The 46,372-nt window shown below is 71.6% G+C and carries 45 protein-coding genes and 2 tRNA genes; 16 read left to right on the forward strand and 31 right to left on the reverse strand.

Annotated features, from left to right (window positions below; genetic code table 11):
* Positions 1-310: 310 nt before the first annotated feature.
* The 16 genes from ABZ215_RS27950 to ABZ215_RS28025 all read right to left on the reverse strand — a co-directional run bounded on the left by ABZ215_RS27950 (position 311) and on the right by ABZ215_RS28025 (position 14,409).
* Positions 311-715 (reverse strand): hypothetical protein, encoded by a 405-nt coding sequence (locus ABZ215_RS27950; protein WP_354952816.1) that lies wholly within the window; start codon positions 713-715, stop codon positions 311-313.
* Entirely contained in the window at positions 712-1,530 is an 819-nt protein-coding gene (locus ABZ215_RS27955; protein WP_020416613.1) for an isoprenyl transferase, read from the reverse strand. Before ABZ215_RS27955 ends, ABZ215_RS27950 begins: the two co-directional genes overlap by 4 nt.
* A gap of 37 nt (positions 1,531-1,567) precedes the next feature.
* The gene (recO, locus tag ABZ215_RS27960; protein WP_039791214.1) at positions 1,568-2,323 is read right to left on the reverse strand and encodes a DNA repair protein RecO; all 756 of its coding nucleotides are present in this window, start codon (positions 2,321-2,323) and stop codon (positions 1,568-1,570) included.
* A 12-nt stretch (positions 2,324-2,335) separates the two neighbouring features.
* Positions 2,336-2,749: a DUF2752 domain-containing protein gene (locus ABZ215_RS27965; RefSeq protein WP_354952818.1), complete on the reverse strand. Its 414-nt coding sequence runs from the start codon at positions 2,747-2,749 to the stop codon at positions 2,336-2,338.
* A gap of 4 nt (positions 2,750-2,753) precedes the next feature.
* Complete coding sequence (locus ABZ215_RS27970; protein ID WP_354952820.1) at positions 2,754-3,464, reverse strand: RDD family protein; 711 nt, start codon at positions 3,462-3,464, stop codon at positions 2,754-2,756.
* A gap of 73 nt (positions 3,465-3,537) precedes the next feature.
* The gene (era, locus tag ABZ215_RS27975; RefSeq protein WP_020416609.1) at positions 3,538-4,431 is read right to left on the reverse strand and encodes a GTPase Era; all 894 of its coding nucleotides are present in this window, start codon (positions 4,429-4,431) and stop codon (positions 3,538-3,540) included.
* Positions 4,428-4,760: a cytidine deaminase gene (locus tag ABZ215_RS27980; protein WP_354708651.1), complete on the reverse strand. Its 333-nt coding sequence runs from the start codon at positions 4,758-4,760 to the stop codon at positions 4,428-4,430. Before ABZ215_RS27980 ends, era begins: the two co-directional genes overlap by 4 nt.
* On the reverse strand, positions 4,753-6,090 hold the full coding sequence (locus ABZ215_RS27985) for a hemolysin family protein (RefSeq protein ID WP_354952822.1): 1,338 nt from the start codon (positions 6,088-6,090) through the stop codon (positions 4,753-4,755). Before ABZ215_RS27985 ends, ABZ215_RS27980 begins: the two co-directional genes overlap by 8 nt.
* 11 nt (positions 6,091-6,101) lie before the next feature.
* On the reverse strand, positions 6,102-6,650 hold the full coding sequence (ybeY, locus tag ABZ215_RS27990) for an rRNA maturation RNase YbeY (RefSeq protein ID WP_017981232.1): 549 nt from the start codon (positions 6,648-6,650) through the stop codon (positions 6,102-6,104).
* Positions 6,651-6,652: 2 nt separating this feature from the next.
* Complete coding sequence (locus tag ABZ215_RS27995; protein ID WP_027935652.1) at positions 6,653-7,747, reverse strand: PhoH family protein; 1,095 nt, start codon at positions 7,745-7,747, stop codon at positions 6,653-6,655.
* A gap of 90 nt (positions 7,748-7,837) precedes the next feature.
* On the reverse strand, positions 7,838-8,197 hold the full coding sequence (locus ABZ215_RS28000; protein ID WP_020416605.1) for a histidine triad nucleotide-binding protein: 360 nt from the start codon (positions 8,195-8,197) through the stop codon (positions 7,838-7,840).
* Positions 8,198-8,558: 361 nt separating this feature from the next.
* Positions 8,559-9,311: a 16S rRNA (uracil(1498)-N(3))-methyltransferase gene (locus ABZ215_RS28005; RefSeq protein WP_237337304.1), complete on the reverse strand. Its 753-nt coding sequence runs from the start codon at positions 9,309-9,311 to the stop codon at positions 8,559-8,561.
* On the reverse strand, positions 9,311-10,474 hold the full coding sequence (gene dnaJ / locus ABZ215_RS28010; protein WP_020416603.1) for a molecular chaperone DnaJ: 1,164 nt from the start codon (positions 10,472-10,474) through the stop codon (positions 9,311-9,313). The genes ABZ215_RS28005 and dnaJ overlap by 1 nt, the downstream gene beginning before the upstream one ends.
* A gap of 36 nt (positions 10,475-10,510) precedes the next feature.
* A complete protein-coding gene (hrcA, locus tag ABZ215_RS28015) occupies positions 10,511-11,536 on the reverse strand; it encodes a heat-inducible transcriptional repressor HrcA (protein ID WP_017981227.1) in 1,026 nt (341 codons plus the stop codon).
* Between the two features lie 87 nt (positions 11,537-11,623).
* A complete protein-coding gene (locus ABZ215_RS28020) occupies positions 11,624-13,114 on the reverse strand; it encodes a CoA-acylating methylmalonate-semialdehyde dehydrogenase (protein WP_354952824.1) in 1,491 nt (496 codons plus the stop codon).
* On the reverse strand, positions 13,111-14,409 hold the full coding sequence (locus ABZ215_RS28025; protein WP_354952826.1) for an aspartate aminotransferase family protein: 1,299 nt from the start codon (positions 14,407-14,409) through the stop codon (positions 13,111-13,113). The genes ABZ215_RS28020 and ABZ215_RS28025 overlap by 4 nt, the downstream gene beginning before the upstream one ends.
* Before the next feature lie 101 nt (positions 14,410-14,510).
* On the opposite strand from ABZ215_RS28025, the gene ABZ215_RS28030 reads away from it, so the two are divergent.
* The 8 genes from ABZ215_RS28030 to ABZ215_RS28065 all read left to right on the forward strand — a co-directional run bounded on the left by ABZ215_RS28030 (position 14,511) and on the right by ABZ215_RS28065 (position 23,460).
* Positions 14,511-16,127: a PucR family transcriptional regulator ligand-binding domain-containing protein gene (locus ABZ215_RS28030; RefSeq protein WP_354708659.1), complete on the forward strand. Its 1,617-nt coding sequence runs from the start codon at positions 14,511-14,513 to the stop codon at positions 16,125-16,127.
* Between the two features lie 35 nt (positions 16,128-16,162).
* Entirely contained in the window at positions 16,163-16,531 is a 369-nt protein-coding gene (locus ABZ215_RS28035) for an SSI family serine proteinase inhibitor (protein WP_017981223.1), read from the forward strand.
* A 162-nt stretch (positions 16,532-16,693) separates the two neighbouring features.
* The gene (locus ABZ215_RS28040; RefSeq protein ID WP_354952828.1) at positions 16,694-18,259 is read left to right on the forward strand and encodes an NCS1 family nucleobase:cation symporter-1; all 1,566 of its coding nucleotides are present in this window, start codon (positions 16,694-16,696) and stop codon (positions 18,257-18,259) included.
* Positions 18,210-19,052 carry a nitrilase-related carbon-nitrogen hydrolase gene (locus ABZ215_RS28045; protein WP_237337307.1) on the forward strand — a complete coding sequence of 281 codons (843 nt, stop codon included), beginning with the start codon at positions 18,210-18,212 and terminating at the stop codon, positions 19,050-19,052. Before ABZ215_RS28040 ends, ABZ215_RS28045 begins: the two co-directional genes overlap by 50 nt.
* Positions 19,053-19,062: 10 nt before the next feature.
* Positions 19,063-20,448 (forward strand): dihydropyrimidinase, encoded by a 1,386-nt coding sequence (gene hydA, locus ABZ215_RS28050; protein ID WP_237337308.1) that lies wholly within the window; start codon positions 19,063-19,065, stop codon positions 20,446-20,448.
* 9 nt (positions 20,449-20,457) lie between these two features.
* Positions 20,458-21,453: a TIGR03842 family LLM class F420-dependent oxidoreductase gene (locus ABZ215_RS28055; RefSeq protein ID WP_237337309.1), complete on the forward strand. Its 996-nt coding sequence runs from the start codon at positions 20,458-20,460 to the stop codon at positions 21,451-21,453.
* 90 nt (positions 21,454-21,543) lie between these two features.
* Positions 21,544-22,512 (forward strand): alpha/beta hydrolase, encoded by a 969-nt coding sequence (locus ABZ215_RS28060; RefSeq protein WP_354952831.1) that lies wholly within the window; start codon positions 21,544-21,546, stop codon positions 22,510-22,512.
* Between the two features lie 12 nt (positions 22,513-22,524).
* A complete protein-coding gene (locus ABZ215_RS28065; RefSeq protein WP_354952833.1) occupies positions 22,525-23,460 on the forward strand; it encodes a helix-turn-helix domain-containing protein in 936 nt (311 codons plus the stop codon).
* Here the strand turns inward: ABZ215_RS28065 and ABZ215_RS28070 are convergent.
* Positions 23,442-24,674 (reverse strand): serine hydrolase domain-containing protein, encoded by a 1,233-nt coding sequence (locus tag ABZ215_RS28070; RefSeq protein WP_354952835.1) that lies wholly within the window; start codon positions 24,672-24,674, stop codon positions 23,442-23,444. The two genes, ABZ215_RS28065 and ABZ215_RS28070, sit on opposite strands and share 19 nt — an antisense overlap.
* 60 nt (positions 24,675-24,734) lie before the next feature.
* On the opposite strand from ABZ215_RS28070, the gene ABZ215_RS28075 reads away from it, so the two are divergent.
* From ABZ215_RS28075 to ABZ215_RS28095, 5 genes are read left to right on the forward strand one after another with little or no spacing between them, the layout of a single operon-like run.
* The gene (locus ABZ215_RS28075) at positions 24,735-25,727 is read left to right on the forward strand and encodes a LacI family DNA-binding transcriptional regulator (RefSeq protein WP_354952837.1); all 993 of its coding nucleotides are present in this window, start codon (positions 24,735-24,737) and stop codon (positions 25,725-25,727) included.
* A gap of 27 nt (positions 25,728-25,754) precedes the next feature.
* The gene (locus tag ABZ215_RS28080; protein WP_354952839.1) at positions 25,755-27,038 is read left to right on the forward strand and encodes an extracellular solute-binding protein; all 1,284 of its coding nucleotides are present in this window, start codon (positions 25,755-25,757) and stop codon (positions 27,036-27,038) included.
* A gap of 9 nt (positions 27,039-27,047) precedes the next feature.
* Complete coding sequence (locus ABZ215_RS28085) at positions 27,048-27,935, forward strand: sugar ABC transporter permease (RefSeq protein ID WP_020416590.1); 888 nt, start codon at positions 27,048-27,050, stop codon at positions 27,933-27,935.
* The gene (locus ABZ215_RS28090; protein ID WP_354952842.1) at positions 27,928-28,749 is read left to right on the forward strand and encodes a carbohydrate ABC transporter permease; all 822 of its coding nucleotides are present in this window, start codon (positions 27,928-27,930) and stop codon (positions 28,747-28,749) included. Before ABZ215_RS28085 ends, ABZ215_RS28090 begins: the two co-directional genes overlap by 8 nt.
* A gap of 11 nt (positions 28,750-28,760) precedes the next feature.
* Positions 28,761-30,302 (forward strand): FAD-dependent oxidoreductase, encoded by a 1,542-nt coding sequence (locus tag ABZ215_RS28095; protein WP_354952844.1) that lies wholly within the window; start codon positions 28,761-28,763, stop codon positions 30,300-30,302.
* Positions 30,303-30,471: 169 nt separating this feature from the next.
* Here the strand turns inward: ABZ215_RS28095 and ABZ215_RS28100 are convergent, their stop codons facing one another.
* Positions 30,472-31,032, reverse strand: coding sequence for a TetR/AcrR family transcriptional regulator (locus ABZ215_RS28100; RefSeq protein WP_020416587.1), 561 nt, complete (start codon positions 31,030-31,032; stop codon positions 30,472-30,474).
* A 129-nt stretch (positions 31,033-31,161) separates the two neighbouring features.
* On the opposite strand from ABZ215_RS28100, the gene ABZ215_RS28105 reads away from it, so the two are divergent.
* Complete coding sequence (locus tag ABZ215_RS28105) at positions 31,162-32,730, forward strand: GMC oxidoreductase (RefSeq protein WP_354952846.1); 1,569 nt, start codon at positions 31,162-31,164, stop codon at positions 32,728-32,730.
* 149 nt (positions 32,731-32,879) lie between these two features.
* Here the strand turns inward: ABZ215_RS28105 and ABZ215_RS28110 are convergent, their stop codons facing one another.
* The 10 genes from ABZ215_RS28110 to ABZ215_RS28155 all read right to left on the reverse strand — a co-directional run bounded on the left by ABZ215_RS28110 (position 32,880) and on the right by ABZ215_RS28155 (position 42,547).
* Positions 32,880-34,070 (reverse strand): cytochrome P450, encoded by a 1,191-nt coding sequence (locus tag ABZ215_RS28110; protein ID WP_354952848.1) that lies wholly within the window; start codon positions 34,068-34,070, stop codon positions 32,880-32,882.
* Between the two features lie 291 nt (positions 34,071-34,361).
* Positions 34,362-34,436 (reverse strand) — tRNA-Val (locus tag ABZ215_RS28115).
* 1 nt (position 34,437) lies between these two features.
* Positions 34,438-34,513: transfer RNA gene (locus tag ABZ215_RS28120), tRNA-Gly, on the reverse strand.
* Positions 34,514-34,905: 392 nt separating this feature from the next.
* Positions 34,906-35,721, reverse strand: a complete 816-nt coding sequence (locus tag ABZ215_RS28125) for a siderophore-interacting protein (protein ID WP_354952850.1) — start codon at positions 35,719-35,721, stop codon at positions 34,906-34,908.
* A 43-nt stretch (positions 35,722-35,764) separates the two neighbouring features.
* A complete protein-coding gene (locus ABZ215_RS28130; protein ID WP_354952852.1) occupies positions 35,765-36,829 on the reverse strand; it encodes a VWA domain-containing protein in 1,065 nt (354 codons plus the stop codon).
* 198 nt (positions 36,830-37,027) lie between these two features.
* Positions 37,028-37,897 (reverse strand): MoxR family ATPase, encoded by an 870-nt coding sequence (locus ABZ215_RS28135; RefSeq protein WP_354952853.1) that lies wholly within the window; start codon positions 37,895-37,897, stop codon positions 37,028-37,030.
* Positions 37,887-38,768 (reverse strand): XdhC family protein, encoded by an 882-nt coding sequence (locus ABZ215_RS28140; protein WP_354952855.1) that lies wholly within the window; start codon positions 38,766-38,768, stop codon positions 37,887-37,889. Before ABZ215_RS28140 ends, ABZ215_RS28135 begins: the two co-directional genes overlap by 11 nt.
* A complete protein-coding gene (locus ABZ215_RS28145; protein WP_354952867.1) occupies positions 38,768-41,122 on the reverse strand; it encodes an aerobic carbon-monoxide dehydrogenase large subunit in 2,355 nt (784 codons plus the stop codon). The genes ABZ215_RS28140 and ABZ215_RS28145 overlap by 1 nt, the downstream gene beginning before the upstream one ends.
* Before the next feature lie 23 nt (positions 41,123-41,145).
* Positions 41,146-41,661: a (2Fe-2S)-binding protein gene (locus ABZ215_RS28150; RefSeq protein ID WP_354952857.1), complete on the reverse strand. Its 516-nt coding sequence runs from the start codon at positions 41,659-41,661 to the stop codon at positions 41,146-41,148.
* A 4-nt stretch (positions 41,662-41,665) separates the two neighbouring features.
* Positions 41,666-42,547, reverse strand: coding sequence for a xanthine dehydrogenase family protein subunit M (locus ABZ215_RS28155; RefSeq protein WP_354952859.1), 882 nt, complete (start codon positions 42,545-42,547; stop codon positions 41,666-41,668).
* A gap of 115 nt (positions 42,548-42,662) precedes the next feature.
* On the opposite strand from ABZ215_RS28155, the gene ABZ215_RS28160 reads away from it, so the two are divergent.
* Positions 42,663-43,598 carry a LysR family transcriptional regulator gene (locus ABZ215_RS28160; RefSeq protein ID WP_237337326.1) on the forward strand — a complete coding sequence of 312 codons (936 nt, stop codon included), beginning with the start codon at positions 42,663-42,665 and terminating at the stop codon, positions 43,596-43,598.
* 12 nt (positions 43,599-43,610) lie between these two features.
* On the opposite strand, the gene ABZ215_RS28165 is transcribed toward ABZ215_RS28160, so the two are convergent.
* From ABZ215_RS28165 to ABZ215_RS28175, 3 genes are all read right to left on the reverse strand, one after another.
* Positions 43,611-44,498 (reverse strand): hypothetical protein, encoded by an 888-nt coding sequence (locus ABZ215_RS28165; protein ID WP_354952861.1) that lies wholly within the window; start codon positions 44,496-44,498, stop codon positions 43,611-43,613.
* A gap of 11 nt (positions 44,499-44,509) precedes the next feature.
* On the reverse strand, positions 44,510-45,004 hold the full coding sequence (locus ABZ215_RS28170; RefSeq protein ID WP_354952863.1) for a SigE family RNA polymerase sigma factor: 495 nt from the start codon (positions 45,002-45,004) through the stop codon (positions 44,510-44,512).
* An 80-nt stretch (positions 45,005-45,084) separates the two neighbouring features.
* Complete coding sequence (locus tag ABZ215_RS28175; protein WP_354952865.1) at positions 45,085-45,726, reverse strand: NAD(P)H-dependent oxidoreductase; 642 nt, start codon at positions 45,724-45,726, stop codon at positions 45,085-45,087.
* Positions 45,727-45,812: 86 nt separating this feature from the next.
* Here ABZ215_RS28175 and ABZ215_RS28180 point away from each other — a divergent pair, with 86 nt between their 5' ends.
* The gene (locus tag ABZ215_RS28180; protein ID WP_027935645.1) at positions 45,813-46,283 is read left to right on the forward strand and encodes a MarR family winged helix-turn-helix transcriptional regulator; all 471 of its coding nucleotides are present in this window, start codon (positions 45,813-45,815) and stop codon (positions 46,281-46,283) included.
* Positions 46,284-46,372 lie beyond the last annotated feature (89 nt).

Here is a 46,372-nt window from a genome sequence, read left to right on the forward strand (position 1 = left end):
GGGCGGCAGGACCGCCGGGCGCGGGAACACCGGGTGGCGGGACCGCCGGGCGCGGGACCGCCGGGTGGCGGGAAGGCCCGACCGTGGGACCGCCGGGTGGCCGGCCGCCCGGGGTTGGCACGCGGATGGCGCGAACGCAGGGTGGGGGAAGCGCGGTCGGGGTTCGGGCGGTGGAGCGCCGCAGCCTGGGACTGCGGGCTTTGAGCACTGCAGGGGTGGAACCCGGACCGGTGAAAGGGCTGGCTGGGCTGCGCTACTGCACACCGCCCAGCCGCGCAACCACGCAGCCGCGCAACCACGCAGCCGAGGCCTACGTCAGCTCGGCGCGCAGCTGCGAAGCCGTCGAGACCACCAGCATCAACAGGGTTCCCAGTGCGGAGATCTCCAGCCCCTGCGCGGGGAACGCGTACCGGAGCGTCAGGTCCAGCCCACGCTCCGCGTGCTGCACCCCCAGCGTGCCGAACAGGCCCTGCCCGGCGCGTTCGGCCGCCTTCGCCGCGAAGGCCGGGTCGTCGGGCAGGTCCCAGCCGACCACGCAGGTGAGGCTGAGCACCGTGAGGCCCTCGGCGAGCTGCGTCGACTGGACCACGCACGGCACGCCGTTGTGGGAGAACGTCAACGCGCCGTCGTCGTCGACGTGGACCTCCAGGTACGTCTCCAGCGCCTCCCTGGCCCGGCTGAGCAGCTCCGCGGTGTCCGCCGCCTCCGTGTTCACGACGCCCCCTTCGCCGCGTCCACCGCGGCACCGAACCGGCGGTCCCGGCGCGCGTACTCCTCGCACGCCGCCCACAGCTGGCGCCGGTCGAAGTCCGGGAACAGCGTGTCCTGGAACACGAACTCGGCGTAGGCCGACTGCCAGAGCATGAAGTTCGACGTCCGCAGCTCGCCGGAGGGCCGCAGGAACAGGTCCACGTCCGGCATCTCCGGCTGGTACATGTACTTCGCGAGCATCCGCTCGTCCACCTTGTCCGGGTTGATCTTGCCCTCGGCGGCCAGCCGCGCCACCTGGCGGGCCGCGTCGGCGATCTCCGCGCGCCCGCCGTAGTTCACGCACATCGTCATGTTCAGCAACGTGTTGTGCTTGGTCTTCTCCTCGGCCGCCTGCAGCTCCTTGATGACGCTGCGCCACAGCCGCGGCGCGCGCCCGGCCCACCGGATCCGCACGCCGATCGAACCCAGGTAGTCGACCTGGCGGCGGATGGTGTCCCGGTTGAAGCCCATCAGGAACCGCACCTCGTCGGGGCTGCGCTTCCAGTTCTCCGTCGAGAACGCGTACACCGACAGCCACTTGACGCCCAGCTCGACGGCCCCGCTGGCGACGTCGATCATCACGGCCTCGCCGCGCTTGTGCCCCTCGATCCGCGGCAGGCCGCGCTGGTTGGCCCAGCGGCCGTTGCCGTCCATGACCAGTGCGACGTGGTTCGGCACCAGCTCGGCGGGGATCGCCGGCGGCTTCGCACCGGACGGGTGCGGGTCCGGGGCCCGCAGTTCCACTGCCGCCGAACGCGCCGCACGTGCCTTGAGCCGCACCTGATCCTCCCACTGCCTCGGGTTGCGGCTTCCGACCCTACTTGCCCGGCTGGAGCTCCCTGGCACGCCTCTCGACGAGCGGCAACGACTTCAGCTGCCGCTCCAGGTGCCACTGCAGGTGAGCGGCCACGATGCCGCTGGCGTCCCGCCTGGTCCCGGCGACCGAGGCCTCCGCGACGTCCCAGTCGCCGTGCAGGAGCGACTCCAGCAGCACCAGCACCTCGGGCGCCGGGTGCACCGACCCCGGCACCCGGCAGTTGCCGCACAGCAGGCCGCCCGCCTGCACGTTGAACGCGGTGTGCGGGCCGGGCAGGCCACACCGCGCGCACTCGGTGATCGCCGGCGCCCAGCCCGCGAACGCCATCGCCCGCAGCAGGAACGCGTCCAGCACCAGCGAGGCGTCCCGCTGACCGTCGGCCAGCGCCCGCAACGCCCCCACGACCAGCAGGTACAGCCGCATCGCCGGCTCGCCCTCCTCGACGGTGAGCCGGTCGGCGGTCTCGGCGATCGCGCTGGCCGCCGTGTAGCGCTGGTAGTCGCCCACCAGCGGCAACGCGAACGCGTCGACCGTCTGGACCTGCGTGATCACGTCCAGGGTGCGCCCGGTGTAGAACTGCACGTCGACGTGCCCGAACGGCTCCAGCCGCGCCCCGAACCGCGACGTCGTGCGGCGCACCCCCTTCGCGACGGCCCGGACCTTGCCGTACCGCCGCGTGAGGAAGGTGATGATGCGGTCCGCCTCACCCAGCTTGTGGACCCGCAGCACCACGCCGGTGTCGCGATAAAGACTCACGTCCCCATGGTCTCACGCGTACGCGGACAACCCGGTGAACGGCGCGAACGGCAGGTTCCGCCCTGCCCACCACACGAGCGCGGCACCGGCGACGGCCAGCGTGAGCCACCGTCCCCGCGCTCCGGGCGGCCACCACCTGCCCGCCAGCCCGGCCTCCCACCGGACCGCCGCGACCAGCGTGGCCACCGCCAGCGGGAGGAGCACCACCAGCGCGAACGCGTTGTACGACAGGGCCGCGACCACGTCACCGCGCAACAACGCGCCCAGCGCCCGGCTGCCGCCGCAGAACGGGCAGTCCAGACCGGTCAGCGCGTGGAACCAGCACGGGATCCGGAGCACGCCCGTGCCCAGCGCCACCCCGGCCGCGAGACCGGCGGCGGCCACGGCGGGCGTGACCCGCACGCTCCGCCACGACCGTTCGCCCATGACCTCAGTACAGCGCCTTCGTCGAGATCGCGTAAGTCTTCGCGGCCTTGTCGTGCCAGCCCTGGCGCGCCTGCTCGTCGAAGAACGGCGACAGCACCACCAGCAGCTCGACCAGACCGCCGACGCACGGGATCAGGCCCGGCAGCACCATCGTGGCCAGCCGGGTGAACGCGGGCCCGCCGCCGATCCCCGCGCCCGGCTGTCCCGCCGACTGCTCGGTGACGATCCGGATGCCCGCCACGTTCTTGCCGACCGTCGCGCCACGCGTGGCGAGCATCGCGCCCTCGTAGACCAGCACCGACAGCGAGGTGAGCGGCAGGAACAGGAGGAAGATCCACCACGTGCTCGGGTCGCCGGCGAGCACGGCGAGCTGCAGGATCAGCACGAGGATCGTCAGCGGCACGCCGATGATCAGCCCGTCCACGAGCCGGGCGAGGAAGCGGCTGCCCATCGTCGCCAGCACCAGCGGCGGCGTGTGCCGGAACTGGATCTGCGACCCCGGCACGACGATGTGCGCCTGGCCCGGCATCGGCGGGATGGCGCCGTACTGGGGCCGGCCGTATGGCGGCTGGCCGGGATAGCCCTGCGGCGGCCCGTACGCCGGGTAGCCGGGCTGCGGGTACGGCTGCTGGAACCCGCCGGACGGCTGGCCGTAGGGCTGCGGGTACTGCCCGTAGGGCTGCTGCCCCGGCGGCTGCCCATAGGGATTGGTCACTGGATTTCCCCCTCGGAGTGGATCACGTCGGGCGGCAGCGTACCCGGTGGCCCTCCGAGGGCAGGCGGAACCGTCAGAAACCCAGGCGGCGCAACTGCTTCGGGTCGCGCTGCCAGTCCTTGGCGACCTTCACGTGCAGGTTGAGGTAGACCTTCGTGCCCAGCAGCTTCTGGATCTGCTGCCGCGCCTGCGCCCCGACGGCCTTCATCCGCTCGCCCTGGTGGCCCAGGATGATGCCCTTCTGGCTGGGCCGCTCGACGTACACCGTGGCGTAGATGTCGAGCAGGTCCCGCTTGTCCTCGCGCGGCAGCATCTCCTCGACGGTCACCGCGATGGAGTGCGGCAGCTCGTCGCGCACGCCCTCCAGCGCCGCCTCACGGATCAGCTCCGCCACGAGCGTCTGCTCCGGCTCGTCGGTCAGGTCGCCGTCCGGGTAGAGCTGCGGACCCTCCGGCAGCCGCGCGACCAGCAGGTCCTCCAGCTGCTTCACCTGGAAACCGTCCACGGCGGACACCGGGATCAGCTCTTCGAAGTCCAGCACGTCCTGCAGCGCCAGCAGCTGCTCGGCGATCTGCTCCGGCTTGGCGACGTCGGTCTTGGTGACGATCCCGATGACCGGCGTGCGCTTGGCGACCTTGCGCAGCTCGCTCGCGATGTAGCGGTCGCCGGGGCCGACCTTCTCGTCGGCGGGCACGCAGAACCCGACGACGTCCACTTCGGACCACGTCTCGCGCACGACGTCGTTGAGCCGCTGCCCGAGCAGGGTCCGCGGCTTGTGCACGCCGGGCGTGTCCACGATGACCAGCTGGGCGTCGTCGCGGTGGACGATGCCGCGGATGGCGTGCCGGGTGGTCTGCGGCTTGCTCGAGGTGATCGCGACCTTGGTGCCGACCAGCGCGTTGGTCAGGGTGGACTTGCCGGCGTTGGGACGGCCGACGAAGCAGGCGAAACCGGAGCGGTGGGTCACAGGACTTCCTGCACTGTCCCGGACGGATCGGCCCGCAGGATCGTCGCCGTCTTCGCCAGATCGCGCACCGCCTGCACGGACGCTTCGGCCACGAACGGCTCGGCCGTGACGACCGCGGCCGCCTCCAGGCCTTCCGCCCCGCTGGACACCGCCGCCGCGACCGCCGCCTGCAACGCGGTGATCTTGAACGAGGGCAGGTCGACCGTGGTGGCCGCGTAGGTGCGGCCGTCGGTGTCGCGCACCGCGGCGCCCTCGGCGGCGGAGTTCCGCGCCCGCGCGGATCGGGCGAGGATGACGATCTTCTCGTCCTCCGGGTCCAGGTCAGGCATGGTCCACACTCCTGTCGGCCTCGTCGTGGTCACCGTTCCCGGTACGCACCCTACGTCCGGCCAGCTCGTCGCTCTCCGCCTGCACCACCACGGTCGTGATCCGCATCCGGCCGCGGCGGTCCTTGCCGCCCTCGGCGTGCAGCCGCAGGCCGTCCACTTCGGCCTCGGCGCCGGGCAGCGGCACGCGCCCGAGCCGCTGGGCGAGCAGACCGCCGACCGTTTCCACGTCGTGGTCCTCCAGTTCCAATCCGAACAGCTCGCCGAGGTCGCCGACGCCGAGCCGCGCGGACACCCGGACCGTGCGGTCGTCGAGGTGCTCGACCGGCGGCCGTTCCTCCAGGTCGGACTCGTCGGTGATCTCGCCGACGATCTCCTCCAGGATGTCCTCGATGGTCAGCAGGCCGGCGGTGCCGCCGTACTCGTCGACCGCGATCGCCAGGTGGTTGTGCGACACCTGCATCTCCCGCAGCAGGTCGTCCAGGCGCTTGGAGTCGGGCACGAAGCTGGCCGGGTACATCAGGTCCGACACCGGCTTGGCCTCGCCGCCCTCCAGCTGCGCCCGGACCAGGTCCTTGATGTTGACCACGCCGACGATGTCGTCCACCGACTCGCCGATCACCGGCAGCCGCGTGTACCCGGTGCGCAACGACAGCGCGAGCGCCTGCCGGACGCTCTTGGTCTGCTCGATCCAGATGATCTCGGTGCGCGGCACCATCACCTCGCGCGCCACCGTGTCGCCGAGCTCGAACACCGAGTGGATCATCTGCCGCTCGCCCGGCTCAACCACACCGCGTTCCTCGGCAAGGTCGACCAGCTCGCGCAGCTCGATTTCCGTGGTGAACGGGCCTTCGCGGAAGCCCTGGCCGGGGGTGATCGCGTTGCCGAGGATGATCAGCAGCCGGGACAGCGGCCCGAGGATCGACCCGAGGACCCGCACCGGCCAGGCGATGACCGTGCCGACGCGGTACGGGTACTGGCGGCCGATGGTGCGCGGCCCGACGCCGATGAGGACGTAGCTGACCAGCACCATGACCAGCGCGGCCACCACCAGCGCCAGCGCTTCCGGCTTGATCCACCGCAGGAACACGACGGTGACCAGGACCGTCGCGGTCAGCTCGCAGCCCAGCCGCAGCAGCACCAGCAGGTTGATGTGCCTGCGCCGCTCGTCGATCACCATGGCCAGCTGGCGGGCGCCGGGCCGGCCCATCCGGACCAGCCCCTCCGCGCGGGCCTTGGACACGGTGCTCACGGCCGCGTCCGCGGCCGCCAGCACCGCGCCGAGCAGCACCAGCACCACGGCGATCACCAGGAGAGCGGCCGAACTCGCCATCTCCGGCAGCCTCAGCTTTCGGCGTCGGCGGGGCCGTCCAGGCCCGCTGCCCCCAGCAGCCGGTCGTCGGCCGTGCGCTGCGCGTCGCGGCGCCTCGCCTCGGCGACGGCGGCCTGGAAGTCGGCGAGGATCCGCTTCTGCAGCCCGAACATCTCGCGTTCCTCGGCGGGCTCGGCGTGGTCGTAGCCGAGCAGGTGCAGCACGCCGTGCACGGTCAGCAGGTGCAGCTCGTCGAGCAGCGAGTGACCGGCGGTGCGGGCCTGGTCCCTGGCGAAGGCCGGGCACAGCACGATGTCGCCGAGCAGCGCAGGTGACGGGTCACCTGCGTCGGGGCGGCGGGCGGCGTCCAGCTCGTCCATCGGGAAGGCCATGACGTCGGTGGGACCGGGCAGGTCCATCCACCGCTCGTGCAGGTCGGACATGACGTCCAGGGTCACCAGCACCACCGACAGCTCGGCGAGCGGGCTGACCTCCATGCGGTCCAGCGCGAAGCGCGCGGCCGAGACGATCGACGTCTCGTCCACCGCGACGCCGGACTCGTTCGCGATCTCGATGGTCATGCTCAGTGCCGGCCCCGCCAGCCGTTCCCGGTGCCGGTGCCGCGCTCGGCGTCCTGCTCGGCCTGCCACTTCTCGTAGGCGTCCACGATGTCCCCGACCAGCCGGTGGCGCACCACGTCGGAGCTGGTCAGCGTGGCGAAATGCAAGTCTTCCACGCCTTCCAGGATCTCACGCACCACTCGCAGGCCCGACTTCTGCCCGCTCGGCAGGTCGACCTGCGTGATGTCGCCGGTCACCACGATCTTCGAGCCGAAGCCGAGCCGGGTGAGGAACATCTTCATCTGCTCGGGCGTGGTGTTCTGCGCCTCGTCGAGGATGATGAACGCGTCGTTGAGGGTGCGGCCGCGCATGTAGGCCAGCGGCGCAATCTCGATCGTGCCAGCCTGGATCAGGCGCGGGATCGAGTCCGGGTCGACCATGTCGTGCAGCGCGTCGTACAGCGGCCGCAGGTACGGGTCGATCTTCTCGGACAGCGTGCCCGGCAGGAAGCCGAGCCGCTCCCCGGCCTCGACCGCGGGGCGGGTGAGGATGATCCGGGTGATCGCCTTGGCCTGCAGCGCCTGCACGGCCTTCGCCATCGCCAGGTAGGTCTTGCCGGTGCCGGCCGGGCCGACCCCGAACACGATCGTGTGCTTGTCGATGGCGTCGACGTAGCGCTTCTGGTTCAGCGTCTTGGGTCGGATGGTGCGGCCGCGCCTGGACAGGATGTCCATGCTGAGCACTTCGGCCGGCGACTCAGCGCCGCCTGCCGACAGCATGCCGACGGTGCGGCGGACGGTGTCCGGGCCGACCTGCTGGCCGCGCCCGGCCAGCGCGACCAGTTCGGCGAACACGCGCTCGCCGAACGCGACGTCCGCGGGCTCCCCGGTGAGGGTGACCTCGTTGCCCCGGACGTGGACGTCGGCGGCCAGCAGTTCCTCGGCCACCCGCAGGTTCTCGTCGCGGGATCCGAGCAGCGTCAGCACCGCGCCGTCCGGAATGGGGAACCGGGACTGGGCGCTGCGCGTGCTCCGTGCGGTTCCGGTGGTCTCAGTGACGTCCCCGGCGCTCTCGGGAACGTCCGATCGGGCGGCTCCACCCTGTGCGGTTCCGGCCAAGTGTCCTCGGGCCTGCCTTCTGCGTTTCCGCTGCTCTCTTCCTGCTTACCCCATCGATGCTAGCGGGCCGGGCGGGGCGCGCGCAGTCGGTTACTTCGCGACTCGCCCGAAGAACCCGAGCTGTTCTCCGCCGAGGACGTGCGCGTGCACGTGGAAGACGGTCTGACCGGCGTCACTGTCCGTGTTGAAGACCACTCGGTAGCCGGACTCGGCGATGCCCTCGAGTTCGGCGACCTTCGCGGCGGTCGTCAGCACGTCGGAGAGCAGTTGCGGATCGGCCGCGGCCAGCTCGGCGACATTCCGGTAACGCTTCTTCGGCACCACGAGCACGTGCACGCGAGCCTGCGGCTGGATATCCCGAAACGCGAATGTCGTTTCAGTTTCGTACACCTTCTCGCTCGGGATCTCACCGGCGATGATCCGCTCGAAGAGCGTCTCGGCATCACTCATGCGGCGAACCCTATCGCGTGCGGGAAGCGCGGTGGCGCAAGGGAAGTCGCGACTCGCGGTAGATGCCGCGGGGCGGTGGAGCCTGGGGGTCGCTCCACCGCCTCCGCGGCTCCGCCGGACCGAGGGGGGAGGTGTCCGGCGGGGCTTTGGGCACCCGGGGGCGACCCCAGGTGTCGTGTGGGTCAGGGTAATGGGTGCGATGCCCGGCGCGCCACAGTCGACACCCAATTTTTTTCCAGGTTTCGAAGACGGGCAGTACGCGAATCAGCCGTTGAGCCGCTTGCGGTGCGGTTTCCGTGATGTTCCGCCGAGGTGACCGGTTCCACGGTTCGCCCGGTCCGGCGACGACAGCGCGTGACGGTCAGGCCCAGCGGGAAGTCATCGCGCCGAGTGCGCCCAGGGCCACCGCGGCCGCGGTGGACGTGCGCAGCACCGTCGGTCCCAGCCGGACCCCGATCGCACCCGCCGACGTCAGGGCGTCCACCTCGCCGTCGGTGATGCCGCCCTCCGGGCCGACCACCAGCAGCAGATCACCGGCGGCGGGCAACGACAGCTCGGTCAGCCGCCGCGAAGCACTGCCCTCCAGCACCACCGCGCACGCCGCGTTGGCCGCCACCGCCGCCAGCTCGGCCGTGCTCACCGGCTCGCGCACCGGCGGCACCCACGCCCGCCGGGCCTGCTTGGCCGCCGCGCGGGCGGTGTTCTGCCAGCGGGCCAGCGCCTTCGCCCCGCGCGGGCCCTCCTCCCAGCGCACCACACTGCGCTCGGCCCGCCACGGCAGGATCTCGTCCGCGCCGGCCTCCGTCGCCAGCTCCACGGCCAGCTCGCCGCGGTCGCCCTTGGCCAGCGCCTGCGCCACCACGACCCGCAGCGCGGGCGCGGCCTCCGTCCACCGCCGGGACACCTCCAGGTCCAGCACCGGTTCACGGCCCGGCCGGACCTCCGCGATCACGCACTCCGCGGCGGAACCCCGGCCGTCGGAGGCGACCAGCCGCTCCCCCGCGCGCATGCGCCGCACGGTCGCCGCGTGGCGGGCCTCCTCTCCGGACAACGCGAACCGCGAACCCGCCGGCAGCTCCTCGACCAGGAACACCGGCGGCGTGGTGGAGGGCATTACTTGTGGCTCTTGGCGCGCAGCTTCGAGAACAGCCCGCCCTGGTGCCGCCCGTTGGACGTCACCCCGGCCTCCTCGCCGCGCAGCTGGGCCAGCTGCTGCAACAGCTCGCGCTGGGCTTCGTCAATCTTGGTCGGCACCGCGACGTCCACGTGGACGTGCAGGTCACCCCGCCCGTCGACCCGCCCGGACGAGCGCAGCCGCGGCATGCCCATCCCCGCCAGCACCAGCTCGGTGCCCGACTGGGTGCCCGGGTCCACCGACAGCTCGTACTCGCCGTCGATCAGGGTCTCCAGCGGCACCGTGGCGCCCAGCGCGGCCGCCGTCATCGGGATCCGCAGGTTGCAGTGCAGGTCGTGGCCCTCGCGCACGAACACCTCGTGCGGCTCCTCGTCGACCTCGATGTAGAGGTCGCCGGCCGGGCCGCCACCGGGACCGACCTCGCCCTGGGCCGACAGCCGGATCCGCATCCCGTCGCCGACGCCGGCCGGGATCTTCGCGGTCACCGAACGGCGGGCGCGCACCCGGCCGTCGCCACCGCACTGGCGGCACGGGTCGGTGATGACCTCGCCGAAGCCGCGGCACACCGGGCACGGCCGCGAGGTGACGACCTGGCCGAGGAAGGACCGCTGCACGGACTGAATCTCACCCTGCCCGCCACACGTGTCGCAGGTCTTGACGGTGCCGCCGGGGGCGGTGCCGTTGCCGTGGCACTGGTCGCACAGCACCGCGGTGTCGACGGTGATCTCCTTGTCGACCCCGGTCGCGCACTCTTCGAGGCTGAGGCTGATCCGGATCAGCGCGTCCGAGCCGGGCTGGACGCGGCTGCGCGGACCGCGCCCGCGGCCGCCGCCGGTGGCCGCGCCGAAGAAGGCGTCCATGATGTCGCCGAGACCGCCGAACCCGCCGAACGGGTCGCCGCCGCCACCACCGGCGCGGGCCCCGTTGTCCAGCGGATCGCCGCCGAGGTCCACGATCTTGCGCTTCTGCGGGTCCGACAGGACCTCGTACGCCGTGGTGACCTCGCTGAACTTGTGCTGGGCGTCCTCGGACGGGTTGACGTCGGGGTGCAGCTCGCGGGCGAGCTTGCGGTAGGCGCGCTTGATCTCCTGATCACTCGCGTTCTTGGGCACCCCGAGGATGCCGTAGTAGTCCCTGGCCACCTTCTGAACCGTCCTCCTAGACAAGCATCGCCCTGGCTAGCCGCCAGCCAGGATCTGCCCCACGTAGTTGGCCACCGCGCGCACCGCGGCGATCGTGCCGGGGTAGTCCATCCGGGTCGGACCGACCACACCCATACCGCCGAGCAGCATGTCGTTCTTGCCGTAACCGATCGACACGACCGAGGTGCTGCGCATCTGCTCGTCTTCATTCTCTTCACCGATGCGAACGGTGACCGCACCGGGGTTGCGCGCCGCGGCGAGCAGCTTGAGCACCACGACCTGTTCTTCGAGCGCCTCGAGCACCTGGCGCAGCGACCCGGGGAAGTCGGCGACGCTGCGGGTGAGGTTCGCCGTGCCGCCGAGGACCAGCCGTTCCTCGGGGTGCTCCACCAGGTGCTCGACCAGCAACGTGCAGATCCGCACGAGGGCGTCGCGCAGCTCGCCGGGCGCCTGGTCGGGCAGTTCGGTGACCCGGGTGGCCGCGTCGGTGAGGCGGCGGCCGGCCAGCGCCGCGTTGAGCATCTCGCGGATGCGGGCGACGTTCTCCTCGGTCATCACGTCGCCGAGGTCGACGGTGCGCTGGTCGACGCGCCCGGAGTCGGTGATGATCACCAGCATCAGGCGCGCCGGTGTGAGCGGCACCACTTCCAGGTGGCGCAGCGACGAGTTCGACATCGTCGGGTACTGGATGACCGCGACCTGCCTGGTCAGCTGCGCGAGCAGCCGCACCGAGCGGCGCAGGACGTCGTCCAGGTCCAGCGCCCCGTCGAGGAAGCTGATGATGGCCCGCCGCTCGGCCGGGCTCAACGGCTTGACCTCGGACAACTTGTCGACGAAGAGCCGGTAGCCCTTGTCGGTGGGAATGCGGCCGGCGCTGGTGTGGGGCTGGGTGATGTACCCCTCCTCCTCCAGCACCGCCATGTCGTTGCGCACCGTCGCGCTGGACACGCCGAGACTGTGCCGGTCCACGAGCGCCTTGGAGCCGACCGGCTCGTGGGTGGACACGTAGTCCGCGACGATGGCGCGCAGGACCTCGAAGCGACGCTCCTCCGAGCTGGGCACGCCTCACCTCCGAACTCCTACGGCGGGTATCTCACCACGAGTTTACGGAAGGCGCGGGCGGCGTGTCCCAGCTCGGTGAGCGGGCGCTCAGGAGTTGCGCGGGAAGCCCAGGTTCACCCCGCCCTGCGACGGGTCCGGCCAGCGCGACGTGACGACCTTGGTCCGGGTGAAGAAGTGGAACCCCTCCGGCCCGTAGGCGTGGCTGTCGCCGAAGAGGGAGTCCTTCCAGCCGCCGAACGAGTAGTACCCGACGGGCACCGGGATGGGCACGTTGAGCCCGACCATCCCGACTTCGACCTCGTTCTGGAACCGCCGCGCGGCGCGGCCGTCGTTGGTGAAGATCGCTGTTCCGTTGCCGTAGGCGTTGGCGTTCACCAGCGCCAGCGCGTCGTCGTAGCTGCCGGCGCGGACGACCGACAGCACCGGGCCGAAGATCTCGTCCGTGTAGATCGACATGTCGGCGCGCACCCGGTCGAACAGCGTCGGCCCGAGCCAGAACCCGCCGCCGGGCACGGAAACCGACCGGCCGTCCACCACGAGCGACGCTCCCGCGGACACCCCGGCCTCCACATAGGACTGCACCCGGTCGCGGTGCGCCGCGGTCACCAGGGGGCCCATCTCCGAGTCCGGCGACCGCCCGTCGCCGACCGTCAGCGAACCCATCCGCGAGGCGATCTTCGACACCAGCTCGTCGCCGACCGGGTCGACGGCGACCACCACGGACACCGCCATGCACCGCTCCCCCGCCGACCCGAACCCGGCCGACACGGCGGCGTCCGCGGCCAGGTCGAGGTCGGCGTCGGGCAGCACGACCATGTGGTTCTTCGCCCCGCCCAGCGCCTGCACCCGCTTGCCGTGCGCGGTGGCGGTCTCGTAGACGTACCGCGCGATCGGCGTCGAGCCGACGAACGAGATCGCCTTCACCACCGGGTGCGTCAGCAGCCCGTCGACCGCCACCTTGTCCCCGTGCAGCACGTTGAGCGCCCCGTCCGGCAACCCGGCTTCGGCGAACAGCTCGGCGATGAACAGCGACGCCGACGGGTCCTTCTCGCTCGGCTTGAGCACGACCGTGTTGCCGCAGGCCAGCGCGTTGGGCACGAACCACAGCGGCACCATCGCCGGGAAGTTGAACGGCGAAATCACCCCGACCACGCCGAGCGGCTGCGCGATCGAGTACACGTCCACCCCGGTGGAGGCGTTCTCGCTGAACCCGCCCTTGAGCATCTGCGGCGCGCCGCAGGCGTACTCGACGTTCTCGATGGCGCGCGCGATCTCACCGGCCGCGTCCGAGAGGACCTTGCCGTGCTCGGCGGTGATGATCGCCGCCAGCTCGTCCTTGCGCTCGGTGAGCAGCTCGCGGAACCGGAACAGCACCCGCGACCGGGCCGCGAGCGAGGTGTCCCGCCAGCCGGGGAAGGCGCGCGCGGCCGCCGCGACGGCCTCGTCCACCTGCCCGCCACCGGCGAAGTCCACGCGAGCGCGCACTTCACCGGTGGCGGGGTCGAACACCTCCCCGGTCCGGTCCGCGACCCCAGCCCAGCTCTTGCCGTCGATCCAGTGGCTGATCCGCTGCGTCACTTCCGCGCCTCCTGCACGGCGGCGATCGACTCCCGCAGGATTTCGAGCGCCTCGCCGGTCTCGTCGTCGGTCAGGGTCATCGGCGGCGCCAGCCGGATCACGTTGCCGTGCAGCCCGCCCTTGCCGACCAGCAGACCACGGGCACGGGTCTCCTCCAGCACCAGCCGTGCGGACTCCGGGCTCGGCGCGCCGTCCGGCTCGACCAGCTCGACGCCGATCATCAGTCCCTTGCCGCGCACGTCGCCGACGACGTCGTAGCGCTCGGCGATGTCGCGCAGCCCGGTCAGCAGCCGCGCGCCCTGCTTCGCGGCGTTGCCCTGGAGATCGTGGCTGAGCAGGTAGTCCAGCGTCGCCTTCGCACCCGCGGTGGACACCGGGTTGCCGCCGAAGGTCGAGATCGAGTTCGCGGTGATGGAGTCCATCAGGTCGCCGCGCGCCACGACGCCGCCGATCGCCAGCCCGTTGCCGAGGCCCTTGGCGAACGTCATCGCGTCCGGTGTGACGCCGTGCGCCTGGATGCCCCAGAAGTGCTCGCCGGTGCGGCCCCAGCCGGTCTGGACCTCGTCGGAGATCAGCAGGATGCCGTACTCGTCGAGGACCTCCTTGAAGGCGGCGAACAGCCCGTCCGGCGGGACGTTGAACCCGCCGACGCCCTGGATGGGCTCGGCGATCAACGCGGCCACGTCGCCCGACGTGGTGGTCTCCAGGACGTCCCGCAGGTCGTCGGTGCAGGCACGCACGTAGTCGGCGTCGGACAGGTTGCGGAAGGCATCCCGGTAGCGGTAGCCGCCCTGGACGTAGGAGACCTTCACGGGCGAGAGCGAGCTGGCCGACCAGCCGCGGTTGCCGGTGATGCCGATCGTGGCGAACGCCCGGCCGTGGTAGCTGTTGCGCATCGCGAGCACCTGGTTGGAGCGGCGGTACTGGGTCGCGAGCATCAGCGCGGTCTCGTTGGCCTCGGTGCCGGAGTTGGTGAAGAACACCTTCGCGTCCGGGATGCCGGACAGCTCCGCGATCTGCTCGGCGAGCTCGACCTGCTTGCGGATCAGGTACAGCGTCGAGGTGTGCAGGACGCCGGAGTCGACCTGGGCGCGGATCGCGTCGGAGATCTCGGCGACGTCGTAGCCGATGGCGTTGGTGAGGATGCCGGCGAAGAAGTCCAGATAGGTGGTTCCGGAGGAATCGGTGACCCGCCTCCCCTGCGCTCGCACGATCTCCAGGGGCTCGTCGTAGTACAGGGCCAGCCAGTTCGGCAGGACCGCCCGGTGCCGGGCCAGCAGCTCCGATTCGCTCATGCCCGCCAGTCTCGGTGGCCGCCGCGCCCGGCCACCACACACAACATGTACCCAATGGCCCGATCGGCCGTACAGTCTGCTTTCTGCGGAGGTGGTGGCGCTTGTACCCGACGGTCGCGGACGTGCTGGCCCTGCCGGTGCTGCGGCACGGCCGCCCGAAGGTCGTGGCCGGCGGGCAGAAGCTGGACACCCGGGTGCGGTGGGTGCACGTCGCCGAGGTCGCCGACATCGGGCACCTGCTCAAGGGCGGCGAGCTGGTCCTGACCACCGGGATCGCGCTGCCGGACGACGCCGCGCAGCTGGCGAAGTACGTGGACGGGCTCGCCGAGGCCGGGGTCGCCGGGCTGGTGGTCGAGCTGGTCCGGCACTGGAGCGACGCGCTGCCGCGGGCGCTGGTCGACGCGGCCGCGCGGCACGAGCTGCCGTTGATCACCCTGTCCCGCGAGACGCGGTACGTCGCGGTCACCGAGGCGGTGAACGGGCTGATCGTGGACGCCCAGGTCGCCGAGCTGCGCGCGGCCGAGCACGTGCACCAGGTGTTCACGCAGCTCACCGTCGCGGGCGCGGAGCCGGCCGAGGTGCTGCGCGAGGTCGCGCGCATGACCGAGTCGCCGGTCGTTTTGGAGACCCTGGCCCACGAGGTGCTCGCCTACGACTCCGCGGGCACCGATCCGGCCGAGCTGCTGACCGGCTGGCCGTCCCGCTCCCGCACCGTGCACCTGGGCGAGCGGACTGGCTACCACGCCGACGCGGGCTGGCTGGTCACCGTCGTCGGCGCCCGCGGGCACGACTGGGGACGGCTGGTGGTCGTGTGCGACGAGCCGCCGCCGGACCGGCACGTCGTGGTCGCCGAGCGGGCGGCGTCCGCGCTCGCCGTGCACCGGCTGGTCGCCCGCGAGGCGGACAGCCTGGAGCGACAGGCGCACCGGGCCGTGCTCGCCGAGCTGATGACCTCGCCCGCCCCGTCCACCGAGCTGCTCGCGCGTGCGGCCGCACTGGGCTCGCCGTTGTCCGGGCGGCTGGTGGGCGTCGCGGTCCGGCCCCGGATGACCGCGTCGCAACGGCATGCGGCGTCCGCGCCGACCGTGCTGCGGGACCTCGCCGAGACCGTCTCCCTGGCCACCCGCCGGGCGAAGGTGTCCGCGCTCGTCGCGGTCGTCGACGACGTCAGCGTGCGCGCGTTGTTGTCGCTGTCGCCGCAGGCCAACGTCGACGCGGTGCTGCGGCGGCTGTCCGCCGAGCTGCGGGCGCGGCCGACGTCGGTGCCCACGGTGCTGGCGGTCGGCACGGTCGTGGACAGCGCCGCCGACGCCCGCCGCAGCCTGGTCGAGGCCGCTCACGTCGCCGCGGCGGCGCTGCGCTCGGACACCGACCGCGAGGTGCACCGGCTGCAGGACGTCCGGTTGCGCGGCCTGCTGCACCTGCTCGCCGACGACGAGCGTGTGCGGGCCTTCGCCGAGCGCGAGCTGGGCCCGCTGCTGTCGCGGGACGCGGCGTCCGGCACCCGGCTGGTGCAGGCCCTGCGGCACTACTGCGAGCACGGCGGCAACAAGTCCGCGGCGGCCGCGGCCGCGCACACCTCCCGCACCGCCTACTACCAGCAGCTCGCGCGAATCGAGCAGGTGCTCGGCGTGCCGCTGGAAGACCCTGAATCGATGCTGTCGCTCTACCTCGCGCTGCTGGCCCATGATCTTTCCGACGATCACCCGAACCGGTAACACAGATCCGGGCTGGACCGGCCGATAGCCCCGATATGCCTTTTTCCGCCCTACTCCCCGCCGCGGCGTCGGTGCTGGCCCTGGCCGCCCCGCCCGCCCAGACCCCCGCGGCCAGCCTGATGCTCTCCCTGCAGGACGGCGCGGGCCGGGTCGTCACCGTGAGCCTGGACTGCCACCCGGCGGGCGGCAGCCACCCCGGCAAGACCAAGGCCTGCGCCACGCTGACCACTGTGGACGGCGACATCGAGCGCATCCCCGGCGAGGCGACGGTGTGCCCGATGATCTACAGCCCGACCACGGCCACCGCCAAGGGCCACTGGCGCGGCAAGCCGGTGGTCTACACCCACACCTTCGGCAACAAGTGCGCCGCGGCCGCCGAGTCCGGCGGGGTCTTCGAATTCTGAGCCCGTGTTTCGCGTAGGTTGACCGGCTGTCACAACCGGCTTTCACATCCGGGTGATGCACCGGCCCGCGCCGGGCGCAATCGACACAATGCGTTCCGACGCGGGCAACGGTGAACACTCTGACAGTGCCTCCCCCGCCGCGGGGACGAGCAGGATTCCGCAATGGAACCCACCTCGCAGATCACGCGACCGGACGGCCGGGTGGATCTCAGCGACACCGCGCCGATCCGGGGTAGCCGGTTCTTCAACGACGAGCTCGCTCCGGTGCCCGTCGAAAAACGCACCTGGAGCACCTACAACTATTTCGCCCTGTGGATGGGAATGGCGCACAACATTCCCAGCTACGCGCTCGCCGCGTCGTTGATCGCGCTGGGGATGAACTGGCTCCAGGCGCTCATCACGATCACCCTGGGCAACCTGATCGTGCTGATCCCGATGTTGCTCAACAGCCACGCAGGCACCAAGTACGGAATCCCGTTCCCGGTGTTCGCGCGCGCCTTCTACGGGATACGGGGAGCGAACCTGGCCGCGCTGCTGCGGGCGTTCATCGCGTGCGGCTGGTTCGGCATCCAGACCTGGGTCGGCGGCGAGGCGATCTACATCCTGGTCGGCAAGCTGACCGGCTCCGGCTGGCGCAACGCGGCCGAGGTGGGCGGCCAGCCGTGGACGCTGTGGCTGTCGTTCGGCATCTTCTGGGTGGTCCAGATGCTGATCATCTGGCGCGGGATGGAGGCGGTGCGGCGGTTCGAGAACTGGACCGCGCCGCTGGTGTCGGTCGGGTTCCTGATCCTGCTCGCCTACGTGCTGATCAAGGCGGGCGGCCTCGGCCCGATCCTGTCCGAACCGGCGAAGCTCGGCTGGGGCACCGACTTCTGGAAGATCTTCGCGCCGTCGCTGATGGCGATGATCGCGTTCTGGTCGACGCTGTCGCTGAACATGCCGGACTTCACCCGCTTCGGCGGCAGCCAGCGCAAACAGGCCCGCGGCCAGGTGCTCGGCCTGCCGACCACGATGACGTTCATCGCGATCGTGGCGATCCTGACCACCTCCGGCGGCCAGGTGCTCTACGGCGAGGCGATCTGGGACCCGGCGCAGCTGGCCGACCGGTTCTCCAGCCCGGCGCTGGTGGTGGTGGCGCTGATCGCGCTGGTGCTCGCCACGATCTCGGCGAACCTGGCGGCGAACGTGGTCAGCCCGTCCTACGACTTCTCCAACGCCTTCCCCAAGCGGATCACGTTCGCCGTCGGCGGCCTGATCACCGGCGTGATCGGTGTGGTGATCATGCCGTGGAAGCTCTACTCCGACCCCGACATCTACATCTTCGCCTGGCTGGGCTTCTACGGCGGGGTGCTCGGCGCGGTCGCCGGGGTGCTGGTGGCCGGGTACTGGGTGGTCAAGCGCACCAACCTGGACCTGGCCGGGCTCTACGCCGAGGGCGGGCGGTACTGGTTCCGCGCCGGCTGGAACTGGCGCGCGCTGGTGGCCACGGCCGTCGGCGGGGTGCTCGCGGTCGGCGGCGCCTACACCGCGCCGGGTTCGCAGGGGCCGTTCCCCGCCGACGGGCTGATCCCGTTCCTCAAGCCCGTCTACGACTACAGCTGGGTCGCCGGTCTGGCCGGCGCCTTCGTCGTCTACCTCGCGCTGTCCTGGGCGCACCGTCAACCGAAGGAGGAAACCCGTGAGCAATCTGGTCCGAGCCGCGTTGGTACAGCAGCGGTGGACGGGTGACAAGGACTCGATGATCGCCGGCGCGGTCGACGCGATCGGCACCGCCGCCTCGCAGGGCGCGCAGGTCGTGTGCCTGCAGGAACTGTTCTACGGTCCGTACTTCTGCCAGGTGCAGGACGCCGACTACTACTCCTACACCGAGGGCATCCCGGACGGCCCCACGACGAAGCTGCTGCAGGAGGTCGCCGAGCGGCACGGCATCGTGATCGTGGCGCCGATGTACGAGGAGGAGCAGGCGGGCGTCTACTACAACACCGCGGCCGTGATCGACGCCGACGGCAAGTACCTGGGCAAGTACCGGAAGAACCACATCCCGCAGGTCAAGGGCTTCTGGGAGAAGTTCTACTTCCGGCCCGGCAACACCGGCTACCCGGTGTTCGACACCGCGGTCGGCCGCATCGGTGTCTACATCTGCTACGACCGGCACTTCCCGGAGGGCTGGCGCGCGCTGGGCCTGGCCGGGGCGAAGATCGTGTTCAACCCGTCGGCGACCAGCCGCGGCCTGTCGCAGTACCTGTGGCGGCTGGAGCAGCCCGCCGCGGCCGTGGCGAACGAGTACTACGTCGGCGCGATCAACCGGGTCGGCGTGGAACCGCTGGGCGACAACGACTTCTACGGCCAGACCTACTTCGTCGACCCGCGCGGCGAGCTGGTCGGCGACGCCGCATCGGACACCGAGGACGAGGTCGTGGTGCGGGACCTGGACATGGACAAGCTGTCCGAGGTGCGCAACCTCTGGCAGTTCTACCGGGACCGCCGCCCGGACTCCTACGACCCGCTCGTGGCGCCCTGAGGGAGAACGCATGCGCACGCTGATCAAGGGCGGCACCGTGCTGTCCACCACCGGGGCGAGCCGCGCGGACGTGCTCGTCGAGGGCGAGACGATCGCCGCGGTCGCCGCGCCCGGGCTGTTCGACACCGCCGACGAGGTGATCGACGCGACCGGGAAGTACGTGCTGCCCGGCGGGATCGACGCCCACACCCACATGGAAATGCCGTTCGGCGGCACGTTCTCGCACGACACGTTCGAGACCGGCACCACCGCGGCGGCTTGGGGCGGCACCACGACGATCATCGACTTCGCGGTGCAGCCCAAGGGTTCCACGCTGCAGCCGACGCTGGACAAGTGGCACGAGAAGGCCGACGGAAACTGCGCCGTCGACTACGGGTTCCACATGATCCTGTCCGACGTCAACGACACCACTCTCAAGGAGATGCAGGCCTGCATCGACGCCGGAGTGTCGAGCTTCAAGATGTTCATGGCCTACCCGGGCGTGTTCTACTCCACCGACGGCGAGATCCTGCGCGCGATGCAGCAGGCAACCGAAACCGGCGCCACGATCATGATGCACGCGGAGAACGGCATCGCGATCGACCAGCTGGTCGCGCAGGCGCTCGCCGAGGGCAAGGGCGATCCGGTGCAGCACGGGCTGACCCGGCCGCCGGAGCTGGAGGGCGAGGCGACGTCGCGGGCGATCCGGCTCGCGCAGGTGACCGGTGCGCCGCTCTACATCGTGCACCTGTCGGCGTCGCAAGCGCTTGCGGCCGTCGCGGAAGCGCGGAACACCGGGCAGAACGTGTTCGCCGAAACCTGCCCGCAGTACCTGTACCTGTCCATCGAGGACCTGGCCAAGCCGGACTTCGAGGGTGCGAAGTACGTCGCTTCCCCACCGCTAAGGGAGAAGTGGCACCAGGGCGACCTGTGGCGCGGGCTGCGCACGAACGACCTGAGCGTGGTGTCGACCGACCACTGCCCGTTCTGCTTCAAGGACCAGAAGGAGCTCGGCCGCGGGGACTTCTCGAAGATCCCCAACGGCATGCCGGGTGTCGAGCACCGGATGGACCTGCTGCACCAGGGCGTGGTGGCCGGCGAGATCTCGCTGGGCCGCTGGGTGGAGGCGTGCTCGACCACCCCGGCGCGCATGTTCGGCCTGTACCCGCGCAAGGGCGTGATCGCGCCCGGCTCGGACGCCGACATCGTGGTCTACGACCCGGCGGCGAAGCAGACGTTGTCCGCCGAGACGCACCACATGAACGTGGACTACTCGGCGTACGAGGGCTTCGAGATCACCGGAAAGGTCGAGACCGTGCTCTCGCGTGGCCGGGTGATCGTGTCGCCGTCCGGGTTCTCCGGCAGCGCCGGGCACGGGAAGTTCCTGTCCCGGGACCTGTGCCAGTACCTGAACTAGGGAGCCGTCATGGACTTCGGTGTGGTGCTGCAGACGGATCCGCCCGCGCGTGAGGTGATCCGGCTGATGAAGGCGGCGGAGGACTGCGGGTTCGGCTATGGCTGGACGTTCGACTCCGTGGTGCTGTGGCAGGAGCCGTTCGTCATCTACTCGCAGATCCTGGCCGCCACCTCGGCGATGACGGTCGGGCCGATGGTCACCAGCCCGGGCACGCGGGACTGGTCGGTGCTCGCGTCGTTGTTCGCCACGCTCAACGACATGTTCGGCAACCGCACGGTGTGCGGGATCGGGCGCGGCGACTCGGCGCACCGGGTGATCGGCAAGCGACCGTCCACATTGGCCACGGTCCGGGACGCGATGCACGCGATCAAGGAGCTGGCCGAGGGCAGGGAGGTGGTGCTCGGCGACACCCCGGTGCGGATCCCGTGGGTGCGCGGCGGGCGGCTGGAGATGTGGATGGCCGGTTACGGGCCGAAGGCGCTGCAGCTGGCCGGGGAGCACGCGGACGGGTTCATCCTGCAGTGCGCCGACCCGGCGATCGCGGAGTGGACCATCGGCTCGGTCCGCGAGGCGGCCAGGGCGGCGGGGCGGGACCCGGCAGGCATCACGATCTGCGTCGCGGCGCCCGCCTACGTCGGGGACGACCTGCCGCACCAGCGCGACCAGCTGCGGTGGTTCGGCGGGATGGTCGGCAACCATGTCGCCGACCTGGTCGCCCGCTACGGCGAGTCCGGCCCGGTGCCGCACGAGCTGACCGACTACATCCGCGAGCGGCAGGGCTACGACTACGCCCACCACGGCAAGGCGGGCAACCCGTCGACCGACTTCGTCCCGGACGAGATCGTCGACCGGTTCTGCCTGACCGGCCCCGCGGGGGCGCACGTGGCGCGGCTGCAGGAACTGGCCGCCCTGGGGGTCGACCAGTTCGCCGTGTACCTGATGCACGACCAGCGCGAACAGACGCTGCACGCCTACGGCGAGCAGATCATCGGCAAGCTGGGCTAGGCACCCGCCGGGTGGCGGGCAACACCCGCCACCCGGCGCGTGCCGGCCGGGTCAGGATGGTGTTCCCCACCGTCGTGACCAGGAGGCCCGATGACCACCAGCGCCCCGTACGGCCCGCCACCGGCGTTCGACCCCGAAGCCGCGGCCATGCTCGACGTCATCGCCGAGCAGGTCCCGCCCGCGATCCTGCCGGACATGATCCCCGCGATGCGCGAGGGCATGGGCGCACGCCTGCTCTCCGACGACGAGCTGAGCCAGGACGGCCGCATCGGGCTGGTGGACCGTCGGGTGTCGGACGAGGTGTCCGTGGTCGTCGGCCGACCCACCGGGCTGCGCACACCCGCGCCCGCGATCTACTGGATCCACGGCGGCGGCATGGTCGTGGGCACCAACCGCGTCGGGCTCGACGAGCCGCTGGCCTGGGCGCTGGAGCTGGGTCTGGTCGTGGTGTCGGTGGAGTACCGGCTGGCGCCCGAGCACCCGCACCCGGTGCCGGTCGAGGACTGCTACGCCGGGCTGCTGTGGACCCGCGAGCACGCCGCCGAGCTGGGCATCGACCCGTCGCGGCTGGTCGTGGCCGGGGGCAGCGCGGGCGGTGGGCTGAGCGCGGCCGTCGCCCTGATGGCGCGGGACCGCGGCGGACCGCGGCTGACGGGTCAGCTGCTGGTCGCGCCCATGCTGGACGACCGCAACGAGACCCCGTCGACGCACCAGATGAAGGGGCTCGGCGTGTGGGACCGCACGTCGAACGACACCGGCTGGACGGCGCTGCTCGGCTCCGCGCGCGGCGGCCCGGACGTCTCCCCCTACGCCGCCCCGGCGCGGGCCACCGACCTGTCCGGGCTGCCGCCGGCGTTCATCGACGTCGGCTCGGCGGAGTCCTTCCGCGACGAGGACGTCGACTACGCGCGTCAGATCTGGCTGGCGGGCGGGTCGGCCGAGCTGCACGTGTGGCCGGGCGGCTACCACGGGTTCGACTCGTTCGCGCCGCAGGCGGAGATCTCCCGTGCCGCGAAGGCCGCGCGGGTGCGGTGGCTGCGCCGGATCCTCGCCGAGTGACACCATGGACCGGTGAGAGAGCTGGCAGGGCGGCTGGCCGCGCTCGACCCGGAGGCGGGCGCCGCGGTCAAGGTGATCGCCTACTTCGACCGCCTCGTCGACGGGCACGCCGGGCTGGAAGCGCTGGTCCGCGGCGCGGCCACCCTCGCCGCCTGCGCCGCCCGGCTGGAGGTGCCCGGCAAGCGGGTTCGGGTCTCGGCCGACGGGCGGCGCTCGGACCTGGACACCCCGGTCGATCCGGCTTGGCCCGGTGTGGACGGGCTGTGGCTGGAGCGGCCGGGCTCGCCCTCGGCGGTGGACGCGATGGTCCTCGAACGCGCTGCCGCCGCGATCCGGCTCGTGCTGGAGCGGGACCGGGTGCCGGAGCCCGTCGAGGTCGTGCTGGACGGCACCGCGTCCCCGCAGGCCAGGGAGAAGGCGGCGCGGCGGCTGGGACTGGGGGCGACCGCACGAGCCATCGCCTACGCGGACGGCACGGCCGGGGTGATGATCACTCCGCCTGCCGGGGCGCGCGCGGGCATCGGTCCCCTGGTGCCCGTGCTCGACCTGCCGTCGTCACTGGCCGCGGCCAGGACGGCGGTGCGGTTCACCGCCGAGGGCACCACCGAGGACCCGGGGCCGCGGGTGGTCCGCGCGGACGAACTGGGCGGGCTGGCGGTGCTCGCCGAGGCCGTCGGGCCAGGTAGCGAACCGGTGCCGGACGTGCGATCCCTGGAGCGTGCGGCCGCCTCGGCGCCGTGGATGCTCGCCACGCTCGACGCCGTGGCCACCAGCGCCAGCCTGCGCGCGGCGGCCGCCGCACTGACCGTGCACCACTCGACGTTGCAGGACCGGCTGGCCCACGCGGAAACACTGCTGGGCTGGTCGCTGCACGATCCGTCCGGGCGCCTGCGCCTGCAGCTCGCGCTGGCGCTGCGGCGGCTGCACCGTCAGTCGACGACCGCCTGATACACCAGCTGCCGCAGGTGCTGCCGGATCGGGTGGGTGCTGGACGGCAGCAGCTGCGTGAAGAACAACGCGGTGATCTCCGCGGCCGGATCGACCCAGAACGCGGTGCTCGCCGCGCCGCCCCAGGCGAATTCGCCCTCGCTGGACAGGGTTTTCGCCTTCACCCGGTCGGTGAGGACGGAGAACCCGAGCCCGAACCCGAAGCCGTGGAACGGCATTTCGGCGAACAGCGGCCTGCCGTAGGCCTCCAGCTCCACACCGCCGGGCAGGTGGTTGCTCGTCATCAGGTCGACGGTGCGCGGGCCGAGCAGCCGGACGCCGTCGAGTTCACCGCGGTTCAGCAGGAACTGGGTGAACCTGTGGTAGTCGGCGGCCGTCGACACGAGCCCGCCACCGCCCGACAGACAGGCGGCCTTCTCCAGCCCGGACCGCCCGAACGAGTCGTTGCGGACAGCCTTGCCGGTACTGGGATCCGGCACGTACAGCGCGGCGAACTTGTCCGTGGAATCGGTGGCGAAACCGGTGTTGCCCATGCCGAGCGGCTCGAAGACGCGCTGTGCGAAGAACTCGTCGAGCGGCTGCCCGGACACCACCTCGACGAGCCGGCCGAGGACGTCGGTGGCGACCGAGTAGTTCCACTCCGCACCGGGCTGGAAGACCAGCGGCAGCTCAGCCCACCGCCGCGTGCACTCGGCCAGGTCGGCGCCGGGCGGAGTCCCCCACTCGAAGCCGTTGGCGCGGTAGATGGCGTCGACCGGGTGCGCGTGGTGGAAGCCGTAGGTGAGCCCGGCGGTGTGGGTGAGCAGGTGCCACACGCGGATCGGCTCGGTGGCCGGTTCGGTGAAAGGTTTGAGCGCGGAGCCCTTGACGTACACGCGCGGCTCGGCGAACTCGGGCAACCAGCGGGCGATCGGATCGGTGAGCTCGAAGGCGCCCTCCTCGTAGAGCACCATCGCGGCGACGGACGTGACCGGCTTGGTCATCGAGAAGATGCGCCAGCGGGTGTCCACTTCGACCGGAAGGCCCGCTTCGACGTCCCGGTGCCCGCGCCGGGCGACGTAGGCGATCTTGCCCCGCCGCGCGACCACGGCCAGGTACCCGGGGAGCAACCCGTCGTCGACGTACCTGGCGAAGTGCCCGTCGATCCGGTCCAGCCGCCGCGCGTCGAACCCCACCTCGGCGGGGTCGGTGTCCACCTTCAGCTCCGTCGCCATGATCTCGTTCTACTCCAGCCGGGCTTGACAGACCAGATCTGCGGCTGACATCGTTTAGTTATGCGCATAACTGGCCAAGGCAGGCCACGCCGTGTCTCACAGGCGGACATCGCGCGCCGCGCCGGGGTCACCCAGGCGGCGGTGTCGCTGATCCTGCGCGACAAGGCGACGACGATCCCGGAGGAGACCCGGCAGCGGGTGCTCGCCATCGCCAGGGAGATGGGCTACCGCGCCGATCCGCTCGCGCGGCGCCTGGCCAAGGGGCGCAGCCAGCTGCTCGGGATCTTCACCTACGAGCGCGTGTTCGGCACCGCGCAGCGCAGCCTCTACCACCCGTTCCTGCTGGGCATCGAGGAAGCCGCCGAGGAGTCCGGGAACGACCTGCTGCTGTTCACCAGCGCCGCGATGTCCGGGCCGGTGCGCAGCATCTACGCCGGCGGCGAGAACAAGCTCCGCCTGGTGGACGGCGCCGTGCTGCTCGGGCGGGACGAGATCCCCGCCGACCTCGAGCAGCTGGTCGCCGAGGAGTACCCGTTCGTGTTCATCGGGCGGCGGTTCCTCGACGACGGGCGCGAGGTGCCCAACGTGTCGCCGGACTACCGGGGCGCGGGGCGGGTGCTGGCCGGCCGGATCGCCGCGCTCGGGCACCGGGAAATCCGTTACGTGGGCGCGAATTCGGGTCTGCCGGCCACCGCCGACCGGCTCGCCGGGCTGCGCGACGGCGACCTCACGGTGTCGGAGTCCTTCCCGAAGCTCGACGAGATCTCCCCCGCCTTCGTGCGGGAACTGCGCGAAAGCGGGGTCACCGCCGTGGTCGCGGAGAACGTCGACTACGCCGAGGCGGTGCGCGCGGTGGCCGCGGACTTGCCGATCGCGGTCGCCGGGATCTCCGAGGAGAGCGAAGACGACTTCTGGTCCGGCTACGGCATCCCCGGCCGGCTGGTCGGCCGCCGCGCGCTCGAACAACTGCTCGCCGCGCTGGACGGTGGCGGCACTGCGATCAGCACCGTCGACTGCCCGCAGCGCGAGGGGACCACGCTCACCCGCGCCTGACACTGCCGACCCCAACGGAGAGGTTGCATGAGAAAGCGATGGGGGCGCCTGTTCGCCGTGTCCGCGGTCGCGTTGACCGCGGCCTGCGGGATCGGCGACCGAGCCGGCGCCGACACCGTCACCATGACGGTCTGGACGTCCAACCAGGAGCAGCTCGGCCTGCTCAACCGGCTCGCCGGGGAGTTCTCGGCCCAGCACGGCGGGACGCCGGTGCGGATCCAGACGGTGCCGCAGGCCGACTACACGACGAAGGTGTCCGTCCGGCTGGCCGGTGGCGACCCGCCGGACCTGGGCTGGCTCGGCGCGCCGGACGCGGTCGGCATGGCCGCCACCGAGGTGCTCGCCGACGTCGGGCCCGCCCTGCGCGCCGACCCCGCCTACCGGCTGGGCGACTTCGTGCCGAGCGCGTTCACGAACTGGCGGAACGGCGACGCGGTGTACGGGGTGCCGTTTTCCACCAGCCCGTTCTTCGTGGTCTACAACCGGGACTTCTTCGCCCGCGCCGGTCTGCCCGAACCCGCCGAGCTGGCCGCGCGTGGCGAGTGGACGTGGGACCGGCTGGCCGCCCTCGCGCGCGAGCTGCAGCCGACGTTGCCGGGCGGCAGCTACGTGTTCCAGAGCAACGAAGGCAGCCTGTACGGGCCGCTGCCGGTGTCGTGGCCGACGCTGGACCCGCTGCTACGGGCTTACGGCGCGCGCTTCTCTTCGAGCGATCAGTGCACAATGGACTCGCCGGATGCCGTGCGGGCCATCGACACCCTGCACCGCATGGCGTTCACCGACGGCACCGCGGTGCCGCCCGGCGCGCAGGCGGACTTCTACGCCGGGAACGCGGCCCTGACGATCACCCAGCTCTCCCGGTTGTCCCAGCTGAAGGGCGCGAAGTTCCAGTACGGCTTCGCCCCGCTCCCCGCCGGCCCCGGTGGGCAGCCGCAGGTGACCGGGCAGGCCGGGCTGGTGGTGTTCCAGCAGGCGCCGCACCGGGACCTGGCGATCGAGTTCCTCAAGTTCCTCACCAGCGAACGCTCGATGCGTGAGCTCGCCCGGTTCTTCCCGCCGCCGCGCCAGTCCGTGCTCGCCGACGCCACGCAGGTCTACGCCGGGAGCGCACTGCCGCCGGACGCGATCACGAGCATCCTCGTGCCCGGCATCACCGAGGGGCAGGCGTTCCAGTACCCGCCGACGTGGCCGGAGATCAAGACCGCGGCGCAGCCGGTGTTCGACGAGCTGTGGTCACCAGGCGCGAACGTGCCTCAGGCGCTGTCCGAGCTGTGCGGCGAGGTCGGCCCGCTGCTGCGCGAGAAGAGTTAGGGAGGGATCGTGGTCGCACGGCGACGCGTCCGCGAGACGCTGACCGGTTACCTGCTCATCACCCCGCAGATGATCGGGTTCACGCTGTTCGTGCTGGTCCCGCTGGTGTCCGTCGTGGTCCTGTCGTTCACCCACACGGACCTGCGTTCGGGCGTGTCGAAACCAGCAGGCTGGGAGAACTACCGGGAACTGCTCACCGGGGACGCCACGTTCTGGCACTCGCTGGCGGTCACCGGGGTGTTCGCGCTCGGGCTCGTGGTGATCAACGTGGGGTTGTCGCTCGGCCTCGCGCTCGTGCTCCACCGGCGCCCGCCGGGAGCCGAGGTGTTCCTCACGCTCGCCTTCCTGTCCGTCATCACCTCGCAGGCGGCGTGGGCGCTGGTGTGGCGGTTCCTGTTGCAGGGCAAGGGCGGCGGGGTCAACGAGTTCCTCTCGGTCTTCGGCATCACCGGCCCGAACTGGCTGTTCGAGGCCCAGCCGTCGCTGGTGGCGGTGACCGTGGTGGCGGCGCTGAAGACGGTCGGGCTGAAGGCCGTGATCTTCCTCGCCGCCCTGCGCAACATGCCGTCGGAGACCCTGGAGGCGGCACGACTGGACGGCGCGAGCGAGTGGCGGGTGACCAGGCACATCGTGCTGCCGCTGATCGCGCCCACCACGCTGGTGGTCGTGCTGATCACGTTCATCGGGTCGTTCCAGGTGTTCGACTACATCCAGCTGATGACGCACGGCGGGCCGGCGCACGCGACGTCGGTGCTCGCCTACTACCTGTACGAGCAGGCGTTCCAGCTGTTCCGGACCGGTTACGCGAGCGCGATCGCCGTCGTCCTCTTCGGACTGACGCTGCTCCTGGTGGCGGCGCAGTGGTGGGCGCGCAGGAAGTGGGTGCACAGTGAGTAGCCGGGTACTGCGGTACGCCTTCCTCGTGGTGCTGTGCGTGCCGCTGGTGTTCCCGTTCCTGTGGATGATCACCAGCGCGCTGAAGCTGCCCGGGGACGTGCTCGCGTCGCCGCCGCAGCTCATCCCCCGCGACATCACGCTGGACAACATCCGGGACGTCTTCGCGTTCCAGCCGTTCGCCCGGCAGATCTACAACAGCCTGTACATCGCCGTGCTGGTCGCGTTGTTCACGTGCGCGCTGTCGCTGCTGTCCGGCTACGCCTTCGCGCGGCTGCGCTTCCCCGGCCGCAACGTGATCTTCTTCCTGTTCCTGAGCGCGCTGATGCTGCCGGTCGAGGTCACGCTGATCCCGAACTTCACCCTGATGAAGGACCTCGGGCTGGCCGACACGCACGTGCCGCTGCTGGCGCTGCCGGTGTTCGGCGCGACCGGGGTGACCGGGATCTTCCTGATGCGCCAGTTCATCCAGTCGATCCCGGTCGAGCTGGAGGAGGCGGCGATGATCGACGGGATGGGTCGCGCGCGGATCCTCTGGCACCTGATCCTGCCGCTGACCCGCCCGATGCTCGGCACGATCGGCATCATCGCGTTCCTGTACAGCTGGAACTCGTTCCTGGAACCACTGGTGTTCGTCAACCGCAGCGAGCTGTACACGGTGCCGCTCGCGCTGACCGCGCTCACCGACACCAGCGGAAACCCGTTGTGGGGACCGCAGATGGCGGCGACGGCGATCTCGACCGTGCCGCTGGTGATCGCCTACCTGGTGGCCCGGCGGCAGATCACCGAAAGCCTCGCCCAGACGGGCGTGAAGTGAGAGGGAGGGCAATGCGTTCCGACTGCGAGGTGCTGGTCGTCGGTGGCGGTTGCGGCGGGGTGGCCGCGGCCCTGTCGGCGGCGATGCTCGGCAGGCGGGTGGTGCTGACCGAGGCGACCGGGCGGCTCGGCGGCCAGCTGACCACGCAGGCGGTGCCGCCTGACGAGAACGCGTGGGTGGAGACGTTCGGGGCCACCCAGTCGTACCGGCTGATGCGGTCCCGGGTGCGGGACCGGTACCGGGCGGACCCCCGGCTGGGCGCCGAGGCGCGCGCGGTGCGGGAGCTGAACCCGGGCGAGGGCTGGGTGAGCGCGCTGTGCGCGGAGCCGGTGGTCGTGGGCGAGGTGCTGGACGAGCTGCTCGCGCCGCTGGTGCGCGCGGGGAACCTGGAGATCCGGTACCACCACACGCCGGTCGGCGCGGTGACGACGGGCGACCGCGTGGACGCGGTGGAGTTCACGTCGCCGGAGGGTGTGGTGTCGCTGAGCGCGTCGTACGTGATCGACGCGACCGAAGAGGGCGATGTCCTGCCGCTGGCGGGGTGTGAGCACGTGCTCGGCTCGGAGAGCGCGGACGAGACGGGCGAGCCGCACGCGCTGGACGGGCCGGCCGATCCGTTCGACCAGCAGGCGCTCACCTGGTGCGCCGCGCTGGAGTGGGACCCGGACGGCTCGCACGTCGTGCCGCGTCCCGACGACTACGACTTCTGGCGTGGTTACCGGGCGCCGTTCTGGCCCGGCCCGCAGCTGGGGTGGACCACGCAGGAGCCGGAGACTGGCGAGCCGTTGAGCCGCCCGTTGTTCGGCGAGGGACAGGACCTGTGGCGGTTCCGGCGGATCCGGAGTGGACGGTTGTGGGACCCGCCGCGGCCGGACGTGACGCTGGTGAACTGGCCGCAGATCGACTACTGGCTGGCGCCGGTGACCGGGGTGGCGCCGGAGGAGCGGGCGGCGCGGCTGGCGCAGGCGCGGTCGCTGACGTTGTCGTTCGTGCACTGGCTGCAGACCGAGGCGGGGTATCCCGGTCTGCGCCTGGCCGGGGAGCCGCTGGGCACCGCGGATGGGTTGGCGCTCGCCCCGTACGTGCGGGAGAGCCGCCGCATCCGGGCCGAGTTCACGGTGCTGGAGCAGCACGTCGGCGTGGAGGCGCGTGCCGGGATCGGGCAGGCCGAGCAGTTCGCCGACAGCGTGGGGATCGGTTGCTACCGGATCGACCTGCACCCGAGCACCGGGGGCCGCGGGTACCTCGACATCGCCTGCCACCCGTTCCAGATCCCGCTCGGCGCGCTGCTGCCGGTGCGGGTGGAAAACCTCCTGGCGGGCGGAAAGTGCCTCGGGGTGACGCACGTGACGAACGGTTGCTACCGGCTGCACCCGGTGGAGTGGAACACCGGCGAGGCGGCCGGAGCGCTGGCGGCGTTCGCGCTGGAGAACGGAGTACCCCCGCGAGCGGTGCGCGCGCGGCCCGGTCTGCTGGCGGACTTCCAGGCCCGCCTGGCAAAGCTCGGAGTTCCGCTGGACTGGCCGGAAGGGGTGCGCGGCGTGGTGCGGTGAGAGCCGCAAAGATCTGTCTTTCGGTAGATGTGCGACGATTTTCGCCCTCCTAAACTGATCAGCGGAACCGAAGCCACAAAGGACAGAAGGAAGACCATGACCTCGCAGCAGTCCACGATCATTCCGTGCCGCACCGGCGATCTTGGCAACGGCGTGCGATCTGCGCCGCTCAACGCACCGGCGCCACCGCGAAGAACCCATCCAGCACGACATCCACCACCCGCCGCACGGCGCCGTCCCCGTGCACAGCGGCCGATCCCGCCGCGACCGCCGCTTCCACCATTTCGAACACCAGCAACAGGTCCGTCGGCTGCACGTCCGCGCGCAGCTGCCCATCGGCTTGCGCGCGCCGGAAAGCCGGGGTCAGGATCGTGATCAACGCGTCCGCCTTCTGCTGCTGGTAGCGCACCGGCAGCTCCCGGAACAGGCGGACCAGCGGACGCCGGGACACCTGCATGGCCAGCACCATCGCCAGCAGTTCGCGGAACGGACGGGGTGCGGCTTCCTGCTGCTTCACCATCCGGCGCAGCGCCCGCAGTTGCTGCGCCGCCACTGCCAAGCCGAGCGCGCGGCGGTCGGGGAAGTGCCGGTAGACCGTCGCGCGGCCCAGGCGCGCCCGGCGGGCGATCTCCGCGAGCGGGACGACGTCCACGCCCTCCGCGAACGCCTCGTCGGCCACGCGCAGAATCGTCTCGCGGTTGCGCAGGGCGTCGCTGCGGTGCGGGCTCAACTCCGGCGACCTCGCATCAGCCGGATGCTACTGGCGAGTAGTGAGATCCGCAAATCGTTCCATGTCTCGGTTCACCTCCCTAAACTCCCGCCCGTCACCGAATCCCGCACCGACCGCAACGGAGGACCCATGCCCGCGCTGAGCCGCCGCACCGTGATCAAGGGGGCGGCCGCCGCCACGGGCCTGACCGTCCTGCCGGGCGCCGCGTCCGCGAGCCGCGTGCCGGTCACCCGCGAGGAGCACCGGGTGGTGGTCATCGGCTCCGGCTTCGGCGGCGGCGTGACCGCCCTGCGGCTGGCGCAGGCCGGGGTGCCCGTGCACGTCCTCGAACGCGGCATCCGCTGGCCAACCGGGCCGAACGCCGAGACCTTCCCCCACCCGACCGCGCCGGACAAGCGGATCTTCTGGCTCGGCTCCGAGCCCAACCTGTTCGGGCTCGTGTCGTTCCCGTTCGAGCGCTACACCGGGCTGCTGGAACGCGTGCCGGGCAACGGCATGGACATCATGTGCGCGGCCGGCGTCGGCGGTGGATCACTGGTCTACCAGGGCATGACGCTCCAGCCGACGGAGGAGGTGTTCAACGCCAACTTCCCCGAGCAGCTCGACTACGCGCGCATGGCCCAGGTGTACTACCCGCGGGTGGCGAGCATGCTGCGCATCGCCACCGCGCCGGACGAGCTGATCGCCAGCCCGACCTACGCGGCGGCGCGGATCTTCGCCCGCAACGCCCGGGCGGCGGGCCACTCGGTCGAAAAGATCCCGATGCCGATCGACTGGAGCTACGCCCTCCGCGAGCTGAAGGGCGAGATGAAACCGTCCTATACCAACGGCGACTGCGCGTTCGGCGTCAACAACGGCGGCAAGCACTCGGTCGACGTCACCTACCTCGCGGCGGCCGAGGCCACCGGCCGCTGCACCGTCGCGACCCTGCACAACGTCACCGATGTGGCGATGGCTCCCGACGGGCGCTGGCTGATCCACGTCGACCGGATCAACACGGGCGGCGTGGTGCTCGAAAAGAAGGTCCTCACCGCGAACGCGCTCGTGATGGCGGCCGGCACGGCGAACACCACCAAGCTGCTGATGCGCGCGGGGGCCACCGGCGGGATCCCGGACCTGCCGGACGGCCTCGGCACCAACTGGGGCTCCAACGGCGACCAGATCTACACGTGGACCAGCCTCGCCGACGACTTCGGCTCCCCGCAGGGCGGCCCGGTCATCTACGGCAGCAAGGAGTGGGACGACCCGGCACTGGCCAACACGGTCATCCAGGCGTCCATCCCGCCGCTGCCGAACCTGCGCACCACGATGCTCGTCGGCTACGGCGTGAGCGCGGGGCGTGGCCACTTCGTCTACGACCCGGCCAAGGACGACGCCGTGCTGCAGTGGCCGGGCGACGCGGACGCCAAGGTGGCGCAGCGCATCCACGAGCGGATCACCGACATCGGCGGAGCCGCCGCGGTCAAGCTCAACACCACGACGCTCGTGCCGAGCACGTGGCACCCCCTCGGCGGCGCGTCGATGGGCACGGTCTGCGACCTCGCCGGCCGCGTCCTGGGCCACCGCGGACTCTACGTGCTCGACGGCGCCCTGATGCCGGGCAACACCGCCGCGTGCAACCCGTCCATGACCATCGCCGCCGTCGCCGAACGAGCCCTGGACGAGATCGTCGCCCAGGACGCGGGCACTGTCTTCTGAGGAGGCCGATGAAACACCCCGCCCGCCCGCCGCGACGATGCTCGCCAGCGCCGTGCCCCATGGAAACGCCACCCTCGAGCTCAACACCACCACGCTCGCGCTGAATACGTGGCGCCCACTCGGCTACGCATCCGTCACTGTGCCACTGATCAATCCCAGCTGACCGGCAGCCGGTGCACGCCGTAGATGTTCATGTCGTGCCGCAGTGGCACCTCGTCGGCCGGGACGGCCAGGCGCAGCGTCGGGAACCGGGCGAAGAGCGCGGGGATGGCGACGCGCATTTCGACGCGGGCCAGCTGCTGTCCCAGGCACTGGTGGATGCCGTGGCCGAAAGCCAAGTGCCCGGCGGCATGCCGGCGCAGGTCGAGCGTGTCCGGCTCCGGGAACCGCTCCGGGTCGCGGTTGGCGGCGTTCGCGGCGATGGTCACCGTCTCGCCGGCCCGGATCACCTGCCCGTCCAGCTCGACGTCCTCCAGCGCGGCCCGGACACCGGTGTGGGCGATGGTCAGGTAACGGAGCAGCTCTTCGACCGCGCTGTCCGCCAGGGCAGGGTCGTCGCGGAGCGCGGCGAGCTGGTCCGGGTGGCGCAGCAGCGCGAAGGCGCCCAGCGCGATCATGTTGGCGGTGGTGTCCAGGCCGGCGCCCAGCAGGAACGTGCCGATGCCGGACAGTTCCTCGTCGCTCAGGTCGCTCGTGGTGAGGTCGCCGAGCACGTCGTCGGTGGGCTCGGTGCGCTTGTCCCGCACCAGGTCACGCAGGTAGTCCTGCAGCGCGCCGTACGCGGCGAACTGCTCCTCCGGCGTGCTCTTCGGGGCCATCAGCGCCGTCACCTGGGTGTGGAAGAACTCGCGGTCGGCGTAGGGCACGCCGAGCAGCTCGCAGATCATCACTGCGGGCACTGGGCGCGCGTAGGCCTGGACCAGGTCCACCGAGGGCCCGTGCTGCGCCATGGCATCGAGGTGCTCGGCGGTGACCTCTTCGACCCGCCCGGTGAGCTGGCGCATCCGGCGGACGGTGAACTTCCCGGCGAGCAGCTTGCGGTAGCGGGTGTGCTCGGGCGCGTCGATGCCGGTGAGGTCGCCGACCGGTGCCGGCGGGATGTCGCCGTCCAGGCCGGGCAGCGGGTAGTGCATGAGCTCGTACCGCGAGGTGAACCGCGAGTCGCCGAGCACGGCGCGGGCCTGGGCGTGACCGGTGACCAGCCAGCCGCGGTGCCCGTCGGGGTATGCCATGCGCACGAGGGGCCGCAGCGCCCGGATCTCGCCCAGTTCGGCGGGCGGGTCGAAGGGGCAGCCGGTGGGACGGGCGGTGGGCAGCGAGGTGAGTTCGTCCTGTTCCATGATCGCAGCGTGCGGGCGGCCGGTTTCACCGCGGCTTCAGGACGGTTTCGGCGCCGAAGTGCCGCGGCGCGGCAGCGCCTGTCACCGGCGAGGCCGTGGGCCTGCAGTGACCGGGCCGCACACGCTTCCGGCCCGCCGGACCGGACAGATGATCGAGTCGCGGTGGGCACGGCTCTGTGCCGGCTGCACAGGGTGAACCTGGCGATCGCGCCGGAGGACTGAAAACAGAAACGACTGCCGCGCTCAAGCGTGGCAGCCGTTCCCGGAAAGACCGATGTCCACAAGGGACTGTGGTGCGCGATACTGGGATTGAACCAGTGACCTCTACCGTGTCAAGGTAGCGCTCTCCCGCTGAGCTAATCGCGCGTGGAGCGGACGACGGGATTCGAACCCGCGACCCTCACCTTGGCAAGGTGATGCGCTACCAGCTGCGCTACGTCCGCGTGTGGCGTCGGGGTTCCGGCGCCGGGAAAGAGAATAGCCGACGGGCCGGCCGGCCTCGCAACCACCCGGCGTAACCGGCCCGCGCAGCCCGTCACGAACGGCCGCCGCAACCCCGCCACAAGCGGCCGGCGCTACCCGCCACGAACGGCAGGCACAGCCCGCCACAAGCGCCGGGCGCAGCACCTCACGAACGGCCGGCGCAGCCCCTCACGAACGACCCGCGCGACCCGCCACGAACGGCAGGCGCAGTCCGTTACGAACTGTCGGCGCAGCCCATCACGAGCAGCCATCACAGCCCGCCACGAACGGCCGCCGCAGGCCGTCGCGAGCGGCCGCCGCAACCCGCCACGAACGGCCGGTGCAGCCCGCCACCAGCGCCCGCCGCTGACCGTCACGAACGGCCGGCGGCCTCCTCGGCGGCGCGCTCCGCGGCCTTCTCCGCCCGCCACTCCTCGTCCGTCTTGCCCCGGCGCCAGTAGCCCGAGATCGACAGCAGGTCCTTGTGCATCCCGCGCTCGCCGAGCAGGTACCGGCGCAACTCCCGGACGAAACCGGCCTCGCCGTGGACGAAGGCCTGCACCGTGCCGGGCAGGAACTCCAGCGCGCGCACGGCGGCCACCAGGTCGTCCCCGGCGGAACGGTGCAGCCACTGGATCTGCGCGTCCCCCTTGGTGGCGAGCGGCTGTTCCTCCGCCGGGTCCGCCACCTCGACGAACACCCGCACCGGCACGCCGGCCGGCATCATCTCCAGCGCCACCGCGATCGCGGGCAGGGCGCTCTCGTCGCCGACCAGCAGGTGCCAGTCGGCCTCCTCGCCGGGGGCGTAGGCGCCACCGGGGCCGGCCAGCAGCAGCTCGTCCCCCGGCTGGGCGGCCGCCGCCCACGGGCCGCCGAGCCCCTGGTCGCCGTGGTGCACGAAGTCCAGCGCCAGCTCGCCGGCACGCGGGTCGTAGTAGCGCACGGTGTAGGTCCGCATCACCGGCCACTGCTCGCGCGGCATCTCGGCGCGGATGACGCCCATGTCGAACGGCGTCGGGTACTCCACACCCTCCTGCGGGAACAGCATCTTCACATACGCGTCGGCGAACTCGTTCGGCTGGAAATCGGCCAGCCCTGGTCCACCGGCGACGATGCGGATCATGTGCGGTGTCAGCCGCTGGGTGCGCAGCACCCGCAGCCGGACCGCCGGCCGGGACTTGCCTGCCATACGCCGCTCCTCACTCCCGTTCAGCGTCTGCGGTTAGGCTACCCTAATCCCGCCCGGAGTAACCGGCGATGGCGGTCAGCAGATCTTCGATCGCATCCAGCCGGTGGGCGCTGACGACGGCGTCACAGTACGGCCACGCCGCCGCCATCCCGCCGGTCGACGGCCGGAACCGCGGGCTGGCCGTGCGCGGGTTGGCCCACACGATCCGGTACGCGAGCCGCGACAACCGGGCCATTTCGCGGCCCAGCCGCTCGGGGCTGCCGGTCTCCCACCCGTCGGACAGGACGACCACCACCGCTCCGCGCGCCATCCCGCGCACGCCATGGGTATCCAAGAACTCGCCGAGTGAATCACCGATCTTCGTGCCGCCCGACCAGTCCGGCGCCTCCCGCCCGGCGTCGGCCAGCGCCGCCGACGGCGTCCGCCGCAGCACCCGGGTCAGCCGCGTGAGACGGGTCGCGAACGTGAACACCTCGGCCCGCGCGCCACCCGCGGCGCACACCAGGAGCTGCAGCAAGGCCCGCGCGTAGGGCTCCATCGACCCCGAGATGTCGCACAGCACGACCAGCTTCCGCGGCTTCTCGCGCGACACCCAGCGCCGCAACCGGACCGGCTCGCCCCCGGTCCGGCGCGCCACGCGCAACGTCTCCCGCAGGTCAGCACGCCGCCCGCCGGGCGAAACCCGCTTCCGCCGCGACCGCCGCAGCGGGGTCGCCAGCCGGAACTCGCTCATCGCGGCCCGCAGCTGCGCCAGCTCCGCGGGTTCGAGCGTGCCGAAGTCGCGTGTCGCCAGCCGGTCCGCCGCGCTGCCCGCGGTGGGCGCCCGCACCTCCCGCGACGGCCCCGTCGATTCCCCAGCGCTGAAGGCCCCGCCGGCGCCGGCCTCGGGCAGGGGGAAGACGGTGACGAACACCCGGGCCAGGACCTGCTCGTCGGCCGGGGACGAGGTGAGGGTTGCCAGCGCGCACAGGTACAGCTCGCGCGTGCGCTGCGGCGACACGAGCATCACCGCCCGGGCGAAGCGGGCGGCCCGATCCGCGCCGACCGCGAGGCCGGCGGATCGCAGCCGCTCGCACAGCCGCGCCGCCAGCTCCGCCAGGTCACTCACGCGGCACCACCGGCGGACCTGGGCTCACTCACCGACCACCTCCGCGAGACGCTCCTCCGCCGGGCCGCCAGGCTCACTGACCACAAGCGCGGTCCTCCTCGTACTACAGCACCGCGCTGAACGTCCGCACCACGGCCAGGCCAACGGGCTGACTTCCCGACCACCTCCACCAGCCACTCCACCGCCGGGCCGCCAGCCTCACTCACCAACCACCTCCGCCAGCCGCTCCACTGCCACCGCGCGGTCCTCTTCGTACTTGAGCACCGCGCTCAGCGTCCGCTCCACCGCCGGGCCGTCCACCACCGACACACCGAGCACCTGCAGCGCCGAGGCCCACGAGATCGCCTCCGCGACCCCCGGCGGCTTGTACAGCCCGAACCCGCGCATCCGCCCCACCGCCCACGCCACACGCGAGGCGAGCCAGTCCGCCGCGCCCGGCACCCGCAACCGGATGATGGCCGCCACCTGCGCCACCTCCGGGTGCGCGATCCAGTGGTACAGGCACCGCCGCTTGAGGGCGTCGTGCAGTTCGCGGGTCCGGTTGGAGGTCAGCACGACCACCGGCGGCACCACCGCGCGCCGGGTCCCCAGCTCCGGGATCGTCACCGCCGACTCGGCCAGCAGTTCGAGCAGGAACGCCTCGAACTCGTCGTCGGCGCGGTCGACCTCGTCGATCAACAGCACCGCCGGGCGCGGGCCGGGGTGCGTGATCGCCGCCAGCAACGGCCGCGCCAGCAGGTAGTCGTCGGCGAAGAGGTCGGCCTCCGCCAGCGACTCGCCCCGCGACTCGGCCAGCCGGATCCCGAGCAGCTGGCGCGGGTAGTTCCACTCGTACAGCGCGTCCGAAGAGGACAGTCCCTCGTAGCACTGCAACCGGATCAGCGGCGTGTCCATGGCCGCCGCCAGCGACTTGGCCGCCTGCGTCTTGCCGACACCGGGCTCGCCCTCCAGCAGGATCGGCTGCCGCATCCGGACCGCGAGGAACAGGGCGGTGGCCAGCGCGTCGTCGGTGAGGTACCCGGCGGCGCCGAGGCGCTCGGCGAGATCGCCGACCGTCTCAGGCGTCACCGGTGTACCTGCCCGGTTCGTCGGCGAACGCGTGACGGCACCCGGCCCCGCAGAAGTAGTACCGCCGCCCGCCGTAGGGCAGCTGCACCGACTCCGGCGTGATCGCGACGCTCATGCCGCACACCGGGTCGACCGCCTCGGCGGCCACCTCGACGTCCTCGGCCGGGCGCCGCGGCGGGCGCGGGCGGGTCGCGATCAGCTCCGCGTACACCGACACCGCGACCTCGGCCGGCGTCCGCGCCCCGATCGGCAGGCCGGCCGGGGTGTGGATGCGGCCGGGCTCGGCCAGCCCCAGCCGCTCCAGCACCGCCGCGCCGCGCTTCTCGCTGGCGATCAGGCCGATGTAGGCCACGTCCGCGCGCACCGCCGCCTCCAGCACGCGTTCCTCGTCCCGGCCGTGCGACGCCACGATCACCGCGAACGTGTCGTCGGACAGCTCGGCGCCCACCCGCGTCTCGTAGCCGAGCACGCGGCCGACCGACGCCAGCGCCCGCGCGATCGGCCCGTCACCGTGGATCGCCACCAGCGGCGGCGGCATCTGCGCGTCGAGGAAGATCTCCAGCTCGCCGCCGGACAGGCACGGGTTCCCGACCGTCACCACCCCCTCCTCGACCTGCTCGCCCGCGCCGGGCTGGATCCGCAGCAGCGCCGACTCGCCGGTCAGCAGCAGCCGGATCCCCTGCTGTCGCACGGTCGACTCGGCGCAGGACCCGCCGACGAAACCCTCGATGGTCCCGTCGGCGAGCACCAGCGCGCAGTCGCCGGGTTTCGCGCTGGTGGGGCGTTGCGCCCGCACCACCGTCGCCAGCACGAACGGCGTCCGGCCCGCCCGCAGGGACTCCGCGTGCGCCCGCAACTCCTGTCCGTTCATCACGTGATCGCCAAATCTGTCCGGAGTGGACGATTCTGCGACGCGCGCCACACGGCCGCCGGGGTGAGCGGCATGTCCGCGTGCCGCACCCCGTACGGCTTGAGCGCGTCGAGCACCGCGTTGACCACGGCCGCGGGCGAGCCGACGGTCGCGGACTCGCCGATGCCCTTGGCCCCGATGGGGTGGTGCGGCGACGGGGTCACCGTCTCGCCCAGCTCCCACGACGGGCACTCCACGGCCGTGGGGATCAGGTAGTCCATGAACGACCCGCCGAGGTGGTTGCCGTCCTCGTCGAACGCCATCACCTGCATCAGCGCCATGCCGATGCCCTCGGCCAGCCCGCCGTGCACCTGGCCCTCGACGATCATCGGGTTGATCCGGACGCCGCAGTCGTCGACCGCGACGAACCGGCGCACCTTCACCTGCCCGGTCTCGGGATCGACGTCGACGACGCAGATGTAGGCGCCGAACGGGTAGGTCAGGTTCGGCGGGTTGTAGACGCACGTCGCGTCCAGGTGCCCCTCGACGCCGTCGGGCAGTTCCAGGTCGGAGTGCGCGGCCAGCGCGATCTCCTGGATGGTCTTGCCGGAGTCCGGGTCGCCCTGGACGAACCAGCGGCCCTTCTCCCACTCCAGGTCGTCCGGGCTCACCTCCAGCATCGCCGAGGCGACGATCTTGGCCCGCTCGCGGACCCGACGCGCCACCACCGCCGTCGCCCCGCCGGACACCGGCGTCGACCGGGACCCGTAGGTGCCGAGGCCGAACGGCGTCTGGTCGGTGTCGCCATGCACGACCTCGATGTCGTCCGGCGAGATGCCCAGCTCCTCGGCCACGATCTGCGCGAACGTCGTTTCGTGGCCCTGCCCCTGGCTCTGGCAGGACAGCCGCAGCACGGCCTTGCCGGTCGGGTGCACGCGCAGCTCGGCGCCGTCGGCCATGCCCAGCCCGAGGATGTCCATGTGCTTGCGCGGCCCCGCGCCGACGGCCTCGGTGAAGAAGCTGATGCCGATGCCCATCAGCGGCCCGTCACCGGTCGCCGCGCGCCGCTTCTGCTCCTCCCGCAGTTCCGCGTAGCCGGCGATGTCCATCGCCTGGCTCAGCGCGCGCGGGTAGTCGCCGGAGTCGTACTCCCAGCCGGTCTTGCTGACGTACGGGAACTGCTCCGGCCTGAGCAGGTTGCGCATCCGCAGCTCCGCCGGGTCCATCCCGAGGTCGTAGGCCAGCACGTCGACCAGCCGCTCGACCAGGTAGACCGCTTCGGTGATGCGGAACGAGCACGCGTAGGCGACGCCGCCGGGCGCCTTGTTGGTGTAGACGCCGGTGACCGCGCAGTGCGCCGCCTCGATGTCGTAGGAACCGGTGAAGACGCTGAAGAACCCGGCGGGGAACTTCGTCGGCTGCGCGGTGCCGTTGAACGCGCCGTGGTCTGCGAGCACCTTGACGCGCACCCCGAGGATCTTCCCGTCGCCGGTGGCCGCGATCTCGCCGTGCATGTGGTAGTCGCGGGCGAAGGACGTGCTCATCAGGTTCTCCGAGCGGTCCTCCACCCACTTCACCGGTTTGCCGGTGACGATGGAGCCGACCACCGCGCACACGTAACCCGGGTAGATGCCGACCTTGTTGCCGAACCCGCCGCCGATGTCCGGCGAGATGACCCGGATCTTGTGCTCGGGCAGCCCGGCCACCAGCGCGTACAGCGTGCGGTGCGCGTGCGGCGCCTGGGTGGTCGTCCACACGGTGAGCTTCCCGGTGATCGGGTCCAGGTGCGCCACCGCGCCGCAGGTCTCCATCGGCGCCGGGTGCACCCGCGGGTACAGCATGTCCTGCGCGGACACCACGTCGGCGCGGGCGAACACCTCGTCGGTGCGCGCGGCGTCGCCTGCTTCCCAGTCGAAGATGTGGTTGTCCCGCTTGCCGTCGATGTCGGTGCGGATCACCGGCGCGTCCGGCGCCAGCGCGCGGCGGGCGTCGACGACGGGCGGCAGCGGCTCGTACTCGACGTCGATCAGCTCCAGCGCGTCGCGGGCGGCGTAGTGGTCGTCGGCGACGACGAAGGCGACCTCCTGGCCCTGGAACCGGACCTTGTCGGTGGCCAGCACGGCCTGCACGTCGTGCGAGAGCGTCGGCATCCAGGCGAGGTTCAGCCCCTCCAGCGTCTGGCCGGTGATGACGGCCTTCACCTTCGGGTGCGCCTCGGCCGCGCTCGTGTCGACGGACACGATGCGCGCGTGGGCGTGCGGGCTGCGCAGCACGGCGCCGTGCAGCATCCCGGGCAGGTTCACGTCGTCGACGTACTGCCCGTGCCCGCGGATGAACCGGGCGTCCTCCTTGCGGTGCATGCGCCCGAACCCCATCGGGGTGTGGTTCTCGGTGGTGGTCACGCGGACACCTCCGCACTGTCCACAGTGCTCTCCTCGGGGACCGCTGCGGCAGCGGTGTCGTGCTCGGCGGCCCACCGGACGGACTTGACGATGTTCTCGTAGCCGGTGCACCGGCACAGCTGGCCGGAAATCGCCTCGCGGATGTCCTCTTCGGACGGATCGGGGTGGTGGTCGAGCAGCCAGCGCGCGGTCAGCATCATGCCCGGCGTGCAGAACCCGCACTGCAGGCCGTGGCATTCGGTGAAGCCCTGCTGCACCGGGTCCAGCCCGGTGGAGTCGCCGAGCCCCTCGACGGTGCGCACGCGACGGCCGTCGGCCATCACCGCGAGGACCGTGCACGACTTGACCGGCGCCTCGTCCAGCCACACCACGCACGTGCCGCAGTTGGACGTGTCGCAACCCCAGTGCGTGCCGGTCAGGCCCAGCTCGTCGCGCAGGAAGTGCACGAGCAGCAGGCGGGGTTCGACGTCCCGCGTGTGCTGCTGCCCGTTGACGGTGACCGTGATCTCCATGTGTTCAGGCCTCCTGGCGGTGGTTGCCGTGCCAACGGGTGCGGGCCCGGTGCAGCGCGCGGACGGTGAGGACCTCCGCGAGGTGACGCTTGTAGTCGACGGGACCGCGCTGGTCCGGAACCGGTTCGCAGTGCCGCGCGGCGATCCGGCCCGCCTCGGCGAAGCGCTCGTCCACCGCCGGTCCGCCGAGCAGGTACTCCTCGGCCTCCGGCGCGTGGAAGTTCGGCGCCCCGAGCGCGGTGAGCCCGATGCCGACCGAAACCAGTTGCGTGCCTTCGATCCGCAGCTCGGCGCCGGCCGCGGCGACCGCCCAGTCCCCCGCCCTGCGCTCGACCTTTTCGTAGGCCGACGCGGACGAGGAGATCGGCACGCGCAGCTGCACGAGCATTTCGTTGTCCCCCACCACGGTCTGGTAAGGACCGGTGAAGAACTCACGGACCGGCACGACCCGGCGCCCGCCGGGTCCCTCGATCACCGCCTCACCGCGGACGGCGGCGAACGCGGCCGACAGGTCCTCGGACGGAGCGGCCTGGCACAGCGAACCGCCGACCGTTCCGCGGTTGCGCACCACGGGATCGGCGATCACCCGCTCGGCGTCGTGGAAGATCGGGAAGTGCTCCCCCACGACCGCCGAGGACAGCAGATCGGCGTGACGCACCATGGCGCCGACGCACAAAGTGCCGTCCTCGACGCTGATCCGGGCCAATTCGGACAGGTCGTTGATGTCGATGAGCGCCTGCGGCTGGGCCAGGCGCAGCTTCATCATCGGGATGAGACTGTGCCCGCCTGCCACGATCCGGCTCTCCGGACCGAACTTCGTCAGCAGACTCAGTGCGTGGGCCACGCTCGTGGCTCGTTCGTACTGGAACTGCGCAGGTACTTGCATGCGCCCTCCCCGGGCATGGATTTTCGGCACAGGGTGCACCCGGTGGGGGAAACCGACAATGGCCGATTAAGGGATCACTTATGTAGGCTGTTCAAGTGATTCGGACCGGTGTGAGATGACGCTCGGTCAGCTGAGCGCCTTCGTCCTCGTGGCCCGGCTCGGCTCGGTGACCGACGCGGCCCGGACCCTCGGCGTCAGCGAACCCGCGGTGTCGCAGGCGCTCGCCGCGCTGCGGCAGCACCACGGCGACAAGCTGATCGTGCGCACTGCCAACGGAATGACGCTGACGCCGGGCGGCAGCCGCCTGCTGCCGATCGCCACACAGATGGTAGCCCTCGGGGCGGATGCCGATGCCGCCGTTCGGGAGGCCAATGGCGTAGCCGAACGGATGCACGTCGTGGTCACGAGCACGATCGCGGAATTCGTCGCGGATCCGTTGCTCGAAGCGTTCATGCGCCGAACGGGCCAGTCGGTGGACGCGTCGGCGGGGCTGGCCCAGGTGGCGGAGATGCCGGTGCTGGTCACGAACCGGCTCGCCGACGCCGCGCTCGGGCCGCGCCTGGACGGCGACGTGGAGAGCGAGCCGGTGTTCCGGTGCAACATCGTCGCCGTTGCGGCGCCTGGGTTCCGGCCTCGCGGCGGCCCGGCGCAGTGGCCGTGGCTGGTGGACCCGTCGGGCGCGGACCCGGGCAGCGGGACGGCACAACTGTTGCGCCGCATGGCCGTTCCGGAATCGGCCATCCGCGTCTTCCCCAACCAGACGGCGGCGTGGTCGGCGGCGGCCAACGGCAGCGGGGTGTCGCTGGCCTTCGAGCACCTGGTGGCGCCGCAGCGGCGCAGGCACGAACTGGTCGTGCTGCCGACGCCGGTCACCCCGCGGACGGAGTACTGGCACCTGACCACGTTGCCGCACAACCGGTGTTCCACCGCGGCGAACTCGTTGCGGCACTTCCTCGGCACCCCGGCGGCGATGCAGGTGATGCGCGCACCCGGCGCCGGGGTGCCGCCGTCCCGCTTCCGGCCACCGGTCTACGTGACCATCTGGAGCTGACGGCGGCCCGTGTCAGCCGGCGACCGCGGACGCCGCGATCGCCTCCACCACCGCCTGCTGCCCCTGCTCGGTGTCGACCATCAGAACCTTGCCGCCGTCGAGGATGCGGCGCACCGTCTTGACCCCCACCATCGGGGCAGGCACATCGGTCGTCGTCGTGGCCCTGGTCGTGGTGGGAGGCACGGGGCCGTTCACGGAGACGTTGTAGCACCGCCCGTCCGATCGGGCCGGAGACTGCGCCGGCACCTCGTGCGGGCACAGCGTCAGGTACTCGTACCGCGCGTCACCGCTCCACTGGCGGACGGTCAGCCCGGCCGGCGCGCGCAGGCTGCGCAGCATCGAGTGCACCGGCGTCGGCACGAGGCGGACCGACCGCGCGATCTGCAGCATGTTGATGTCCGGGATCTGCCAGGTCTTGGTCAGCACCGAGACCACCCGGTCCGGCGCGATGCGGACCTTCGCCTGTGTCCCCCCGCCGGCCAGATCCGTCACGATGCCCGACTCCCCGACGTCGGCGTCCGGGAAGTCGCCGACGCTGATCTCCAGGTAGTTGCCGTAGTAGCCGTTGTACCGGCCGCTCGCGGCGCTGCCGGAGACGGTCCAGCTGCTCAGCTCGAACCCGGACGGCAGCTCGCCGACCGTGAACGGCAACGCGGGCGCGGGCACCGGGAGGTCGGTCGCCCCCGCGGCGGCCTCGATCGACTCGGGTTCGTTCGAGGGGCGCAGCACGGTCATCCCGGCGCCGGCCCCGGCGATCACCACCGCCACCGCGGCCGCCGCGCCGGCGATCCGCCGCTGGGCGCGCCTGCGCCGGATCCGGCCGTGCGCCCCGGCGAGCACCGCGTCCGGATCAGGAGCGAGCGCCTCCCGGGTCTTCAGCGCTTCCCGCAGATTCCGCATTTCGGACATGGTCAGGCCACCTCCATCTCGGCGCCCAGGCGGACCCGCAGCACGGACAGGCCGCGGGAGATGTGACTGCGCACGGTACCCACCGCGCAGCCGAGTACCGACGCGATCTCGTCGTCGTCGCGGTCCTCGTAGAACCGGAGCACGATGGCGGCCTGCTGCGACCGGCTCAGCCCCGACAGCAGTTCCTTCAGCTGCGCGCCGTCGGCGATCCGGCCGGCCGGGTCGGCGGTGTGCGGCTCGCGGAACCACGTCGGGTCCGCGGCCGACCGCACCGCGCGCTGGTACCAGCGGCGCCGCCACGACAGGTGCCCGTTGACGACCATCTTCCGCAGGTACAGGTCGGGCCGGTCGGTCTCGGCGACCCGGGCCCACTTCTCGTGGGCCCGCACCAGCGCCTCCTGCACGAGGTCCTGGGCCAGGTCCGGATCCCCGGTCAGGACCGCCGCGAACCGCACCAGCCCCGGCAGCTGCTCGCGGGCGAAATCGTCGAAGTGCACGAAGAGCAGATGCTCGCACCACGGGTGGCGGTTGCAGCCGGACCGCACTTTTCCCGGAAAGTGCGGTCCGGGTCACACGATCAGGCCGCGGCGGGCACCCACAGGGCGTCGATCTCCTTCTCCGCCGTGGCGAGGCTCTGCTCGAACAGCGGGATCAGGTCGGCCATGGCCGGGTTCTGCGGCGCGAGGGTCAGCTCGGCGGTGATCACGCGAGGTTCGAGACCGGTCAGGGACAGCCCGTGCGGCAGCCACGGCTCGGCGTGGTCCCAGCCCTCGCGCGGGGTGCCCGGGCCGTAGCCGCCGCCGCGGCTGGCCAGCACGATCAACTCCCGGTCGCCGAGCAGCCCCCGCGCGGTCTCCGGGTCGAACGCCAGGCCGGGGACGATCAGGTGGTCGACCCACGCCTTCACCTCGCTCGGCGGGCCGTAGTTGTACAGCGGCAGGCCCAGCAGCACGGTGTCGGCCGCCTTGATCTCGCCGATCAGCTCCTCCATGCGCGCCCAGGCCGCGGCCTGGGCTTCGGTGTGCTGCGCCGGCGGCACCATGCGGGCCGTGTTGCCTGCCTCGCCGAGGTGCGGAACCGGGTTCCGGGCGAGGTCCCGGTAGGTGACGGTGCCCTCGGGGTGCGCGGCGCGCCAGGCCTCCGCCGCACGAGCGGTCAGCCTGCGGCTGACGGACTCCTCGCCGCGGATGCTCGAGTCGATGTGCAGTAGGTGTGCCATGGGTGGTTTGCCCTTCAATATTGATTGGTGTTACGCAAACTATCTATAGCACACCGATAGCCGCTTCGGTTGGGTAAAGTGACGAGGTGGCCTCCCTGCCGGTTGTGAACCAGCCCGCGCACCGGGTCGGCGCGTTGATCGACCACCTGGCGCGCCGGCTGCGGCTGCGCTCGGAAACCGTGCTGGAGCCGCTGGGCCTGCGGCCGCGGCACCTGCTGGCCCTGACCCTGGTGCGCGACCGGGACGGGATCTCGCAGCAGACGCTGGCGAGCACGCTGGAAATGGACGGGACGAATGTCGTCGGCCTGCTCAACGACCTGGAGCGCGAGCAGCTGGTCGAGCGGCGGCGGTCGCCGGAGGACCGCAGGCGGCACACGGTCTCGCTGACAGAGGCCGGGGCGAAGACGCTGGCCAAGGCGGAGTTCGCGCTGGCCGCCGTGGAGGACGAAGTGTTCTGCGCACTCGACGGAGACCAGCGCGAGACCCTGTACCGGCTGCTGCAGACCGCGAGCAACGGCGAGCAGCCCATCTGCACCGAGACGATTCCCGACTGCTGACCCACCCGCCGCGACGGCCCGCGCGAGCTGCTCGCCCCGGCCGCCCCGTCCCAACTCCCGGCAGAAGCCGAGCACCGCACCCCACTCCG

Origin of the sequence: Amycolatopsis sp. NPDC006131, from assembly GCF_040614175.1 — a bacterium.
Classification (GTDB): Bacteria; Actinomycetota; Actinomycetes; order Mycobacteriales; family Pseudonocardiaceae; genus Amycolatopsis_E; species Amycolatopsis_E tucumanensis.

Bases quoted from the DNA above. Each gene is read 5' to 3' on its own strand.
- ABZ215_RS28025 (WP_354952826.1), bottom strand. From the start codon at position 14,409: ATGAGCGAATCGGAGCTGCTGGCCCGGCACCGGGCGGTCCTGCCGAAC.
- ABZ215_RS28110 (WP_354952848.1), bottom strand. From the start codon at position 34,070: ATGGAACAGGACGAACTCACCTCGCTGCCCACCGCCCGTCCCACCGGC.
- ABZ215_RS28175 (WP_354952865.1), bottom strand. From the start codon at position 45,726: ATGGCACACCTACTGCACATCGACTCGAGCATCCGCGGCGAGGAGTCC.
- ABZ215_RS28070 (WP_354952835.1), bottom strand. From the start codon at position 24,674: ATGGCGACGGAGCTGAAGGTGGACACCGACCCCGCCGAGGTGGGGTTC.
- ABZ215_RS27985 (WP_354952822.1), bottom strand. From the start codon at position 6,090: ATGGCGAGTTCGGCCGCTCTCCTGGTGATCGCCGTGGTGCTGGTGCTG.
- ybeY (WP_017981232.1), bottom strand. From the start codon at position 6,650: ATGACCATCGAGATCGCGAACGAGTCCGGCGTCGCGGTGGACGAGACG.
- ABZ215_RS28055 (WP_237337309.1), top strand. From the start codon at position 20,458: ATGGACTTCGGTGTGGTGCTGCAGACGGATCCGCCCGCGCGTGAGGTG.
- ABZ215_RS28160 (WP_237337326.1), top strand. From the start codon at position 42,663: ATGACGCTCGGTCAGCTGAGCGCCTTCGTCCTCGTGGCCCGGCTCGGC.
- ABZ215_RS28155 (WP_354952859.1), bottom strand. From the start codon at position 42,547: ATGCAAGTACCTGCGCAGTTCCAGTACGAACGAGCCACGAGCGTGGCC.
- ABZ215_RS28125 (WP_354952850.1), bottom strand. From the start codon at position 35,721: ATGGCAGGCAAGTCCCGGCCGGCGGTCCGGCTGCGGGTGCTGCGCACC.
- ABZ215_RS28150 (WP_354952857.1), bottom strand. From the start codon at position 41,661: ATGGAGATCACGGTCACCGTCAACGGGCAGCAGCACACGCGGGACGTC.
- hydA (WP_237337308.1), top strand. From the start codon at position 19,063: ATGCGCACGCTGATCAAGGGCGGCACCGTGCTGTCCACCACCGGGGCG.
- ABZ215_RS28040 (WP_354952828.1), top strand. From the start codon at position 16,694: ATGGAACCCACCTCGCAGATCACGCGACCGGACGGCCGGGTGGATCTC.
- ABZ215_RS28145 (WP_354952867.1), bottom strand. From the start codon at position 41,122: ATGGGGTTCGGGCGCATGCACCGCAAGGAGGACGCCCGGTTCATCCGC.
- ABZ215_RS28000 (WP_020416605.1), bottom strand. From the start codon at position 8,197: ATGAGTGATGCCGAGACGCTCTTCGAGCGGATCATCGCCGGTGAGATC.
- ABZ215_RS28075 (WP_354952837.1), top strand. From the start codon at position 24,735: ATGCGCATAACTGGCCAAGGCAGGCCACGCCGTGTCTCACAGGCGGAC.
- ABZ215_RS28005 (WP_237337304.1), bottom strand. From the start codon at position 9,311: ATGCCCTCCACCACGCCGCCGGTGTTCCTGGTCGAGGAGCTGCCGGCG.
- ABZ215_RS28060 (WP_354952831.1), top strand. From the start codon at position 21,544: ATGACCACCAGCGCCCCGTACGGCCCGCCACCGGCGTTCGACCCCGAA.
- ABZ215_RS28105 (WP_354952846.1), top strand. From the start codon at position 31,162: ATGCCCGCGCTGAGCCGCCGCACCGTGATCAAGGGGGCGGCCGCCGCC.
- ABZ215_RS28140 (WP_354952855.1), bottom strand. From the start codon at position 38,768: ATGAACGGACAGGAGTTGCGGGCGCACGCGGAGTCCCTGCGGGCGGGC.
- ABZ215_RS28080 (WP_354952839.1), top strand. From the start codon at position 25,755: ATGAGAAAGCGATGGGGGCGCCTGTTCGCCGTGTCCGCGGTCGCGTTG.
- ABZ215_RS28165 (WP_354952861.1), bottom strand. From the start codon at position 44,498: ATGCGGAATCTGCGGGAAGCGCTGAAGACCCGGGAGGCGCTCGCTCCT.
- ABZ215_RS27980 (WP_354708651.1), bottom strand. From the start codon at position 4,760: ATGCCTGACCTGGACCCGGAGGACGAGAAGATCGTCATCCTCGCCCGA.
- ABZ215_RS28035 (WP_017981223.1), top strand. From the start codon at position 16,163: ATGCCTTTTTCCGCCCTACTCCCCGCCGCGGCGTCGGTGCTGGCCCTG.
- ABZ215_RS28095 (WP_354952844.1), top strand. From the start codon at position 28,761: ATGCGTTCCGACTGCGAGGTGCTGGTCGTCGGTGGCGGTTGCGGCGGG.
- ABZ215_RS27965 (WP_354952818.1), bottom strand. From the start codon at position 2,749: ATGGGCGAACGGTCGTGGCGGAGCGTGCGGGTCACGCCCGCCGTGGCC.